Source organism: Arcicella rosea, from assembly GCF_014204325.1.
In the GTDB taxonomy this organism is placed as follows: Bacteria; Bacteroidota; Bacteroidia; order Cytophagales; family Spirosomataceae; genus Arcicella; species Arcicella rosea_A.
This window is the reverse complement of record NZ_JACHKT010000001.1, coordinates 230686-288356: the sequence shown is the minus strand read 5'-3', so window position 1 is coordinate 288356 and position 57671 is coordinate 230686. Positions and strand designations below refer to the sequence as shown.

The 57671-nt window shown below is 34.6% G+C and carries 52 protein-coding genes and 1 riboswitch (2 of these 53 only partly in view); of the genes, 19 read left to right on the top strand and 33 right to left on the bottom strand.

Annotated elements, in window-relative coordinates; genetic code table 11:
• The 3 genes from plsX to HNP25_RS01305 form a co-directional block, all read right to left on the bottom strand.
• Window positions 1-653, bottom strand: the 5' portion of a protein-coding gene (gene plsX, locus HNP25_RS01315) for a phosphate acyltransferase PlsX (RefSeq protein WP_184129003.1). The gene continues 286 nt to the left of window position 1, outside the view; 653 of the gene's 939 nt are visible here — the first part of the coding sequence; its start codon is at window positions 651-653; its stop codon lies beyond the left edge, outside the window.
• A 173-nt stretch (window positions 654-826) separates the two neighbouring features.
• The gene (gene rpmF, locus HNP25_RS01310; protein WP_184129002.1) at window positions 827-1021 is read right to left on the bottom strand and encodes a 50S ribosomal protein L32; all 195 of its coding nucleotides are present in this window, start codon (window positions 1019-1021) and stop codon (window positions 827-829) included.
• 69 nt (window positions 1022-1090) lie between these two features.
• Entirely contained in the window at window positions 1091-1720 is a 630-nt protein-coding gene (locus tag HNP25_RS01305; protein WP_310587148.1) for a YceD family protein, read from the bottom strand.
• Window positions 1721-1775: 55 nt separating this feature from the next.
• Between HNP25_RS01305 and HNP25_RS01300 the strand changes: the two genes are divergently transcribed.
• Window positions 1776-2492, top strand: coding sequence for a phosphatase PAP2 family protein (locus tag HNP25_RS01300; protein ID WP_184129000.1), 717 nt, complete (start codon window positions 1776-1778; stop codon window positions 2490-2492).
• Window positions 2493-2742: 250 nt separating this feature from the next.
• Here the strand turns inward: HNP25_RS01300 and HNP25_RS01295 are convergent, their stop codons facing one another.
• Both HNP25_RS01295 and HNP25_RS01290 read right to left on the bottom strand, forming a co-directional pair.
• Window positions 2743-3843: a homoserine O-acetyltransferase family protein gene (locus HNP25_RS01295; protein WP_310587147.1), complete on the bottom strand. Its 1101-nt coding sequence runs from the start codon at window positions 3841-3843 to the stop codon at window positions 2743-2745.
• Between the two features lie 27 nt (window positions 3844-3870).
• Entirely contained in the window at window positions 3871-4128 is a 258-nt protein-coding gene (locus tag HNP25_RS01290; protein WP_184128999.1) for a hypothetical protein, read from the bottom strand.
• Between the two features lie 107 nt (window positions 4129-4235).
• A riboswitch (SAM riboswitch) is annotated at window positions 4236-4365 on the bottom strand.
• 305 nt (window positions 4366-4670) lie between these two features.
• Here HNP25_RS01290 and nadB point away from each other — a divergent pair.
• Entirely contained in the window at window positions 4671-6257 is a 1587-nt protein-coding gene (nadB, locus tag HNP25_RS01285; protein WP_184128997.1) for an L-aspartate oxidase, read from the top strand.
• Window positions 6258-6325: 68 nt separating this feature from the next.
• On the opposite strand, the gene HNP25_RS01280 is transcribed toward nadB, so the two are convergent.
• Window positions 6326-7567, bottom strand: coding sequence for a NupC/NupG family nucleoside CNT transporter (locus tag HNP25_RS01280; RefSeq protein ID WP_184128995.1), 1242 nt, complete (start codon window positions 7565-7567; stop codon window positions 6326-6328).
• Between the two features lie 138 nt (window positions 7568-7705).
• A complete protein-coding gene (locus HNP25_RS01275) occupies window positions 7706-8248 on the bottom strand; it encodes a YfiT family bacillithiol transferase (RefSeq protein WP_184128992.1) in 543 nt (180 codons plus the stop codon).
• Window positions 8249-8947: 699 nt separating this feature from the next.
• Between HNP25_RS01275 and HNP25_RS01270 the strand changes: the two genes are divergently transcribed.
• The 7 genes from HNP25_RS01270 (at window position 8948) to HNP25_RS01240 (ending at window position 19225) form a co-directional block, all read left to right on the top strand.
• The gene (locus tag HNP25_RS01270) at window positions 8948-12127 is read left to right on the top strand and encodes a SusC/RagA family TonB-linked outer membrane protein (protein ID WP_184128979.1); all 3180 of its coding nucleotides are present in this window, start codon (window positions 8948-8950) and stop codon (window positions 12125-12127) included.
• Between the two features lie 98 nt (window positions 12128-12225).
• Window positions 12226-13695: a SusD/RagB family nutrient-binding outer membrane lipoprotein gene (locus HNP25_RS01265; RefSeq protein ID WP_184128962.1), complete on the top strand. Its 1470-nt coding sequence runs from the start codon at window positions 12226-12228 to the stop codon at window positions 13693-13695.
• A 40-nt stretch (window positions 13696-13735) separates the two neighbouring features.
• A complete protein-coding gene (locus HNP25_RS01260; RefSeq protein WP_229202752.1) occupies window positions 13736-14218 on the top strand; it encodes a hypothetical protein in 483 nt (160 codons plus the stop codon).
• A 434-nt stretch (window positions 14219-14652) separates the two neighbouring features.
• Entirely contained in the window at window positions 14653-15825 is a 1173-nt protein-coding gene (locus tag HNP25_RS01255) for a pyridoxal phosphate-dependent aminotransferase (protein WP_184128959.1), read from the top strand.
• A gap of 66 nt (window positions 15826-15891) precedes the next feature.
• A complete protein-coding gene (locus HNP25_RS01250) occupies window positions 15892-17436 on the top strand; it encodes a flavin monoamine oxidase family protein (protein ID WP_184128956.1) in 1545 nt (514 codons plus the stop codon).
• 28 nt (window positions 17437-17464) lie between these two features.
• Window positions 17465-18418, top strand: a complete 954-nt coding sequence (locus HNP25_RS01245; protein ID WP_184128953.1) for a Hint domain-containing protein — start codon at window positions 17465-17467, stop codon at window positions 18416-18418.
• A gap of 264 nt (window positions 18419-18682) precedes the next feature.
• On the top strand, window positions 18683-19225 hold the full coding sequence (locus HNP25_RS01240) for a DUF4136 domain-containing protein (protein ID WP_184128951.1): 543 nt from the start codon (window positions 18683-18685) through the stop codon (window positions 19223-19225).
• Window positions 19226-19296: 71 nt separating this feature from the next.
• On the opposite strand, the gene HNP25_RS01235 is transcribed toward HNP25_RS01240, so the two are convergent.
• The 5 genes from HNP25_RS01235 to HNP25_RS01215 form a co-directional block, all read right to left on the bottom strand.
• On the bottom strand, window positions 19297-20268 hold the full coding sequence (locus HNP25_RS01235) for a GSCFA domain-containing protein (protein ID WP_184128948.1): 972 nt from the start codon (window positions 20266-20268) through the stop codon (window positions 19297-19299).
• Window positions 20269-20275: 7 nt separating this feature from the next.
• On the bottom strand, window positions 20276-21139 hold the full coding sequence (locus HNP25_RS01230; protein WP_184128945.1) for a DUF4249 domain-containing protein: 864 nt from the start codon (window positions 21137-21139) through the stop codon (window positions 20276-20278).
• A 62-nt stretch (window positions 21140-21201) separates the two neighbouring features.
• Window positions 21202-24048, bottom strand: coding sequence for a TonB-dependent receptor (locus HNP25_RS01225; protein WP_184128941.1), 2847 nt, complete (start codon window positions 24046-24048; stop codon window positions 21202-21204).
• Between the two features lie 160 nt (window positions 24049-24208).
• Window positions 24209-24922, bottom strand: a complete 714-nt coding sequence (locus tag HNP25_RS01220) for a LytR/AlgR family response regulator transcription factor (RefSeq protein WP_184128938.1) — start codon at window positions 24920-24922, stop codon at window positions 24209-24211.
• 103 nt (window positions 24923-25025) lie between these two features.
• Complete coding sequence (locus tag HNP25_RS01215) at window positions 25026-26078, bottom strand: sensor histidine kinase (protein WP_184128935.1); 1053 nt, start codon at window positions 26076-26078, stop codon at window positions 25026-25028.
• 195 nt (window positions 26079-26273) lie between these two features.
• Between HNP25_RS01215 and HNP25_RS01210 the strand changes: the two genes are divergently transcribed.
• Window positions 26274-26558, top strand: a complete 285-nt coding sequence (locus HNP25_RS01210; protein ID WP_184128932.1) for a YHS domain-containing protein — start codon at window positions 26274-26276, stop codon at window positions 26556-26558.
• Between the two features lie 57 nt (window positions 26559-26615).
• Here HNP25_RS01210 and HNP25_RS01205 read toward each other — a convergent pair whose 3' ends face one another.
• Window positions 26616-27806 carry a Gfo/Idh/MocA family protein gene (locus HNP25_RS01205; RefSeq protein ID WP_184129128.1) on the bottom strand — a complete coding sequence of 397 codons (1191 nt, stop codon included), beginning with the start codon at window positions 27804-27806 and terminating at the stop codon, window positions 26616-26618.
• A gap of 261 nt (window positions 27807-28067) precedes the next feature.
• Between HNP25_RS01205 and HNP25_RS01200 the strand changes: the two genes are divergently transcribed.
• From HNP25_RS01200 to HNP25_RS01170, 7 genes are all read left to right on the top strand, one after another.
• The gene (locus tag HNP25_RS01200) at window positions 28068-29294 is read left to right on the top strand and encodes an MFS transporter (RefSeq protein WP_184128929.1); all 1227 of its coding nucleotides are present in this window, start codon (window positions 28068-28070) and stop codon (window positions 29292-29294) included.
• 108 nt (window positions 29295-29402) lie between these two features.
• Window positions 29403-30278 (top strand): alpha/beta fold hydrolase, encoded by an 876-nt coding sequence (locus tag HNP25_RS01195; protein ID WP_221432359.1) that lies wholly within the window; start codon window positions 29403-29405, stop codon window positions 30276-30278.
• A 3-nt stretch (window positions 30279-30281) separates the two neighbouring features.
• Complete coding sequence (gene ispF, locus HNP25_RS01190) at window positions 30282-30761, top strand: 2-C-methyl-D-erythritol 2,4-cyclodiphosphate synthase (protein ID WP_184128923.1); 480 nt, start codon at window positions 30282-30284, stop codon at window positions 30759-30761.
• A gap of 53 nt (window positions 30762-30814) precedes the next feature.
• A complete protein-coding gene (locus tag HNP25_RS01185) occupies window positions 30815-31030 on the top strand; it encodes a hypothetical protein (RefSeq protein ID WP_184128920.1) in 216 nt (71 codons plus the stop codon).
• Complete coding sequence (locus HNP25_RS21760) at window positions 31020-31217, top strand: type II toxin-antitoxin system RelE family toxin (RefSeq protein ID WP_229202750.1); 198 nt, start codon at window positions 31020-31022, stop codon at window positions 31215-31217. Before HNP25_RS01185 ends, HNP25_RS21760 begins: the two co-directional genes overlap by 11 nt.
• Before the next feature lie 232 nt (window positions 31218-31449).
• Complete coding sequence (locus tag HNP25_RS01175; protein ID WP_184128915.1) at window positions 31450-31653, top strand: hypothetical protein; 204 nt, start codon at window positions 31450-31452, stop codon at window positions 31651-31653.
• A 4-nt stretch (window positions 31654-31657) separates the two neighbouring features.
• Window positions 31658-32062, top strand: a complete 405-nt coding sequence (locus HNP25_RS01170) for a putative toxin-antitoxin system toxin component, PIN family (RefSeq protein ID WP_221432358.1) — start codon at window positions 31658-31660, stop codon at window positions 32060-32062.
• A 24-nt stretch (window positions 32063-32086) separates the two neighbouring features.
• Here the strand turns inward: HNP25_RS01170 and HNP25_RS01165 are convergent, their stop codons facing one another.
• The 19 genes from HNP25_RS01165 to ilvC form a co-directional block, all read right to left on the bottom strand.
• A complete protein-coding gene (locus tag HNP25_RS01165; RefSeq protein WP_184128912.1) occupies window positions 32087-32677 on the bottom strand; it encodes a hypothetical protein in 591 nt (196 codons plus the stop codon).
• 11 nt (window positions 32678-32688) lie between these two features.
• Window positions 32689-33045: a bleomycin resistance protein gene (locus tag HNP25_RS01160; protein ID WP_184128909.1), complete on the bottom strand. Its 357-nt coding sequence runs from the start codon at window positions 33043-33045 to the stop codon at window positions 32689-32691.
• A 91-nt stretch (window positions 33046-33136) separates the two neighbouring features.
• On the bottom strand, window positions 33137-33589 hold the full coding sequence (locus tag HNP25_RS01155) for a nuclear transport factor 2 family protein (RefSeq protein WP_184128906.1): 453 nt from the start codon (window positions 33587-33589) through the stop codon (window positions 33137-33139).
• 735 nt (window positions 33590-34324) lie between these two features.
• Window positions 34325-34894, bottom strand: a complete 570-nt coding sequence (locus HNP25_RS01150; protein WP_184128903.1) for a hypothetical protein — start codon at window positions 34892-34894, stop codon at window positions 34325-34327.
• Window positions 34895-34903: 9 nt separating this feature from the next.
• Complete coding sequence (locus HNP25_RS01145; RefSeq protein WP_184128900.1) at window positions 34904-36004, bottom strand: DUF262 domain-containing protein; 1101 nt, start codon at window positions 36002-36004, stop codon at window positions 34904-34906.
• Window positions 36005-36279: 275 nt separating this feature from the next.
• Window positions 36280-38349, bottom strand: coding sequence for a ComEA family DNA-binding protein (locus HNP25_RS01140; RefSeq protein WP_229202749.1), 2070 nt, complete (start codon window positions 38347-38349; stop codon window positions 36280-36282).
• Between the two features lie 99 nt (window positions 38350-38448).
• Window positions 38449-39579 carry a hypothetical protein gene (locus tag HNP25_RS01135; protein WP_184128897.1) on the bottom strand — a complete coding sequence of 377 codons (1131 nt, stop codon included), beginning with the start codon at window positions 39577-39579 and terminating at the stop codon, window positions 38449-38451.
• Window positions 39580-40082: 503 nt separating this feature from the next.
• Entirely contained in the window at window positions 40083-40814 is a 732-nt protein-coding gene (rnc, locus tag HNP25_RS01130) for a ribonuclease III (protein WP_184128894.1), read from the bottom strand.
• Between the two features lie 133 nt (window positions 40815-40947).
• The gene (fabF, locus tag HNP25_RS01125) at window positions 40948-42198 is read right to left on the bottom strand and encodes a beta-ketoacyl-ACP synthase II (RefSeq protein WP_184128891.1); all 1251 of its coding nucleotides are present in this window, start codon (window positions 42196-42198) and stop codon (window positions 40948-40950) included.
• 267 nt (window positions 42199-42465) lie between these two features.
• Window positions 42466-42702 carry an acyl carrier protein gene (locus tag HNP25_RS01120; protein ID WP_184128888.1) on the bottom strand — a complete coding sequence of 79 codons (237 nt, stop codon included), beginning with the start codon at window positions 42700-42702 and terminating at the stop codon, window positions 42466-42468.
• Window positions 42703-42824: 122 nt separating this feature from the next.
• Entirely contained in the window at window positions 42825-43736 is a 912-nt protein-coding gene (locus HNP25_RS01115) for an ROK family protein (RefSeq protein ID WP_184128885.1), read from the bottom strand.
• Window positions 43737-43899: 163 nt separating this feature from the next.
• Complete coding sequence (locus HNP25_RS01110; protein ID WP_184128882.1) at window positions 43900-44424, bottom strand: YkgJ family cysteine cluster protein; 525 nt, start codon at window positions 44422-44424, stop codon at window positions 43900-43902.
• Window positions 44421-45080, bottom strand: a complete 660-nt coding sequence (locus HNP25_RS01105; RefSeq protein WP_184128879.1) for a phage tail protein — start codon at window positions 45078-45080, stop codon at window positions 44421-44423. The genes HNP25_RS01110 and HNP25_RS01105 overlap by 4 nt, the downstream gene beginning before the upstream one ends.
• Window positions 45081-45084: 4 nt before the next feature.
• Complete coding sequence (locus HNP25_RS01100; RefSeq protein WP_184128876.1) at window positions 45085-46311, bottom strand: AAA family ATPase; 1227 nt, start codon at window positions 46309-46311, stop codon at window positions 45085-45087.
• A gap of 76 nt (window positions 46312-46387) precedes the next feature.
• The gene (locus HNP25_RS01095; protein ID WP_184128873.1) at window positions 46388-47668 is read right to left on the bottom strand and encodes an adenylosuccinate synthase; all 1281 of its coding nucleotides are present in this window, start codon (window positions 47666-47668) and stop codon (window positions 46388-46390) included.
• Window positions 47669-47952: 284 nt separating this feature from the next.
• Complete coding sequence (locus tag HNP25_RS01090; RefSeq protein ID WP_184128870.1) at window positions 47953-48453, bottom strand: Fur family transcriptional regulator; 501 nt, start codon at window positions 48451-48453, stop codon at window positions 47953-47955.
• A gap of 107 nt (window positions 48454-48560) precedes the next feature.
• Window positions 48561-50819, bottom strand: coding sequence for a RelA/SpoT family protein (locus tag HNP25_RS01085; protein WP_184128867.1), 2259 nt, complete (start codon window positions 50817-50819; stop codon window positions 48561-48563).
• Window positions 50820-50981: 162 nt separating this feature from the next.
• Complete coding sequence (locus HNP25_RS01080; RefSeq protein ID WP_184128864.1) at window positions 50982-51989, bottom strand: outer membrane beta-barrel protein; 1008 nt, start codon at window positions 51987-51989, stop codon at window positions 50982-50984.
• Between the two features lie 201 nt (window positions 51990-52190).
• Window positions 52191-53675 (bottom strand): ketol-acid reductoisomerase, encoded by a 1485-nt coding sequence (gene ilvC / locus HNP25_RS01075; RefSeq protein WP_184128861.1) that lies wholly within the window; start codon window positions 53673-53675, stop codon window positions 52191-52193.
• A 223-nt stretch (window positions 53676-53898) separates the two neighbouring features.
• On the opposite strand from ilvC, the gene HNP25_RS01070 reads away from it, so the two are divergent.
• The gene (locus HNP25_RS01070; protein ID WP_184128859.1) at window positions 53899-54783 is read left to right on the top strand and encodes an AraC family transcriptional regulator; all 885 of its coding nucleotides are present in this window, start codon (window positions 53899-53901) and stop codon (window positions 54781-54783) included.
• A 70-nt stretch (window positions 54784-54853) separates the two neighbouring features.
• On the top strand, window positions 54854-56131 hold the full coding sequence (gene ilvA, locus HNP25_RS01065; RefSeq protein WP_184128856.1) for a threonine ammonia-lyase: 1278 nt from the start codon (window positions 54854-54856) through the stop codon (window positions 56129-56131).
• 52 nt (window positions 56132-56183) lie between these two features.
• Here ilvA and HNP25_RS01060 read toward each other — a convergent pair whose 3' ends face one another.
• On the bottom strand, window positions 56184-57671 hold the 3' portion of the coding sequence (locus HNP25_RS01060) for an MGH1-like glycoside hydrolase domain-containing protein (protein WP_184128854.1). 1185 nt of this gene lie beyond the right edge of the window; 1488 of the gene's 2673 nt are visible here — the last part of the coding sequence; the start codon falls outside the window, past its right edge; it ends in the stop codon at window positions 56184-56186.

Genomic DNA, 57671 nt, shown 5'->3' with positions numbered 1-57671 from the left:
AAGAAATCTTTTCCTTCGATATTTCCGACGAAATTGATTTTTCTTTCTTCTTGGAGTAGTTTGTAGGCTTGCTGAACGACGACTGAACCTTTTTCTGGTTCTTCTCCAATATTCATTAAAGCAACTCTTGGAGATTCAATACCCATTGTAGCTTTTGCATAGATTGAACCTAAAATACCAAATTGTGCTAACATTTCGGGCTTTACATCGGCATTTGCACCAATGTCTAGAATCACCGCAAGGCTACCATCAATTTGTGGAGCAAAACCTGCAATCGGTGGGCGTTGGATACCTTCTATCGTTTTGATAGAAAACAAAGAACCAACCATCATTGCACCTGTGTTACCAGCAGAAGCAAATACATCAATTACTCCTGTCTTTAAAAGTTTAAACCCAACTCCGATACTGGAATTGGGTTTAGACTGTAATGCTCTTACAGGATGTTCACCCATTTCTATTGTTTCATTCGCTTCCACAATTTCAATGTTAGAACCCTTAAAATTTTGGTTATCAATAATCTGCTGAATTACTGCCGTTTGCCCAATCAAAACGATGGTTACGCCAGCAGGTAATTCTTGAGCTGCCAATACTATTCCTTCAACGATAGCTTTTGGGGCGAAATCTCCACCCATTGCATCAATCCCTATCTTCATTCAATTATTATTTTGTTATTCATTAACAGAATTGCAAAAATAACATTTTATGAAGTGTGAAACAGCCTTTTTGTTTGAAAATAGTTTTGAAAACTGATAGTTTTTTATCAAATCTTAGCTTGAATATTGATATTCAGCACATTATGTGATAGGCAATTACCAAAATCAACTAATTATGCTTGAACTGCATAACCTTCTACAACCATTTTACCTTTGTAAAACAAGTTTCCTTCAAATACGTGAGCACGGTGACGTAAGTGAATTTCACCAGTTGTTGGATCTGTAGTGATTGTTTTTGGAGTTCCAAAATCGTGTGAACGTCTTTTATCTCTACGAGTTGTCGAGTGTCTGCGTTTAGGATGTGCCATTTGCTTATTTCTTTATTTTATGATTCTTTATTTATTTAAAATGTGATTTGCATGTATGGAAGCAAATCATTAATTGTTGTTCAATTTCTTTAAAATTGCCCAGCGTGGGTCAATTTCTGGTTCATCTTCGCTTGATTGCTCTTCTTCGTCATCATCTTCTGAATCTGCCGTTGAAGTAGAATAAACAATTTCACCTTCGTCGTCATCTTCCCAAACTAAATCTTCAAAGTCTTCGTCTGAATCATCATCTTCATCAAAATCTGACAAAAATGTTTCTTCTTCAACTTGAAAACGGGGATGAAGCTTTTTCATTGGAATTTGCAAGCCAATGAATTCATAAATATCTTGGGCAACATTGATATACTGTGTGTTTCTATCAATAAGCATCAATTCATCTGTAATCTCTTCTGTATGGTCAGAAAACTTTAAAATCATTTTCTGAGTAATATCTACAGGAAAATCAAAAGTATCTAAACTACGATCACAAGTTAGTTCAACAGAACCTACAATATGATACAATAATTGTATCATTACTTCCGATTTATCTAGGGTAACAGTTGTTTTAAAATGCCCTTTTTCGATTAAATCTTGTTCTAATGCCACAAAGAATTCGTCTCCACCTTCAAATTCATGCACATAATGCTTGTTTTCAAGGCGAAAGATGTCAATTCTAAATGTATTTAATATGCTCTTATTCACTTGGTTTCATCGAAAAGACTGCAAAATTAGGGACTATTTTTTACATTGACAAGTATTGAACAAAATATTACAAGTACTTATTGGCAAATATCTTTTCGATAACGACCTTTGTTCTATGAAACAAATTATCAAAAACAACCTTTCTTACTTTGGTTTATATGCAATTGTTTGGCTTTTTGTGCTAATTTGGGTAGTTACGCACAGTAAATTAGAACAAATGTTATTCATCAATCAGCACTTTAGTTTATGGGCTGATTATTTTTTTCAATTGGCAACACAATTAGGAGAAGGTTGGTTTTTTGTAGCAATTATTTTGGTTTACTTATTTATTAGTTATGATAAAGCGTTAATGTTGACAGCATCGCTGGCATTGAGTTCATTGCTTTCATCCTCATTAAAACTTAGTTTTGATACTCTTCGTCCACTTAGTTTTTTTGCAGATAAGCATGTCAACTGGCATTTTGTAGAAGGTTTACAAATTAATATTCATTTGAGTTTTCCATCTGGGCACACTACTACTGCCTTTGCGATTTTCACTTTATTGACAATATTCCTTTACAACAAAAAATGGTCTTTACTCTTTTTATTACTGGCTTGTTTAGCGGGTTATTCAAGATGTTATTTGTTTCAGCATTTTCCTGAAGATGTTTTGGCGGGTTCGGTAATTGGGACTTTCAGTAGTCTTTTGGTTTATATTTTAATCAACAGGATGTTAGCAAATAATCCTAAAGAGTGGCATAAACGGAAATTATCCAGTCATAAAAAAACATGAGTCATCCCGAATTTTTTCTTAGAATAGTGAGGTTTAGGACGATTTGAGAGGTTTTTTTATTTATTATTGTACAATCCTTACTTTTCTTGTCTTGAAACAAGAAAAGTAACAAAAGAAATTCAAGAATTCCTAAACTCGCTTCGCTCAAACAGTAGGAATTCGTTGCCCATCAATCATAAAAAAGCGGTCGAAATTAGTTTTTTGACCGCTTTTTTGTGATTTTAAAATTTGGGATGACTCATGTTTATGTTTAATGAATTGCTAAGTTTTTCTTTTCCAATTTCTTAAAAAAATCATACATTGGATTGACATCCAACTTCACAAATTTTTGCCAAAGTTTAATGGCTTTTGTAATTAATTGACTTTCTATCAAAAAGCCATCGTGACCGTATAAAGAATCTAAGGCTTGAAAAGTTGCTCCTGGAATATGTTTCGCTAAAAATGCTTGTTCATTAATCGGGAAAAGTGCATCCGATTTAATACCCATTACCAACGTTTTTGCTTTAATCTGCGAAAGTGCTTGAATTGCACCACCTCTCCCACGCCCCACATCCTGAGAATCCATTACTTGTGAAAGCACATAATAGGAATACGCATTAAAACGCTGTGCTAATTTTTCACCTTGATAACGCTGATAACTTGTAGCACGATGTACTTTACCCAAAGGCTCGTCGTTTCTGGCTTGCGTTACACCATAGGTTTCATAATTTCTGTATGAAATCAAAGCGGTAGCACGAGCAGCTTTCATTCCTTCAATTCCAGCTTGTGGATTACTTTCTTTCCAAGTAGGGTCAACTTCAATCGCCATCCTTTGTGATTCATTAAAAGCAATTCCCCAAGGTGAATGCTGTGCATTGGTTGCAATTAAAATCAGGTTTTCAATCAAATCAGGCTGAGAAATCGCCCATTCTACGCTTTGTTGTCCACCCAAAGAACCGCCAATGCAAGTTCTAATGCGTTTTATTCCGAGATGTTCACGAAGTAAATCGAATGAATTTACAATATCTCTAATAGTAATAAACGGGAAAGTATGATAATAAGGCTCGCCAGTTTCTGGATTAATAGAAAGTGGCCCAGTACTTCCATAATGTGAACCTAAAACATTGACACAAATGATAAATTGCTTATCAGGGTCGAATAGTTTACCTCTTCCCACCAAACCTTGCCACCAATCTTCAACATCTTGACTACCCGTAAAAGCATGACAAACCCAAACTACATTAGAGCAGTCTTCGTTCATCTTACCCAAAGCTTGATACGCTAGTTCAATTTCTGGCAAAATGCCTCCAGCCTCTAATTTGAAGGCTTTATTATATTTAAAAAGATTATTCAATGGATAAAAAATGAGCACCAATACTCTTTTTGTGTGAAACGTTATTTACTCAATCAAAAGCGAATTATAGGACAATTGCTTTTGTAAATCCTCAAAACTTTCCTCATACTCCCAATACATCATCCTCCCGTGCGAACCCGTAACTAAAATATATTTCGCTGAAATTGACTGAATGCGTTTGATGGCTACAATTTTCACCATCTTTTCGGTAACTATTACTTCTTCAATAATTTCCTTATTGTTGGCGTCGAAGCCGTGGACAATGAGGTAATTCCCCGTTGTTACTTGAATAAATTTTGACATAAAGCTGACAAATTTGGTCATGAAAAAATCATGACGATAAACGAAAATAAATCGTAAACCCGACGAATACTTTACAGCATGAAAATGACTGGGAGAGTATCGTAATTGGTTTATATTTCCTAAAAAAGCCAAATAATCAGCTATCTATTTTAGGTAGGAATTAGCACCTTGCCTTTTACGAGCGGTAGGTTGCCAGAAGTTCATAGAGCCTATTCTCTCCCTTCTTCTTTATAAATCAATTACTTCGATGAGGCTGAAAACCTCGGAAGAAAATTGACTTGATGATGCAAAGTAAAACCTCAATGCTGGTAAATGCAAATTTTTAGAAGAATTCTCTGTGAACAATCTTCTTACTCAAACAGTATTTAAAACACAATGAATGGCAATTCTTCTATTTTAAGAGGCTTTGACGGCTTGATTATTACAGATAATTTCCAACCCAAAGTATAAATAAAGGAGTTTTTAAAATAACTTTGCTTATTCATGACATTAAATTGTACATTAACTTATAAAATGCGGGCGGCAAGCCTTTTTTCATCATTATGCCCCAATACGACTTTTTAGTTATCGGCTCAGGCATTGCAGGGCTTTCTTACACAGCAAAAATTGCTTCTTATTTTGAAGAAAAAGGTCAAGATATTAGAATAGCGATTCTTACCAAAACCATTGAAGAAGAAAGTAATACAAAATATGCACAAGGTGGCATTGCTACGGTTTGGAAAGATGATGACTCTTTTGAAAAACATATCAATGATACCATGGTGGCTGGTGATTTCATGTCTGATAAAAGAGCGGTTGAGATTGTAGTGACCGAAGCCCCAGAACGCTTAAAAGAACTGATTTCTTATGGCACTAATTTCGATAAAAAGCATGATGGTACTTATGATTTAGTAAAAGAAGGCGGACATTCTGACCAAAGAATTTTACATCATAAAGATTCAACAGGAAACGAAATTGAAAGAGCACTTTTAGAAAAAGTAAAGTCTTTCAAAAGCGTTGATTTCTTTACGCATTACTTTGCGATCGACTTAATTACGCAACATCATTTAGGCGAAAAAGTAACAAAAGATACTCCTGATAAAAAATGCTTTGGTGCTTATATTTTAAATACTTTAACTGGAGAAACAGAAACTTTTTTAGCCAAAACAACTCTTTTGGCTACTGGAGGAATCGGTCAGGTATATCAAAGTACAACTAATCCAACGATTGCAACAGGCGATGGTATAGCTATGGCATATCGTGCCAAAGGGTTGGTTGAAGGAATGGAATTTATTCAGTTTCATCCTACTTCTTTATATCAACCTGGCAAAAAGCCTTCTTTTTTAATTTCTGAAGCTTTGCGTGGACATGGTGGTATTCTGAAAAATATTGATGAATCTACTTTCATGGAAAAGTATGATGAACGTCTTTCACTTGCACCTAGAGATATTGTTGCCAGAGCAATTGACTCTGAAATGAAAAAAAATGGTGTTGACCATGTCTATTTAGATACTCGTCATTTGGATAGTGAAGACTTCAAACATCATTTCCCGATGATTTATGAGTACTGTAAACAACATCTTGGTTTAGAAATCACTGAAAAAGATATGATTCCTGTAGTACCTGCACAACATTATCTGTGTGGAGGAATCAAGGTAAATGAGTATTCGCAGACTAATATTAATTACTTATTTGCCGCTGGCGAATGTTCATCAACGGGATTACACGGAGCTAATCGTCTAGCCTCAAATTCTTTACTTGAAGCCATTGTTTATGCACACAGAGCTTTCTTAAAATCTATAGAAACCTTTGAAGATAACATCATTCCAAACAATATTCCAGATTGGAACGATGAAGGAACGACGCATCCAGAAGAATTAGTTTTAGTAACAGAAATGGCTCGTGAATTAGAATCTATCATGAGTAATTATGTGGGTATTGTAAGAACAGACCGACGACTAAAAAGAGCTTATGACCGTTTGGAATTGATTTACATAGAACACGAAGAACTTTATCGACAATCAAAAATTTCCGTTCAAATCAACGAACTGAGAAATATGATTAATGTAGCTTACTTGGTTATTAAAGATGCAAGAGCTCGTAAAGAAAACAAAGGTTTACATTACAATCTTGATAACATTAAAAATTAGTTAAAGTACATAAAAAAGCCTGACGCAGTAAATACTTCGTCAGGCTTTTTTATGTAATAATCATATTCTTAGAGAAGTAATCCCGCTAAAGTTGCAGACAAATAACTTGCTAAAGTACCACAAATCAAGGCTTTGAAACCTAATTTTGCTAAATCTGTTCTGCGTTCAGGAGCTAACTCGCCAATACCACCAATCTGAATTGCTACCGAACTAAAGTTAGCAAATCCACACAAAGCAAAACTTGTAATAGCCAATGTTTTAGCATCAAGTGTTTCTTTTACTTTCACTAAATCTAAGTAAGCAACAAATTCATTTACAACCATTTTAGTTCCCATCAAAGCTCCCGCAACTTGCGTGTCTTTAGCGGGTACACCCATTGCCCATGCAAAAACAGAGAAAACATTTCCTAAAAGGAAGTTCATACTAAGATTTGGCATTCCGAAAACGTAAAAACCAATATGCCATAAAATTGAATCAATTAAAGCAATCAGTGCAATAAAACCAATCAGCATCGCAATTACATTAAAACCTACTTTCAATCCTTCAGAAGCACCAGAAGCAATAGCATCTACCAAATTAGAATGTGTTTTTTTGATTTCAAGCTGAACAAATCCTTGTGTTTCAGATTTTTCAGTTTCTGGATAAACGATTTTAGAAATCACCAAAGCACCGGGTGCAGCCATAATGCTTGCCGCCAAAAGGTAAGATGCAGGTACTCCTAACTTGATATAAGTAGCCATTACTCCTCCAGCAATACAAGCAAAACTTCCCGTCATCGAAGCCAATAATTCAGATTTTGTCATTCCTTTTAAATAAGGTTTAATCATAATCTGAGCCTCCACTTGTCCTACAAAAGCCGAAGCCGCATTTGAAAGTGCCTCTGCCCCACTTACTCCCATTAGCCAGTGCATACCTTTTGCCAAAACGGCAATAATTCTTTGCATAATACCAAGATGGTAAAGAATATTTACCAACACCGCTACAAATACAATCGTAGGAATTACTTTAAAAAAGAAAACGAAATCATGCCCTGGTCCAAAAGCTTTCGTCATTAATTCTGGCTGAACCAAAGAACTAAATACAAATTCTGCCCCTTTATCAGCTTTTTCTAATAGCTGATTCACCATCTCTCCTAACTTTGTAAAAAGTGTTTTTCCAATATCAGTACGTAAAATAAAAACTGCCAAACCAAACTGCAAAGCCAAACCAACGCCAACAGTGCGGTAGTTGATAGCTTTTCTATTATTCGACATCAAAAAGGCAATTCCTAAAATTAATACAATTCCAATAAGTCCTGTGAAACGTTCCATGTACAAAGTGTTAATACCAAATCTTTTATGTGGTTGTTGAATCAAAAGTTAAAGATAAGACAAAAAAGACGAAAGGCGATGAATGCTAGAAACTAAAAGGCCTTCGCTCGCTTTTTTTGTATTTTATCAAGATTCAAGTCAGATTTCTAAACGTTTTCTTAACTCGGTAATATGAGCAGTGTGGTGTCGTCCATGCCAAGAATACATGCCCGTTACTGTACGAAGTGTATTCTCATCTCCCGAAGCTGGATGTACAAATGTTCTTTCAAACTGCTCTTTCGTTAATGATTTCAAAAGTACAGTCCATCTTTTGTGAAGTGCTTCTAATAATGTTAGCGACCATTCTATTGGTGCATTTCTTCCATCTTCTAATTCTGCCCAAAATTGTTCTTCGTAAGGTCTGATTGTGGGAGTATCTTCCGTCAAAGCTAATTTAAAACGACAATAAGCATTTATATGTGAATCCGCAACATGGTTTACGGTTTGTCGCAAAGTCCAACCTTCTGGACGGTAAGGCAACGATAGCTGTTCATCGCTCAAACCTTCTACTGCTTGTTTTAATAAAGTAGGTAAAGCTTCAATATCTTCAATCCATTCGTTCAATAATTCATCATCGATGTTTGTAGGTTTTGTGAATGCTCCAATTGGATAGCGCAATTTTTCTAAAGACAGATTCTCCATATTTCATTTTGTTATTATTTCAGGTTACAATATAAAGTAAAATTCAATTACAAATGTCAAGAGCCTATTACTTCCTTAGAATTAAGTAGTTTAACTTACAGTCACTTACAAAGAAATTCTTACTTCAAAACATGTTAACTAAATATAAAACTTTTATCATTTTAAAGGCTAATTTTTATCAGCTCTTGAAAAGGTTATATTTAATATAAAATATGAAATAAATATATTTTTATTCAGTCATTTATTGCACATTTTTTAAAAATTATGTTTGGTTATTTAAATAAATTCATTATAATCGTACTATGAAATTAACGAAAAGCAAAATAAAAAACTGTATTTAAGCATTTATTAAGAACTCTTTGAATTTTGCATTAAGTATAATTTCTTATATCAAAAAACACAACAAACTAAAACAACAACAATTACTCGACTTCCAAAAAGTCAAGCAGACTAGTACTAATTCCTTTATTTTATTACTTTCCAAAAACAACACTTCAATTTATACTATTTTATTAAACCGCATTTTCGCTTTTACTCCAAAAGCGAAGTTGGTGTTCCTTTTATTTTAAAATTTATTTAAAACTGAGTATCGATTCTTTTTAGCCTTTGACCCCAAATCACTGGCCTGACATACTTTTTGCTTTTACCCAAGAAATCTTGAATTAAACAGAATAACCAACCATATAACAACAAACATTTATGAACAAAATTTTACTATTCTTATGGGGAATACTGCTGGTTTCATCAACAGCATTTTCTCAAAAACAGACTGTAACAGGCACAGTTACTTCGGCAGAAGATGGCGCACCAATGCCCGGTATAACAGTATTAATTAAAGGAACTACAAGCGGTACAAATACAAGTAGTGAAGGGAAATTTAGCATATTGTGCCAGTCGAAAGATGTATTGGTTTTTACTTTTGTTGGAATGATTCCTTATGAAGTACCAGTGGGTTCGCAAAGCTCAATATCTGTAAAAATGAACCCTGATGTAATGCAATTAAGCGAAGTTGTTGTTACTGCATTGGGTGTACAAAGAGATAAAAAAGCATTGGGTTTCTCTCAGCAACAGCTTAAAGGTGAGAGCGTTGTAGAAGCTAGATCTACAAACTTAGCCAATGGACTTTCTGGTAAAATTGCTGGTTTTAGAGTAAATACGAGTTCTGGGCCTGGTGCAGCAGCTACAATACAAATTCGTGGTTCGTCTTCTGTTTCAGGAAATAACCAACCATTGGTGGTAATTGATGGTGTCCCCATTCAACAAACTTTCGATAAACAATTTGGTTCTGGCTTATCAGAAGTAAACCCAGATAACATCAAAGATATTGCCGTTTTGAAAGGACCAAACGCTGCGGCTTTGTATGGTTCAAGAGCCGCCAATGGTGTTATTTTGATTACAACTAAAAACGGCGCAGGAACAAAAGGCATTGGCGTTGAAGTAAACTCTAACTTTGTGGCTGACAGACCATTTATCTCTCCTAACTTCCAAAATACTTATGGTGGTGGTAACGGATACCGTACTTGGTACAGTGATGGTTGGAGTGGTTCTATTACAGATGCCAATCAAATTGCACAGTACAGAGCGGCTTATGGCCCAAATGCACCTTTGAGTGGTACAGATGGAACTGACGAAAGCTGGGGAGCACCAATGGATGGAAGATTGGTTCGCCAATGGTGGACTGGTACGGCTGTTGCACCACTTACTCCTCAACCGAATAATTACCAAGAATTCTGGCAAACTGGAACAGCTTTTACTAATAATGTGGCTATTTCTGGCGGAAACGATAAAGGAAATTTCCGTTTATCAGTTGGGCATCTCGACCAAAAAGGAATTATGTATTACAATGATTTTCATCGTAATAACTTCAAATTTAACTCTGGGTACAACTTTACAAACAAATTCAACATTACTTTATCAGCTGAGTACGTAAAATCTTGGGCAGATAACAGAAGTTATGCTTCTGGTCAAGAATTTATCTGGTCGCATCGTAGTGTATCTTGGGCTCAATTACGTGATTGGGAGTCATATACTTCAACACACATTCAAAGAGCAGTTGCAGGCAGACTACCAGATAACGACCCACCCAACTGGCAACATACTTTCTTTACGAACCCTTACTATATTCAACAAAAATTACCGTCGTCAAATGATAAAGATCGTTTAGTTGGTAATATTGCCATGAACTATAAAATCCTACCTTCATTAAGTGTAATGTTGAGAACAGGAACAGACGTTTGGTCGGATACTCGTATCAATATTGTCAACTTTGAAAGAGTAAGAAACGGAAACCGTACTCCTGGTCGCTTCTCAGAAGAAATACTTCGTCGCCAGGAAACAAACACAGATGCGATATTAACGTATAATGGAAGCGTCAATAAAGACATCTCAATAACAGCTCAAGCTGGTGGAATTGTTAGAAGTAATTATTACAAAAGAAATTATATCTACGTTGGTGAATTAGTAATCGACGGATTATACAATGCAGGAAATGCAGTTCCAAGTCAAAACACAATTGCTTCAACCATTACGAAGAGTGAAGTACAAAGTACTTTTGGTTCTGTAAACTTAGGATTCAAAAATGCAATTTTCTTAGATTTGACTGCTCGTAACGACTGGTCATCTACTTTACCAGCAGGCAACAGATCATACTTTTATCCTTCAGCATCATTGAGTGCAGTATTTACTGATTTGATTGATGGAATCAAAGGAGATGTTTTATCATTCGGAAAAGCACGTTTCAGTTTAGCACAAGTAGGTAACGATGCCGACCCATATCAATTGGCACAAACTTATCGTGCTGGTACTTCTTGGAACGGTTCAATCCCTGAATTTGCTGAAAATACTACTATTGCCAATTCTTCATTGAAACCAGAAATTACGACTGGACTTGAAGCAGGTTTAGACCTTCGCTTATTCAAAGGAAAAGTAAATTTAGATTTGACTTATTATGAACAAAAAACCAAGAATCAAATCTTAGGTGTTGAAATTTCAAAAGCAACAGGTTATAATACTCGTATTTTAAATGCTGGTCAAATCTCCAACTCTGGTATCGAAATAACACTTTCTGGTAGCCCTTTAAAACTCTCAAATGGATTCTCTTGGGATGTAAATTTCAACTTCTCTCGTAACAGAAACAAAGTAGTTGAATTAGCAGAAGGTTTAACTACTTATGTATTGAACGAACGTAGAGGTTTAACTTCAGAAGCAAGAGTTGGTCAGCCTTATGGAACACTTTATGGTTATGGTTTTGAAAGAGCTCCAGACGGACAATTAATCATGGTGAATGGTTTACCACAGCTTTCAACAAAACAAACAATATTGGGTAATGTACAACCTGATTGGATTGGTGGTTTCACTAATACTTTCTCTTACAAAAATTTCTCTCTATCTACTTTGATTGATGTGCGTATGGGTGGTTCAATCTTTGACGAAGGAACAGCCAATGCTCGTTGGACAGGACAATACGCAGAAACGGCTATCGGTCGTGAAGAAGGTGTCATTGGTTCAGGTGTGAAGGTTGTTTCAACCAATTCAGACGGAACGAAAGTATATGCTCCAAACGACATTATTGTAAGTGCCAATCAATACTATGGTTACAACAACCCACGCCGTTATCATGAAGCAGCCATTTTTGATGGTAGCTATGTAAAGTTGCGTGAAGTATCATTCGGTTATAAATTACCAACAGCTTTAGTGAAAAAATTAGGTTTCCAATCAGCTAAAATTTCAGCAGTTGGTCGCAACGTATTGATGATATTCAAAAACCATCCTCACCAAGACCCAGAAATTGATGCAAATGGCGGTAACAGACAAGGCTTTGGTTACGGAGAGTTACCTTCTACTAGAAGTATAGGAGCCAATTTATCATTCAGCTTCTAAACAACAAAGTCGATTAACGCAATCATTGTGAATACTAGTAAAGCTCATTGATTTAGCAAAACTAAAAACTCACATTCATTTAAAAAGATTTTTATAACATGAGAAAATTTAGCAAAATATACCTTCTAGCTACCTGCATAATTTTAGCGGCAGGGTCTTGTACAAGTAATTTCGATAAAATGAACGTTGACCCAAACAATCCGTCGTCGATTACACCACAATTCCTTTTACCAACTGGCATTGAAAGTTCCATCGACCGCTACTGGGGACATCGTACCCGTTTTGAAAGAATCAATCTTGACGGTGCTGAACTTTGGATACAACATCTAACCAGAAATATTTACTCGAACGAAGGAGACAACTACGGTATCTCTCAAGCTTTGCCATTAAATAACTGGAAAGGTTTTTTCAACGATGCACAATCAAATTTTAACAGAATTATAACCATTTCTGGAGAAAAAGGAACAATACCAAATGCAAACTATGAAGGTGTTGCTTTGGTAATGCGTACTTGGAATTTCTCAATCTTGACAGATATGTGGGGAGCAATTCCCTACACTGAAGCCCTAAAAGGAACAGCAGCTGAACCAATTTATACGCCAGCCTACGATTCTATGGAAAAAGTATATGCTGGGATGCTTGAAGATTTGAAAGTTGCCAATGAAAAATTAAGCGTCGCTGGGCCAAGTATTTCTGGAGACATTCTTTACAGTAGCAATATTTTAAAATGGAAAAAGTTTGCGAACTCTTTGCGATTACGTCTTGCGAACCGTCAAGCTGCTAAAAAGCCCACTGAATCAAGAGCAATTATGCGTGAAATTTTAGCTGACCCTGTAAAGTATCCAATCTTTACAAGTAATGATGATAATGCTTCCCTAAAATGTACTACAATTTTACCAAGTAATAACGAGTGGAATCAAGTATTGATTCAAGATGGTAGAACTGACTGGAATTTAAGTAAAACATTAGTTGACAAAATGAACGGAGTAAGTGATACCAGAATCAAAATATTTGGAAATCCAAATAAAGCGGGTAAATACGAAGGTCATGCAAATGGTTTACCAGATGCTATTGCCACAACTTACTTAGAAAGCAGTTCAACAATTGGTAGCTTCTTTACAGCTGCAGCTGCACCAGAAGTAGTGATGACTTATGCAGAACTTCAATTTATTTTAGCTGAAGCAAGTATTGATGGAGACATCACTGGTGATGCACAAGCTTATTTCGAAAAAGGAATCACAGCTTCATTCGCACAATTTAGTGTTACTGGCTCAAGCGACTTGATTGCACAATTAGGAACAGTTACTCGTGAAAAAATTCTAGATCAAAAATGGATTGCTTTATTCGGGCAAGGCATTGAGGCTTGGACAGAATATCGTAGAACGGGTTATCCAGTGATGCCAGCCGCCGATCCAAGAGCTGTTTTTGAAAACGGTGCTATCATTCCAACAAGGTTGCCTTATCCGGGTTCAGAATATTCATTGAATGCTAAAAATGTGGCAGAAGGTGAAAAACTAAATGGTGGTCCGAACGACATGAAAACCAAGCTTTGGTGGGCAGAAAAATAAACCAAAAGCGACCAGTACTTAACATTAAATTAGAACAATCATGAAACACATAGATAAATTACCTCCAATTATTCTTATTGCTCTTTTCGCATTATTGACGATGGCTTCTTGTAAAAATGTTGATGACCCTTTCGTTCCAAGAGTAGTATCACCCGTTTTAGTAGCCATTGATGGAACAGCTCCAGGTGATTTCGCAACTGAGCCAACCATTAGTTATACCAAAGCGGGGAATGTAGTTTTATCAGCCAGAATACTTGAACTAGACAAAACCAATCTTTTAGATTACACGAAAGGCATTGACTCTCTTCCAGTCGCTAATACAAAAATCACGATTACCTTGCGTAATAGCGGTGCAATTGTAGCAGAACTAACGACTGATGCAAAAGGTAAAATTAGTGTAGAGAAAACTTGGCAATCTTTAGGGCTTGCAAGCCCAGCTACAGGGAATAGTATTCCTCTTAATTGGAGTGGTACTTATAAAAGCCAAGCCTTTACTCGTTTATCTAGGGTTTCTGTAAAATAGCTTATTTTCAATCAATAAAGTCTATAGATTCGATTCCGTGAATATTATTTTTGTACAACATTTTTTACATAAATGAGTGTTTCTCTCTATTTAAAAAAAAACTTATTTTATGTATTTTTGCAAAGTAAATTAAAGAATAGATAATTTTACAACAGAAAAAACGTGCATTTTTAAATATATCATCATTTATTAATACATTTTTAAACGAAAAAATTATCGAAATCAATTTTGATTTTAAAAACTTTGAATTACCTTTAAATAAAAATAGTACAACAATCATACTTCATCAATCTATAAATCAATTTCCGAATTCTACGGGGTTTAAACCCCGTAGGAGTTCAGAAAATTTACTTGACAGACTTTCATTGAAAATATAAAAAGCGTTGTTATCTTCATCATAAATTTAATTCATTCACTCTTAAACGTTGTGTGAAATGTTATCAAATCTCAATCGCCGTAATTGGCTAAAAAAGAGTCTTTTTGCAACCGCTGGTTTAACTACAGCGTCTGCTTTTATTCTAAAAGCTGCTGCAAATCCTGTCCTTAGACAAGAATTACAATATAGCCTTCTTCCAGAATTTCTACTTGAAAAAGAATATTCAAATATTCCATTTGCAGCCAAAACACTCGTTAGATTAAGTGCTAACGAGAATCCTTGGGGACCATCAGAAAAAACTAAACAAGCTTTAATTGGTGCAATCGGTGATTCAAATCGTTATGCTTTCAAACTTCGTGGTGAATTAGTAAAAGCTATCGCTGAAAAAGAAGGAGTACCTGAAAATTATATTTTATTGGGTGCTGGTTCTTCTGAATTATTAACAGCTTCTTTGGTAGCATACGGACAAAAAGGTAAAATCATTGTTGGTGACCCTTGTTACATTTCTGGTAATGAAGAAAGAGTACCAATGGAAAAAGTTGCCTTGACCAAAGATTACCAATATGATTTAGATGCCATCGCTGGAAAAATCAATGGTTCGCAAAGTTTGGTGTATGTCACTAATCCAAACAACCCAATTGGTGCAGTATTACCTTCAGAATCATTCAGTGCTTTTATTGATAAAGTTTCTGACAAAATTACTGTACTTTCTGATGAAGCTTATATTGACTATGCAAAAGACCCTAAAACAGCCTCAATGATTCCAGCTGTGAAAGCAGGGAAAAATGTTTTGGTGCTTCGCACAATGTCAAAATTGTATGCTTTTGCTGGTTTACGTTGCGGTTACGCTATTGCAAAACCAGAAATTTTAAAAATGATTCAACCGTATTGTTCTGGTGGTTTTGATATGTCTGTTCCATCTTTTGCAGCAGCCATTGCAGCATTTAAAGATACAGAATTTCAACAATTGACTTTGAAAAATACTGAGGAGTCAAAACAATACTTGTATTCATTCTTAACCAAAGCTGGATATACATACATACCGTCATCTGCTAACTTCGTTATTTTCCCTCTAAAAATGAAAGGTTCTGATATGCTAGCCAAAATGGCTGCTGAGGGCGTCATGCTTAGAAAATGGGAATTTGATCGTCAACATTGGTGCCGAGTTTCAATCGGAACAATGGACGAAATGAAGGCATTCGCCGAAGCCTTTACAAAGGTTATTTCTTAGTTCTGTAATTCCTTGTGAAAACGTTTTATCCTTTATATTTCACAAGGAATTACTAATTTGCGACAGATGACAAGAAGAGATTTTATCGAAAAAACTGGTTCTGCCAGTTACCTGACCATGCTAGGTTTCGGTTTAATACCTGAAGCTAAAGCCGAGCCACTTAACTTACAACGAAACAAAGCCAATAAAAAGATTATCATTTTAGGAGCAGGTTTAGCTGGAATGTCAAGTGCTTATGAATTAATAAAATTAGGATACGAATTAACCATTTTAGAAGCAAGGAGTCGCCCAGGTGGTAGAGTTTGGACGGTTAGAGGCGGAACAACAGAAACTGAAATTGGTGGTATTACACAAACTTGTAAGTTCGATAAGGGTCTTTATTATAACGGTGGGGCAGCTAGAATTCCTCATAATCATAAACTTTCTTTACACTATTGTCGTGAATTTAATATCCCTTTAGAGATATTCATGAACGTAAATGAAGGAGCTTACTATTATTCAGAAGGAACTGGTAAATTATCGAACAAACCTGTTAAAATCAGAGAAATTCATGCTGATGTACGTGGATATACAAATGAGCTTTTAACAAAAGCGATTGACAAAAAAGCATTAGACGAAGAAGTTACCAAAGAAGACCTTGAAAAATTAAGTGCATACTTGAAAGAAGAGGGCGATTTGGACATCATGAAAAAGTATAAAGGTTCAGAACGTCATGGTTATAAACGTCAAGGTGGATACGGAGAGCAATCTCCAGAATTAGCTTCACCACATTTATTACATGATATCGTAGAATCTGGTCTTTTTCATCCAGCTTTTTCAAATGTTGGTGAATATACTTTTAATCAACAACCTGTAATGTTACAACCTGTTGGTGGAATGGACGCACTTCCTTATGCTTTTGCACAGAGATTAGAAGGTAAAATTCAATTTCAAGCAGAAGTACAAGAAATCAGAAAAACTTCACCAGGCGTAAAGATTGTTTATAAAGACAAAACAGGTACTGTTAAGGAAATTTTAGGTGATTATTGTATTTGTACAATTCCATTGCCTGTTTTAAAAGGTATTACATCTGATTTGTCTTCAGATATTCGTAGAGCAGCAGATTTTGTTCCTTATATGAATACAGGAAAAATTGGATTACAATTTAAAAGAAGGTTCTGGGAAGAAGATGACAACATATTTGGTGGAATTTCTAAAACCAATATGGACATAACACAAATTTTTTATCCATCTTACAACTTTATGGGTAAAAAAGGCGTGTTGAAAGGCTATTACAATTTTCACGATAGAGCTTTAAGATTAGGAAATCTTAGTTTAGCAGAACGAGAAAAAGTAGCATTAGAACAAGGTGGAAAAATTCATCCGCAGTACAAAACTGAATTTGAAAGTTCTTTTTCATTAGCTTGGCAAAAAATAAATTATTCAAAAGGCGGTTGGGCAGAATACAGCGAATCAGCAAGAAAACGCTTCTATCCTGCTTTGATTAAACCTGATGATGAAATTTATTTAGCTGGAGAACATACTTCTCATTTAACAGCTTGGATGGCTGGAGCTTTGGAATCAGCCAATTCAGTAGTTACACAAATTCACAAACGAGTAAACGCTGCTTAGCTTTCAACTCGTAAAACAAGATTTTAGCATGAAGAAATTGATATACTTTATAACCTTACTTTTTTTATCAACTAGTGTTTTCGCCCAAGAAGGTGAAAAAATGGGTATCAAACTAAGTGAATTTGAAGCTGTAAAGAAAATCGCTATCAAAAACTTAGATAAAGATACTTATGTAAAAGATGGAAACTTTGTATTAGATAACAGTACTTCTCCTTATGTTTTCAAGTTTTCTGATGGTTTAGAGCGAAGAATTTACTTATACAAAGTACTTGAATCGGCTGGAATGAAAGAAATTGCTAACTTAATGATTTTTACCACACCAAAAGATGGCAAGAGAATCAATTTAGTAGTTCCAAATCCATTAGCTGAAAAAGAAACTTGGGGTAAATACATTGATGATTTGAAAGATGGCGAAAAAGCTGTTTCTGGGTTTTCATCTTGTGTAGCTTTCGTTTTGGCAAAAGAATTCTCTGGTGTTGCTAGCGATAAAGGCAAAGAAGAAGACAAATATGAATATTGTTTTCCAGCTGAAGCAAAAATCACAATGGCAAATGGAGAAACAAAAAACATTAGTGATGTAAAAGTCGGCGAGTATGTAGTTTCTTACAACGCTATCAAAAAATCTGCTGAATCAACAATTGTAGAGAAAATTGATATTCACGAAAACAGTGAATTTGATATTGTGAAAGTATTTTTAGTAGATCCAAGCGAAATGATTACTGCTTCTGTATCTGTCAAATACAAATTAAAAGAACTTGAAGCAACGGCTAATCACCCAATTTTTACTGAAAATGGTAAAACAACGATGGGAGATTTGAAAGTTGGTCAAAATGTGTTTGTTTACGATAGCGAAACAAATAAATTTAAAAAGTTCAATGTATTTCTTACTAAAGCTGGTGCTAGAAAAGTAAATAAAGTTTATAATTTGATTACAGAAAAAAATAGTTATCTGGTAAACTCAGTTGTAGTTTTAAAGAAATAAAAATATTTAATTTTTTGAGATTGTTTTTGGATATTTCCGTAAATCCTTTCTCCTTTGGGGAAGGGATTTATTTTTTCATAAACAATTCAAAATGAAATACTTACAACAAATACACATAGAAAATATAGAATTATTAAAATTAAAACTTGTTGTAAAAATACATTAAGTGAAAAAAAAAGTTAATAAAGTTATATTTTATATAAAATTTTATTCTACCTTTGTACAGGCTAAAACGCCAATATCCAAAAACAATCTTAAAAATAAATGAAACGCATAGTGGTTACAACATTCATTGTTGGACTTCTTGCTACTTCATGCACTCGGGAAACAATACTTGTGAAAGCCAATAACGACTTTCATGCTATAAATACCGAAAATCGTTCTTTTACGATAGTTCAGGAAGTGAGTCGCCCACAAGAATCAATATCATCGTTAAACGAAACGGTGATTCAAGAGGAAATTGAGAAGCAAATGGAAATAAGAGGATACACTGAAAGTAGAGAAAATGCAGATGTGTTGATTTCTTATGCTATTTATGATAAGAATCTCAATTTACAAGAAGTAAAGAAAGTGTACGGAATTACACAAAATGATGTGTTTGAGGTGTATCGAAAAAACTTAAAGAATGGAACATTAATCATTTCGATGATTGACAAAAGTTCAAATAAAGTATTTTGGACTGGCTATGCTTCTAAAATTATGAAATTCAACAAATCTTTAGCAAATAGAGATTTAAAAAATATTACCAGAGCAATTTTTGATAATTATAGCGTAACTGCCAACAGTTATTTGGCAAAAAACAATTAACAACTCCTCTTATACAATACCATTTAACAATGAAGCTCTGAAAACCTCGATTAAATCGAGGTTTTTTATTTTTATAAGAGTTTGCTCTTCAATTCTTTAATCTCCTCAGAAACGTCAATTCTAGTACTAATTTTCTCCAAATCCACTAAAAGAGTAGATAGAAATTGTTGATGTACTGCTGACTGTTCATTAAAAGGACGATGAGCTAATCTTTTCTTAATTTGATTCCAATCTGCAATAAAAGATTTCAATTCTTCGTCGAAATAAGTATCCGCAAATTTTTCATAAATGTAGTTTTCAGCAACTTCATTAGGATGAATTAAATCGGCTTTATAAAAGCGATAATCACGCAAATCATCCATCATTAATTCAAAGGCTGGAAAGTATTCAACATCGGTATAATCTGCTGTTAAATAATGGCAAGCCGCACGGAGTATTGATTTTGAAATCTGATTCTCTGGAATACCTTCTTTAGTATGTCTTACTGGAGAAAGCGTAAGAATTATCCTCAAATCCGGATTTGCAGTTTTCAATTGCTTATGCAGTATCGCAAAGCTTTTACAAATGTCTTTTACACTTAATAAGTCTTTTTCAAAAAGCTTATTCGGCATTTTATGGCAATTTGCCACATAAACCGGAGTCGATAAAAGTTTGTAAATAAAAGCTGTTCCAAAAGTAATTAAAGCGAAATTGGCTGATTGAAGTTTGGTTGATAAGTCGTTGATGTTCTCATTAATCGTCTGTGCTAATTCCTTTTTTGAACTGGCAAAAAACTGTGAATGGAAATCATAATGAAACCAAGTACTTTGGTTTTCGATGAAGAGGCGTTCATCGGCTAATTGATAATCTGGAGATAAAACCTTAAAAATTGAAAGCGGATTAAATAAAGTTCCTAATGGATTTACTTCAATTTTTAACTTATTATTTTTCAGTTGATTCCCAACTACATCCGCAAAGCAAGAACCTAGCGTAATGAGTTGAGAATCAAGAGAAATCTTATTTTGAGCTTTTGGAATCGTAAACGTTGTCCTAAATTCAGCCATGAAAAGCTTATTTTTGTTTAACCGTAAACGCTAAAGTATCTGCATTTACACCTGTAAAGATACCTAATCCATTAGTAATTGTACTAGGTGGCGTACTGATGTTTTGCGAAGTACTTCCTGTACTGTTATACAAAGCTGCATAATCTGGATTTACTTTTAACAACACAATATTATGTTTTCCAAAATATTGAAATTGCTGAGAACGTAATATCGTAGTAGTTCCTTGTACTGGTTGACTTCTAAAGCGTCTTGTTAAATCGCTAAAATTAGTCGTTGTAGGCAAAGTAATAATTAATACTGGGCTAACTTCAAGGTTATCAACTACTACAAAATGATAATCACTAGTCGTGTTACTCCACGTTAAATTAACATTTACGTTTTCATCAACACCTCCACCAAAACCTCCACCAGATGATAGATTCAGTTTTGTTCGTGCAATCGAAGTAATATCCGTTTTAAAACCAACTGGTTTTGTTGGAATAATTGTACTTGCCGTTACAGGATTACCATTATAAACAAATGACAAATTATAAGTAACACCAACCTTCAGCTTTACATTTGTATCTGATTTATACAAACCCTCTCCTACCGAAGTTAACGCATAAGTATTTGTACCATCCGAAATTTTGATGTCTAATCCATTAATTGGCGTTTGCGTATTTGAAGTATCTTCATTGTAGGCAATTTCTTTTTTCACAATCAAAGAAATAGGTTTACCCGCCACTAAATAAGCTTCTACAATCGGTTTAGCTCCTCCTTGAATAAAATTAGAATCCTCTTCACAAGAAATTAAAAAACCAAGTAATGAAACACTCAATACAAAAGTAAAGAGGCTCTTTTTTGATGATATATAACTGATATATGATTTCATTTTTTCTTCTTTAATTTGATTTTTTGCTTGACTAGATAACCCAAAACAAAAAACATTTCAACTTACTTGAACTTATAACTAAATGTGATGTTAGGCGTGAAACCTAAATAATTGACATCCGTAATTGAAAGATACTTATCTCCTGTAGTTGCATCAGTAATGGTTTGATATTTTTTGTACCAAACATTTGTTCTTCCGTAAGCATTAAATACCGAGAATCCGATACTTCCACGTGAGAAATTATATGTAGCTGAAACATCTAAACGATGCGAAGCTGGCAAACGATTTCCATTCGTAATTGATGGATTTGTAAAGTCAATTTCAGTTCCGTCTAATAATTTTACGGTATAACCGCCCACAATTGAAGTATAAGGTTTTCCAGAAGCATAAATCCAAGTAGCGGCTAAATCCCAACGACCTAATTTATAAATATTAACCGATTTGAATTCGTGTCTTACATCAAAGTTTGAAGGGAAAGAATTGGCTGAGAATTGAGCGATATATTTATCAGAATGAGCAAAAGTATAACCAACCCAACCTGTATAATTACCAAATTTCTTCTGAACCAAAAAGTCAATTCCTTTTACTTTACCTGTACCGTTGAAGAATGTTTCGTTCGCAATTAAACCACGTCCAATTTGTGGGGCAAAACGTAATGTATAACGAGTATCGTTTTGAATATCCTTATAATATCCTTCCACATCAAAAAGGTAATCGTCTAATTCATAACTAAACCCGAAAATGTAATGCGTTGAAGAAGTAACTGGTAAATAAGAATTATTAGCCAAAACCCAGAAATTACGACTTCCGTTTGAAATATCTTCTCTTTCAACCTGTTTTGCAAACTGGTAATAGATACCCCAAGCTCCTTTAAACTTCAAACGGTCATTTACTGAGTAAGTACCTGAAAGTCTTGGTTCAAAATAGTTTTTACTAGTTACATCAAAATAATTGGCTCTGATACCAGCTTTCAACACCAATTTACTATCAAATAATTTTATTTGGTCTTGTAAATAAGCGGTCAACAAACTTCCTTTATCATTTTTAGCAATAATTACAGTCGTATCATTTTGACTGTTAGAATATTGAATGTTAAGTCTTGTTGCTTGAATACCAAAAGCTAACTGATTACTTTTTGAAGTATTGTATTCAATATCAGTTTTAGCAGAAAAGTCTTTCAAATCGTTACTTTCGATAGAACCAAACTTAACGGTAGTGGTTTCGTTATTTCTTACAAATGAGTTTTCACTCGTATTATCTCTTCCACTAAAGAAGTTAGAATAACTAATCAAGGTATTTGTATAGAATTTATCACTCCATTTTTTCGACCATTTCAAACTCGTACCAGTGTTTCCCCATTTAGAAAGGTCAGTATTGTTAAAACCGCCTCCGCCACCAAATGGCAAACCTAAATTCTGCGAATTATCAAGATAATCTTCTCCGTTATAAATACTCAAACTTACGTTTTCATTTTCAGATGGTTTGAAAGTAATTTTTCCATTCAAATCATAAAAATATGATGTTGCCGTTTGAGCACTCTGTGCTTGACGGAAACCTCCGCCACCAAATCCAGCACCTTGTGTTGTGGTTGTACTTGAATTAAAAGTATTGAAGATTTTATTATATAAAGGACCTGCCCATGAACGACGACCCGCTACAGAGAAAGTTACTTTTTTATCTTTAGTAACTGGCCCTTCTGCCCAAACATTGGCACTGATTAAGCTTAAATCCCCGCCAAAATTAAATTCTCTTTTATTACCATCTTTACTTGTAATTTCAACTACTGATGAAATTCTTCCCCCAAATTTAGCATCAAAACCACCTTTGTAAAGCTGTACATCTTTGATTGGATTTGAGTTAAAAGCTGAGAAAAAACCATAAAGGTGGTCAACATAATAAACTGTGAAACCATCATAAAGTACAAGGTTTTGGTCTGGCGTACCACCACGAACATACAAACCAGAAGACGATTGGTTAGCAGCACTAATACCTGGCATTAATTGAAAAGAACGGAAAATATCTTTTTCACCAACGTTTGGTAATTTTGCAATATTGCGAGGAGTCATTTTAAACATACCAATTGTTTCAGCAGCTTTCAATACTTCTGTTTTTTCGCCTTTCACAACTACTTCATCCAATTCAGTATTATCTGGTTCCATTTCGATAGTAATACCTGAAATGGGTGCATCAGGAACCAATTTTATCGTCGTAGTTACATAACCAATGTAGCTTAAAATTAAGGTTGTTGTATCTGTCGGCACTTTCAAGAGCGTAAAATAACCATCCACATTGGTTTGTGTGCCAGTTTTTTTACTCTTAATCATGATATTAACAAATGGAAGTGGTTCTGATGAACGAGCATCAAGAATTTTCCCTGTAAAAGTAAAATCGAATTTCGTAGCAGGTTTTAAAGCAGCTTGGCGACGAGTATTTTGTGGAATTGCTTCCATCGCAGGGCGATTTACAGCAATTTGTGGCGTAGTTCCTTGTGGCGATGGAGCAGTAATTCCTGCATCAGCAATTGTTGGGGCAGGTACGGCAGAATTTCCTCCGTAATAAGTACCACTATTGTAACTACTTTTCACATAGACTTTTTGTGATTTAGGAACAATATGAACTAATTGATTATCATCTACATAAAACTTCAGACCAGAACCTTTCAAAAGTCCTCTCATACCTGTTTCCAATGGCATATTATCAAACCAGTAACTTGCATATAAGCCTTTAATTTTAGTTGGGTCATATACAAATTTAGCACCTACTTTTGTTTCTAAATCAGCTAAAATTTCGGCTAGAGGGCGATTATTATAGAATTCATCTTTGATAGTAATCCCAGTAGTTGTTGTAACCTGCGAAAATACCTTCACTGAGAATAGTACTAAAGTGGTTAATAGAAAAAGTTTTTTCATGAAATACAGTTGGTTAATCCGAGTACAAAGTTAGGGCAATCTTCTCATAAATTGCCACTTACTTTAGAATACATCAAATAGACCGCTATTATTGTGCGATAGTTGCGTTAAAAAATGTTAAATATCTTTATCTGATTATTAAAACGAGCAATGTGTTTACTTATTGACCTATACTTTTAAAAAAGCCTTCTGAGTAACTTTCGCTGATGGGAATTTGTGCATTACCGATTTTAATCTTCAAGTTTCTGATAGATTCGATTTTATCTAACGATACAATAAAAGACTTGTGTACTCTGTAGCAATCGGGTGTTGGGAGTTTCTCTTCAATGGCTTTCATCGTCATTCTGGTAACGATGGGTTTTGAAGAAGTTGAAGTGTAAATTTTGATATAGTCTTTCAAACCTTCAATATAAGTAATTTCCGAAACCTTTATTTTCACTAAAGAATAATCAGCATTTACAAAAATGGCAGATATTTTATCCACAAGTGGTTCTTCGCTTACTTGTGGCTTATTTCTTAAAGTAAATAATTCAGATGCTTTGTTGACCGCTTTTAAAAATCTTTCAAAGTCAATAGGTTTCAAAAGATAATCTACCACATCTAATTCAAAACCTTCAAGTGCATATTGTTTGTAAGCCGTAACAAAAATCACCATTGGCTTCGTTTTCAGGCTATGCAAAAACTGAACGCCTGTAATTCCGGGCATTTGTATATCCAGAAATATCAAATCTATTTGTCCATTTTGTAAAACTTCAATCGCATCAAAAGCATTTTTACAGCGTTTTACGAGTTTCAGAAATGGTATTTTATTAATATTGTCCTCAAGTAAATCAAGGGCTAAACTTTCATCATCTACGGCAATACAATTCAGCATAAGCAATCTTATTTATCACAATTAACGCTCCGAAAGCGTAATTATATTTTATCTCTCTTCAAAGATACTCTTTTTGTGCTATTAGAATATTACAAAAATCAAATTAAGACAACTCATCTTTTCGGATGATGACAAGTTTTATTTTATAATAATCGTCTTGATTTTTAATGATTAGCTGATGATTCTCTGGATAAAGTAATTCCAACCTACGTTTTACATTGGCAAGACCAATTCCAGAAGCTTCATCTTTCTTTTCTATAAACTGTCGGTTTACTTTATTCCTTACTTCAAATGTCAAACTGTTTTTTTGAGTTGTTAAAGTAATATCAATTGTTGGGTTCTGAATCATGCCGACGCCATGTTTAAAAGAATTTTCCACAAAAGGGATCAACAACATAGGTTCAATCGTTTGATTTTTATCTAAATTCCCAACTTCAAAATTAATGTCTATATCATCGCCAAAACGTAATTGTTGAAGCTCAATATATGCTCTGAGGTACTGAGCTTCTCGCCCCAAGGTTACCATTGCATCGTCAGATTCATAGAGCATATAACGCATTAAATCAGATAGTTTTACCACTACAGGTTCTACTTTCTCTGGTTTTCTTCTTGAGAGTGAAACAATACTATTTAATACATTAAATATAAAATGAGGACTAATCTGCGAGCGTAAAAAGGAAAGTTCAGATTTTAATCGTTCATTCTCTTGTTCTTTTTTAAATTTTTCATCTTCAAGGCTGTCCGATACTATACGATAAGAAGTACTGATGGCTAAGAAGAAAAGTATTTGAAAGGTAAAGCCAGTTCTGGGAGTAAACTTTGCCTGAAAAAAAACAGTCTTAACAATTGCATTCAAGAAAAATACCGAAGCAATCAAGCAAGTAATCGAAAGTAAATACCACCAAATACCTTTAGTCTTTAAAATTTTAGGTATTAAAAAATTACTATTCAAATAAAAAAAAGGAATGTTCAATAAAGTAAAAATGGCAAAAAAAGTAGTGATTGATACCCTTGGTATTAGTGGTGGACGACGAATAATTGCCTTAATAGGTTCTGTACTTTGAGGTTGTAACAAGAATGGTAATGCCAACATAAAAGCCCAAAATGCAATATGGAGAAACACAACTTGATATTTTGTTAAATTAATCTTGGTCATTTGAGACATCTCATTTAAAGCAGTTATTCATTGAATAGCCTATTGATAAACAGGCAGTCAGACAAATTTAATTAAAGATAACCTGTTAAAAAACATAATAGTATATTCCGTAAATTTGTGCAGACCATTAAGCTTATAAAAGCGACCATTGAAAATCAAATCTAATTTTTCCAACACAATCCATTCAATCAGAAAATGAAACAATTAATATTAAGCTTCGCTGTACTTACAGCCATCGGAAACGTAGCATATCCGCAAGAAAAACCTAATAAAGCGGCAAAAGCCACCATTAACAAAGTAAAGAAAGAAGTAATTTTAGAAGAAGGCAAAGACCCAATTTGCAAAATGCACGTAGAGAAAGACGCTAAAAATACCTCTACTTATCAAGGGAAAAAAGTGAATTTCTGTAGTATTGTTTGCAAAGAAATGTTTGATAAAAATCCTGAAAAATATGCTGTGAAAGCGGCTGTGAAGCGTTAAAAAAATCCCTCCAAAAACATTTAATAAATTTTGGAGGGATTTCTATTGCTGCTAAAACTAAACTTCCATTTTAGTCCAAACTGCACCAGCTGCATTTGATTTTAAAACGGTATCAATAAACACCATTCCACGTAAACCCTCTTCGATTCCCATAAAATCATGGATTTCAGGGTCGTATCCCGAAGTATTTTCACCTTCTCCGTTTAATCCACCAGTAGCATTTTTCTGTGCTTCCTCTCCCCATCTTGCACGAAGTGCGTAAGTAAAGTTTCTGTAAATATTGGCAAAGGTCTCGATATAACCTTCTGGATGACCTGCTGGCTGACGAGTATGTGCCTGAGCAGCTTTTGACAAATTCCCCACTCCAGTACGGATAATTCTTGAACCGTTTTCTTGGTTGGTTAAAATCAACGTATTAGGCTCCATTTGTTTCCATTTCAAACCACCAAATTCACCATATACTCTGATATTCAAATCGTTTTCTTCACCATTACAAATTTGTGAATTGTGCAAAATCCCTTTCGCTCCGTTATCAAAACGTAAAAGCATGTTAGCATCATCATCCAACTGACGACCTTCTACGAAAATCGTTAAATCAGCACAAATCTCAGTAATTTTTAAACCAGTAATATATTCAGCTAAGTTTTCAGCGTGCGTACCAATATCTCCTACTCCACCTGCTGCACCACTTCTTGCTGGGTCGGTTCTCCAAGCAGCTTGTTTCTGACCTGTTGCTTCCACTAATTGTGCCAACCAACCTTGTGGATATTCAACAATTACTTTACGAATTTTACCAATTGCACCTGCTTTTATCAAAGCTCTTGCTTCTTTCACCATTGGATAACCAGCGTAGTTATGCGTTAAAGCATAAATCAATCCTGATTCTTCAATAATATCTTTTAATAAATAGGCTTCTTTAGAATTCAGGGTAGCTGGTTTATCAGATACCACATGAAAACCATTTTCTAATGCCATTTTTGCAGCAGGAAAATGAACATGGTTTGGAGTAACAATTGAAACAAAATCCATTCTTTCTCCTTCTGGCAATGCTTTTTCAGCCAAAATCATTTCCTCAAATGAACCATAAACACGGTCGGGAGAAAGATACAATGCTTCACCTGTAGCTTTTGACTTTGCAGGGTCAGAACTAAAGGCTCCGCAAACTAATTCAATTTCGCCATCCAATGCCGCTCCACGACGGTGAACAGCTCCGATGAAAGCTTCCAAGCTTCCACCAATCATCCCCATTCTAATTTTTCTTGCCATTTTTCGTATCAATCAGTCGGTAAGTAATTGTTTTATGTATTTTATTACCACAAATTTACCGCATAGGATCCTAATTAAATCCTTTCTTGTGATAAACTCAGTACAAAATTTCATAAAAATACTGATAAGAACTTACAGACAATCTGAAAAAAAATTCGTTTTTTTGATAGATTTTTCTCTGATGATTTTTCACATATCTAAGATTCCAAACTAATCCAATCAATTTTCAATCCCTAATCAATTATGAATCAAACTATTAACAAGTCAAGATTATTTAACGCAAGCTGTTTTGCTTTGATTACAACGGCATTTTCATTTAGCATTCGTGCGGGTATTTTGCCCCAATTGGCAACCGATTTCAATTTATCAGGCGAGCAATTAGGTTTTATTAATTCAATGTGGTTTTTAGGTTTCCCGATTGCCATGATTGTTGGAGGATTAGTTTATCATACTTTTGGTCCAAAAAATATCATGATGGTAGCTTTTGTGTGTCATGCTTTAGGTATTATTTTAACGTTATATCCTGGACTTCTTGGTGGATATACAGGACTTTTAATATCAACTTTTTTTATTGGAATTGGCAATGGCTGTACGGAAGCTGCTTGTAATCCAATGATTGCCGATACTTATCAAGGTGCTGAAATGAGTACAAAATTGAACAGATTCCACATGTGGTTTCCTGGCGGAATTGTATTAGGAAGTTTACTTTCTAAATTTATGACGGATGCCAATTTGGGCTGGCAAGCACAAATCTGGTTGATTTTAATTCCTACTGTGATTTATGCTTATTTATTTTGGGGTCAAACATTTCCAAAACCAAAAACTGAAGGAGTTACTTCAATCGGTAAAAACCTTCAAGCCATGGTAACACCTTTGTATATTTTTATGTTTGCTTGCATGGCTATTACTGCTATCACCGAGTTTGGTCCACAACAATGGACAGGATTAATCATGAGTAAATCGGGGGCAAGTCCAATGTTGATTTTGGCTTTGGTAACAGGTTTAATGGCAGTTATTAGATTTTTTGCAGGCTCTATTGTGAAAAAATTTGACCAAACAGGAGTATTGCTTGGTTCTGCTATTCTAGCTACCATCGGAATTTATCTATTAAGTACCCAAACGGGTGGAATGGCCTACGTAGCCGCTGTTTTCTTTGCAATGGGTGTAGCATTGTTCTGGCCAAATATGATTGGATTTGTTGCCGAAAAAGTACCACTTTCTGGAGCGTTGGGGATGTCAATCGTAGGAGGAGTTGGTATGTTTTCTACTTCTATTTTTCAACCAATTATTGGTCGTTGGATTGATACTGCCAAAACAGAACAAACAGCAGCTGGCTTAACGGGTGATGCGATGGAATTAGCAGCAGGACAGAGTACGTTGAGTACAATGATGATTTTCCCATTAATATTGGTTGTTGCTTTTACTGGCTTATATTTCTATATGCGTAAAGGTACTTCTGCTAAGGCATAACATATACTTAAAATTTCTTGCAAACGAAACCCCACAAATACTTGTTATTCTGTGGGGTTTTCTTTGTCTTTTTCCCGACCTTTCAGCAAGTTTTAAAGATTGAATTTTATGATTAAAATAAATCAAACAACCATGTTAAAAATCGGGAAAAGGTTAATTGTAGCATATATCATTCTCTTTATCATCTCACAAATATTATCTTCTTGTTTTAGCTTCAGAATGAATCAGCAAGAAATTGATAAGGCATTTGCTGGCTTCAAACAAAAACCAATTCAACATCAAATAGAAGTACAAGGAACGAAAATGAATTTTGCTGAAATCGGTAATGATTCACTTCCCGTGGCTTTCTTTGTACATGGTTCGCCCGGTTCTTGGTCGGCTTTTATTGATTTTATGAAAGATACTTTTCTACTAAAAAAAGTGAAAATAGTTTCAGTGGATAGAATTGGTTTTGGAAAGTCTGAACTTGGAGAAGGCGAAAAATCTTTACAAACTCAAGTAGAGTTACTGAAACCTATCGTAGCATATCAAAAACGTTTTGGTAAAAAAATTATCCTCATCGGACATTCTTTAGGTGGTCCAGTTATCGCAAAAATGGCGATGGAGTATCCCGAATTGATTGATAAACTGATTATCGTAGCAGGTTCTATCGCACCAGATTTAGAACCCAATGAAAAATGGTTTAGAATTCCAATGGCATTTACGCCTATCCGAGTATTAATTCCTGCTTCTTTTCGGGCTTCTAATGATGAAATCTTATATTTGAAACCAGAATTAGAAAAGATGTTACCTTTGTGGAAAAATATTCGGCAGCCCGTTATCGTGATTCAAGGTGGAAAAGATATGTTGGTGAATCCGAAAAATGCAGATTTTGCCAAAAAAATGTTGGTAAATTCATCAAAAGTAGAAATCATACGGGTAGATACCATGAATCATTTCGTGCCATGGTCGCATCCGTTTTTAATAAAGAAAGCTATAAGCTAAAACATGAAACTAAGAGTAGGACAAGGCTACGACGTACATCGTCTGGAAGAAGGAAGAGATTTTTGGTTAGGCGGAATTATCGTTCCCCATACACATGGAGCTGTTGGGCATTCAGATGCCGACATCGTTTGTCATGTAATTTGTGATGCCCTTTTGGGTGCTGCCAATATGCGAAATATTGGGTATCATTTCTCCGACAAAGACCCAAAATACAAAGGCGTTGACTCTAAGATTTTGGTAAAAAGAGTATTAGAAATGATTCGAGAAGCAGGTTGGGAAGTAAATAATCTTGACGTAACGGTGATTTTACAAGAACCCAAACTCAATCCGCATATTCCAGCCATGAAAACCTGTTTGGCAGAAGTAATGAACATTCCCGAAGAAGACATTGCTATCAAAGCGACTACTTCAGAACACATCGGTTTCGTAGGACGTGGCGAAGGCATAGCCGCCCAATGTGTGGCTTTGATTTGTAAAGAGTAGGTTTATTTGCTTATATTTACTTTGGTTAATCGTTCAATAAAAATCTAATTATCATGACTATCATATTAGACATCAAAGAAAATAGTCAAGTACCTGCTTTTATGGAACATTTGAAGGGACTTGATTATGTCAACATCTTAAAAGAAGTAAAAGATGAAGATAGAAGTCAATTCATAAAGGATTTGGCAGAGGCATTTAATGATGTAAAATTGTACGAGAAAGGACAGAAAAAGTTAAAATCAGCCAAAGCTTTGTTAGATGAATTATGATGTTATTGCTACTGAGCCTTTTGAACGTAAATTAAAAAGGCTTGCTAAAAAATATAAATCGCTGGCTAAAGATTTAGCATCTATTATTTACGAACTTTCCGAAAACCCTACTATGGGTACAGCCATTGGTAAGGATTACTATAAAGTAAAGGTCGCTATTTCCAGTAAAGGAAAAGGTAAAAGCTGAGGAGGAAGATTAATTACTTATGTCCGTGTTGTAAATGAAACGGTATTCTTAATGGACATTTACGATAAATCTGAACAAGCTAATATTTCTGCCAAAGAACTACAAATGCTAATTGATGTTTTATCAGCTTAAACAATAAAATCCGTATAGATAAAAGAATTTAGTTAATAGTTAACATAGAACGCTAAAACATATTTACAAAAAACTCTATTTTACTAAAAATTATCAAGCAATGACACAGCCAGCAAGTAATCCTCCACTTTCAAATGTTCAATTAGAACTATTGAAGCTTTATGCAACAGGCGTATCTGATGAAACATTATTAGAACTAAAAAAGACAATGGCAAAATTTTTCTTGGATAGAATGCGTCAATCTGCCGATAAAATTTGGGAGGAAAAAGGCTATACAGATGCTCAAATACAAGAAATAGATTAATTCCATGAAGGTTGTATTAGATACCAACGTAATATTAAGAGCTATTTCAAGTAAATCTGAATATGCTATGCTGATTGATGAATTGTACTTACAAAGCTATTCAGCATTGATAAGTACTGAAATCCTATTAGAATATGAGGAAAAAATAACCCAATTTTTCAATAAAAGTATCGCTAAAAACTTCCTTGACTTCTTGATAATCATACCAAATGTGGAAAAAGTTGAAGCATTCTTTCAGCTTAATCTGATTGAATCTGACCCTGATGACAACAAATTTGTAGATTGTGCTTTTGTTGGTAATGCTCATTATATTGTAACTGATGACAAACATTTCAATATTCTAAAAAAACTTGACTTCCCTAAAATACCTGTAATTACTGCGGAAAATTTCAAACAATTATTAACTTAAAGTAACACTATAATCCCATATCCATCAACTCTTCTTCTCTCTTGCTTCAATCAGTTGTTTGGCTGCTTCAATCGCAGCAGGAACAAACTCGTTTTCTCTTACTATTTGATGTAAACTTTCCGTTGAGTATGCTTTATAGCGTGATATAAACTTTTGAGTTTCCTCGGTAAATTTCTTCTGTTCAATCTTTACTATTTGTTCAGAAGTATAATTTGTTCTTACTGTGCGGAGTATAAACTTAGTAGCTCGATCAAAATTAATAACATAAGCCAACAAGCCAGCTAACAGTGTAGAAGGTTGAAAACCAATTGGTAATCCTTTTAAACTAATAGTTTCTCGTAAAGGAGAAAAAGTAAGTATATTAAAAAGTCCCAATAGAATTATTAAAATTAAACCATACTTGTAAAAAACTTTGTGGAAGAAAAACAAATACATATTGATGACTACCGCCCCGAAAGCAAGATAATGCTGAATTGCTAACTCAAACTCCTCAGTTTTATAAAGTATCACTACTGTACCATCAATGGCTGTTGCAATTGTATCTAAACAATAAAAAGCTAAAAAAATGATTGGTATTAATTGCTTGTAATTATTGAATGTCTTTTTGAAATTCATCTTAAATAATTTTAAACACTCTGCCCAAAAGTCAGCAGATTATTGTCAGGGTCTAGGATTGAGAATTCTTTTTGTCCCCACGGTTTTAGCTGTAAATGTCCTGCTGGATGGATAATGGTTTTGTTGGCTAAAAACGTTTGGTACAATTGGTCAATATCATCTGTTCGGATATATACCTGACCATAGTTTTCGGTTGGGTCTAATGCTGTAAACTCAAAGAAGTGAATTTGTATTTTATCTTTTTGCACCATCAAGTAACCCTCAAAATCAGCGCTCCCAAATTCTTGAAAGCCCAATTGCTTTATGTAAAAATCCCTTGTAATAGTTTTATTACGCATGGGAAGTTTAGGATTGATGTCGGTAAGCATATTTTAATTGTTTAATGCTAAAAGAAATATTGTTTGTAAAATATTTGCAGACAGTTCCTGCATTTTATTTATCGTTCCAAGGCGAAATTCACTAATGCTGTTTGGTGTCTTTATACTGCCAAAGAACATTAATGATTTTCCAAGTACCATTAAGTTTCACAATGTGCATATAGTCAATCCATTCGTCGGCAATTAATTTTACAGAGGCTGTACGTTCTGAAACATCAAGCAGTATAACTTCTTTTTTAGGTGACGAGGGGAATTTATCGCCATTCTTATTATAACTTTCTGCTAGCAAAACCATCGATTCTGTTGTCGTTTCTCGGACATAATCTTTTCCTGTCGCTTTGTCTTTCCAAAAAGTACGTTTAACCATTCTAGGGTGTAATGCCCCATCCATTTGTTTAGGATTTGGTTTATGTTGAGATTCTATATAGTCAAGAGCGGCTTGTTTGATGGCTAAACTATCTTGTTTAGTTTGTCCCAAAACCATATTACTTGTCAGAAATAATACGAGGCATAAAAGAACATGTTTTGTCTTCATTTTAGCTGTTTTGTTGATGAATAAAGTTTAGTAAAATTTTATACTGTTGGGTGTGATGATAATTTACTTTGTCTCCGATATTCAAAGTTTTAAAACTATGAATAACAAATACGCTTGTAGTCTCAGACTACATTTTATTTATCGTTCCAAGTCAAAAAAGACTTGGAACAGCAAGGGACCAATATCTAATCGAAATGCTCTTTAATATTTAAATGCGTTTAACCTGTATAAATTAAGAATATGCTTGTATTGTATTTTTATTTTCTTGCTTAACAAATTTCGAGCGTGACGCTCTTCCATGTTTTAGGTCTTAGGAGAACCTAAGACCAGTTGGAGAACCTAAGACTAGTTGGAAAATCCCTCAGTCAAGTTGCTTAATCTCTCAGTCGGGAAGCAAAATCCCTTAGTAAGGTTGCTTAATCTCTCAGTCAGAAAGCAAAATCCCTCAGTCAGATTGCTTAATCTCTTAGTCGGGAAGCAAAATCTTTCAGTCGGGAAGCAAAACCCCTTAGTCAAGTTGCTTAATCCCTCAGTCGGGAAGCAAAATCCCTCAGTCAAGTTACTTAATCTCTCAGTCGGGAAGCAAAATCCCTCAGTCAGGTTGCTTAATCTCTTAGCCATTGTATATGTCTCCACAGACAATTTCAACTTGCTATAAATAACCCCTTGACAAATTTTGTGAGGGACGCTCTTTTATGTTTTAGGGCTTAGGAGAGAATAAGACCTGTTGGAGAGTTAAAATACTGGATTGAGTAGAAGCTCTGATACTTCTAACATTTTTTCTATATATTCAGTATAATTACTTTTTGTGTTAGACCTTGAAACTTTATTTTGCATATGTTTTCCAACGGAAATAAATACTTGATTATTCAGAACTTTTCTCACATATTTAGTTTTTGACTCTTCGCTTTCATGTGCTATAAAGTTTCTGAGTATTTTCATTTCTAGAAATAATTCTTTATAGGTTGCAGATTCTATTACATAAAATGGGTTTTTATCACTTTCAAAAATATATTCAGATATTTCTTCGATTTTAGAAGTATAATCTATAAACCTTGAGTTCCTACCTTTCAAAACTTTTTCTAAGTGACTCCTATCTCTAAAATTAAGTATTCTCTCTGCTTGAAACCCACTAATACTACTCCCACCTATTGCATATTCTATAAAAAGTTGTGATATAAATATTTCAAATTTTACAAATATTTTAAAGAAGGCAATTTCATAAACTCTTTCATCAAGATTAGGATTTCCTTGAAAGAATGTCTTCCAATAATCAATCTCAGACTTTAATTCATCATTGTTCATACATTACTTTTATTCTTTTTCAGCGTAAATAAAATCATTTAATATTTTTATTCTTTCTGTTCTTTCAGCTTGGCTTGTAGTTCTTGTCACATGATGCTTTTCAAACCCTGATAGCATTTGTATTTTTGAACTACTGAATATTTGACCTTCTTTTTGCATAAACTTCTGAAAATCAGACTCAAAATTCATCAATAAATTAATAAATATATCTACATTGTCAATAAAATTATTCACACTAAATTGGTCGTTACGCCTTCCACTAAAATTTTTAATTCCATACATCTGATGTATGATGACACAAATCAAGGTAAAAAAATAGTTTTTCCTGTGAAAATATGACGTAGTAAACTTTTCGCTATTAAATATTTGATTTAATATTTGAAAAAGCCTATCAAACTTAATTTCTATATCATTAGCTTGTTCAAATCCTTCATCAAATTTTTCATAGTATTTGTCTATTATTATCCTAGATTCTGCAATTATGCCATCGTTTAAAAACATGATTATTGATGATACAAATTCAATATCTTTCATTCTTGATAAATCTTTGTCTCTAAATGTTGAATTTTCAATAAAAAAATCTCTACATTCTGCTGCTTTTCTATAAACAAATACTTTAAACTCTCCCCAATATTTAGCATTTCTTAATTCCTGTTCATTTGCTGTCATACTATTAGTATTTAGTCGAGCAAACATATCATAAATACTTGCATCATCTTTTATTTTGACAACTTCAACTGGAATATTATATTCTAAAATTTGAATCTGAATATCTTCTTCTAAGTCATTGTAAAACATACCTCCAAATTCTTTACTATGAGATTTCAATATTGGAAAATCTCCGCTAATAAAAGAAATAATAGCTCTTAAACGTTGTTGCCCATCAACAATCTCTCTTGTTGTTTTTCTTGTATTCGCATCTATAGTTTGTCTCATAAATATAGGTGGAATTGGTAATCCTCGAACAATGGTATCAATCAAATAAGATTTAGCTTTCTCATTCCAAATAGGATTGCGTTGATATTTTGGTGAAATAGATAAATCTCCTTTATCATTCCAATTAAGAAAATCATTAATGTTATATACTTTGGTATCTTTTATATCTGACATACAATAGTTCTTATTTATATTTTCTAAAGCTCTAATTTAGTTAAAAAGCATAACACATCTGAAGGTAGTAATAAATAATAAATGGTAAGCATTTATAGCCACAGGTTCATTTATTCAAATAAAACAAATTTCAATGCCACAAACTAAAGAAAGTAATACCATGAGTATTTATCACTTCATTTCAATAGGGGTGGACTTAAGTCCACCTCTATTGAAATGAAGTGGAGTTGCAAACCTATGAGGTTTTAAAAACCTCATAGGTTTGCAACTCACCGCTAAAAATGCAACCTCAACTGTACTTTCACTTCTGAACGATGCGGAGCGGAGATTTCATCTAAACCTGAACCAAAAGTAAGAGCATCGCCCAATAAATCCGTTCTTGCCCAACGAATCCAAGCATCTACATTCCGATTGATTTTGTATTTCGCCAAGAGATAATGCCGAAAACCATGTTCGTAATAAGCAGGAAATGAAAAGGCATAGAGGACATCTTGTTCATAGAAATATTGTCTGTTATCATAATCATCCGTCTTGAAAAAGGCAATTCTACCCGATAAAGCAATCCGACCAAAATCTGCATTGACATCTTGGGCAATGGCAAAACCTTTGGTAAGGGCTTGTCCATCAAACTGAAAAGTACTTGCCGAAGCCCTTGTTTGAAATTCCCAAGTTTTAGAGAGTTTGTAATTTACATTCACCAACAAAGCCCTTTTGGTTCTTTCCCTCACCACGGTAATTTCTCTTGTTTTCTCCTTCCCTTTATCCAAATACGTTTCGGTAATTTTAGTATTCTCTTCTTTATTCTCTTGCCTGATTTGCAGATAAGCCTGTAGCTTTTTAGAAGGTTGGAAAGTCAAACGCCCCAAATAATCAAAGCCTTTGGTTGGCTGTTTATCCACCAAGTAACGATACCAAGGAAAATAAAAATAATCGAAATAAGCCGAAGCCAACCATTTTCTGTTGATAGCATGTTTGATGCCCGTATAAACTCCCCGTTCGTTGATATTTCGGGAGTTTTCAGAAAAGCCATTGGCATAAAAACTATGGAAATTTTTATCATAATTCCGAAGCATTAGCGAAATATCGGTATGTTTACTTAAACTCGCTAAAATACCCGTTACTGCCCCTACTCCTCCACTTTCGGAACGGGCAACTTCTCCAAAAAGATTATAATTCTGGAAATGATACGTCCAATGCAAGCCAGCCAAGAAGTTTTCCTTTCCCGAAAACTCAAATTGATTATAGGCTTTTTCAGCTTTAATCAAGGGCAAACTAAAATTGGTTTGTAGCAAAGTAATTCCTGCTTGAAAAGTAGTAATCCTGTTGTGAAAGCTTATGTTTAGTCCATAATTTTCTTCCATCAAAGAGCCTTTATCAGCAATTTCCGAAGGCGTGCGATGCAAACCAGCAGTTTGCAAGGAAGTAACATAGTCTGCATTGGTGCTTTTATCCTGAGCCAAATTTGCATCACGATTCATTCGAGAATAGAAAGCAGTAACATCTAAAGAATGAATTTGATAAGTAGCAGTACCACCACGAAAGAAATTACTTTCCATCACCGAAGAATATGGACGAGTGCCAAGATGATTTCTACGAGTCGTTAAAACGGTTTCAGCACCTTTCCCCAAATAAAATCCAGCGGCTGAAACCAAGCCTTGTCCGAATTGGAGTTGATAATCACCCAAAGTGATGTTTTTCCAATGTCCTTTGTTTTGTATTTGAAAATGAAAGGAAGTAAAATCTATAAGCTGACTTTCACCTTCATCTTTTTCGATGGTGAAACCTGCACTAAAATCTTTGGGCAAAGCGATTTTATAGCGTGCATATAATTTCATCGGCGAACCTTCATAACGCACTTTACTGCGTGCATCTGGTTCGGTAAAACCTTTTTTGGTTTCTAAATACTGCGTGTATCTGAGTAAGAAGTATTGATTGGCTTTCTGCAAGCTATTTTGAAAGGTTTTGATAGAAAATCCATCCGAATTTACCCGCACGAAGGGAATGAATTTATAAATGGTCGGTAAATCAAAGTCTGGAATGGCTTGCAATTCATAGATTGACAATAGTTTTCCTACATTTTCTCGATAAGTAAAAAAGGCATTCAATTGTTTTTCAGAAAGCAAGTAAAGAGATGCTAGTTCTTGACGGGAGACTTTATTCAAATCCAAAGGATTCAAATAGTTTTGGTAGAGCGATTCAAACAATTCTTCAGAAACACCATCGACAGGATTTCCCAAGATTTCTTGAATGAGGTTTCGGATATTACTTTCTTGTGTAGAAAGTTCTTGTGCTTTTACATGAGTCGAAAGAACGATACTCATTGTAAGGAGTAGTATTTTTTTCATAGTAGAAATATTTAATGTGCAGTACAAAAAAAATGATGCTTTGAGTGTTTAAACCAAAAGCATCATCTAAATCGCTTTGTACTAACAAGTTAAATATTTTTACTGAAATTTTCTAGCAACTACTTCTAAAAAATCGTTGGCTTCTTCAGCGACAGAAATCCAATTATATTTTGGTGCTAAAAACTTATTCATATAATTTTTTGCGTCTGATAAATTGTCGCAAGCATCTATCTTATCAATGGCATTGCTGTAAGCATTGATGTCGCCATCAAATAATTTACCAATAAACACAAATTTCTGATTTAAACTCACGCCATCTGCAATACTCTTGATGGGACGATTAAAGGCCAAATCAGCCAATGGAGTACCGCCAACAATAGCATCTCTTTTCAATAAATCGTTTACCGTTGGTAAATCGCCTGTGAAAGTATCATTGAGGCGGTCAATTCCAGGTAATTTGATTTCTGCTGGCGTTCCTTTTCTATCAATTTCCGCTTGAATTTTATCAACTGTTGGCAAAGGCACATTTTCATCATCTAAATCTTCTTCTGGTTCAATGTCAAAAAAAGATTTAGCAGCTTTCTTCACTGGAATTTCTTCAATGACTTTCGGACTAGCTTTGATAAAAGATTCTTTTCTGAAAGGTACTTTTGCTGATAATATTTCAAAAAATTTATCCGCATTTTCAAATTCTACTTTATCGCTGATTTCCTTGAGCCAATTCAAAGCAACCGTTACATATACTTTATCTTCACTTCCCATTTTCTCCACCATCGACTTGGCAATATGGTTGTTGATTTTTGTATATTTTACAAGTTGTGCCAAACGCTCTTTGGTAAGTGTAAACTCTGGAGAATCTCTGACGAAGTCGTCGAAATATTTACTTGGGTCTAGTAAAAGAATAATGGTTTTAACAACTGCTTTCGATAGCATTGGTTCAAAATGCTCTCGTTTCACCATAATATGTTGTGAAGCCGTATTCATAAAAGCTTTCAAAGCAGCTTTTACGTCGTCATTATCAAAATTAAAGTAAGGGCTTTTAAATGCTTCTGTGTCAGCTTTCCATTTCTCGAACAAATCGTTTACCACAAACATATTTACTTGTGCAACGTTACTGAGTTTTAAGATTTGTTGACCATTGATTGTAGCAGTTCTATTGAAGAATTCATCACAAACTTGGGCGGCATATTGTTGTCCGTAATTTTCGATTACCGAAAAATCTAACTTCATGATTTCTTAGAGGGTCTTTTAAACTATTTGAAATAACGTAATGATTAGTACTTATTAACAAAGTTAGTGCTTTAATCAGTCTGAAAGAAGAGAGTTTATTCAATCAATAGAATAACCAAGCAACAAGTAATAGATTAAACGCAAAAATTGAACCAAAGATTATTCAATAAAAAAACACTAACCAATAAATCCCTCAGAAAGAAGTCCTTTTTTGGCATTTTTGAACCAAAGGGTTAAGTTAAAATCCACAAATATGAGTTATCCCTAATTTTAAAATCACAAAAAAGCGGTCAAAATTAATATTTGACCGCTTTTTTGTGATTGATGAGTAATGAATTCCTACTGTTTGAGCGAAGCGAGTTTAGGAATTCTTGAATTTCTTTTGTTACTTTTCTTGTTTCAAGACAAGAAAAGTAAGGACTAGACAATAATAAATAGGAAACCTTTCAAACTGTCTGAAACATCACTATTCTAAGAAAAATTCAGGATGACTCATGTTTATGTTAACTAATTTCTAGCTTTTCGCAGGCTTTCATGGCTGCTGTTTGCTCAGCTTTCTTTTTGGAATAGCCTTGTCCAATAGAGAAGGCTTCTTCATTCACAAAAATCGTTGCTGTAAACTCTTTATTATGTTTTGAGCCTTCTTCGATGATTTCAAACCTAATCGGTTTTCCTTCTCGTTGAGCCCATTCTATGACAATTGATTTAAAATTAGGATTATTCTGAACAACCGTCTCAATATCAAAATGCTGAGTAAGTATTTTTTTAATGATAAACGACCTTGTAAATCGAAACCCTTTGTCTAAGTAAATCGCACCGATTAAAGCTTCGAGTGCATCGCCATACATTGATGTTCTAGTCAAAACTGTTTTACGATTTCCATCATATTCAACAAGTCTATCCAACCCAATTTTTCTAGCCACAACATTCAAAGACTCACGACTAACCATTCTTGAACGAATTTCAGTCAGGAAACCTTCGTCTTTAAAAGGGAATTTTTTAAACAAATATTCAGCTGTAATCATCCCTAATACTGAGTCTCCTAAAAATTCAAGGCGTTCGTTAGAATCCTTGTAACCTTTAGCTATAGTTTCTTTTGATACCGAAGAGTGCATAAAAGCTAAACGATACAACATTAAATTCGAGGGATTCTCTCCGATAATATGTTCTACTGCATTTTTTAACTTTTTGTCTTTAGGATCACTTGAAAAAAAATCAATAATTGGTGATAGCATATTTTTAAAATGATAATTGATAGTTAAAACCTAATAGCTAAAGCTGATTGAATGAGATTGCAACATTAATAAAAAAATTTGACTTCGCCTTAACTACTATCAATTATCCCCTATTACACTATCAACGATAAAGCTATATTTTTTTGAAAATAACTGTAGCATTATGACCTCCGAAGCCAAAACCATTGCTTAAAACAACATCAATTTTTCTTTCTTGAGCCTTGTTCAAAGTCAAGTTCAAACGATTATCAACTTCTGGATCTTCCGTGAAGTGGTTAATCGTTGGTGGAACCATTTGATGTTGTAAAGCTAAAATTGAAGCAACAGCTTCAATCGCTCCAGCTCCACCCAATAAGTGTCCAGTCATAGATTTTGTAGAGCTAATGTTCATTTTGTAAGCATGCTCACCAAATAAATCTACAATAGCTTTTAATTCTTGAGGGTCACCAAGTGGTGTTGAAGTACCATGAGTATTGATATAATCTATTTCTTCTGGTTGAATTCCAGCATCGTCAAGGGCATCTTTCATTGAAAGTAATGCACCATAACCGTCTGGATGTGGAGCTGTGATGTGATAAGCATCTGAAGAAAAACCTCCACCGATTAACTCAGCATAGATTTTTGCCCCACGAGCAATCGCATGGTCATAATCTTCAAGGATTAATGCACCAGCACCTTCACCTACAACAAAACCGTCACGGTCTTTGTCATAAGGACGAGAAGCCGTTTTAGGGTCATCATTGCGTTCAGACATCGCACGCATAGCCGTAAAACCACCCACACTTGCAATCGTTACAGCCGCTTCCGAACCACCCGTTACACAAATATTGATACGTCCTAATCTGATATAATTAAAAGCATCAATAATCGCATTATTGGCAGAAGAACAAGCCGAAACCGTTACGTAGTTTGGTCCACGGAAACCGTGGCGAATTGAAATATTGCCAGAAGCTGAATCGGCAATCATTTTCGGAATAAAGAAAGGATTGATTTTAGGAGTACCATCGCCTTTTCCGAAGTATATCATTTCATCTTCAAAAGTTTTTAAGCCTCCGATACCAGAACCCCAAATTACACCTACTTTATTTTTATCTATATTTTCAAGATCAAGACCTGAATCCACAATGGCTTCATCAGCAGCAACAACAGCGTATTGCGTAAATTGATCCATCCGACGAGCATCTTGGCGGGGAATAAACTTTGTAACATCAAAATTCTTCAATTCGCAAGCAAAGCGAGTACGGAATTTTGAAGCATCAAATTTTGTGATATGATCACAACCACTGACTCCATTTTTTAGTCCATCCCAAAATTCTGGTACAGTATTTCCGATAGGAGTCAACGCACCTATTCCCGTTACAACTACTCTTTTAAAACTCTTCATGAGGAAAATAAAATTTAACTAATTTTATATTAGATAAAAGACGAAAGACAAAAGATGATATTTGAAAAAATTGTCAGCAAACTCATCTTGTTATTTAAAATTTCTTGATTTTACCTTCTTGGGCTTCTATCTAAGCATATAATTAATACTCAAATTTGAGCATAATTAAACTGAAAATCAATAAAAATGTGCTAATCTGTCTATAAAACTATGGTTCAGGAAGAATCAATAATTTTACTTTCAAATTAGCACATAAAGAAGTTCAGATTACTTGGCGTTTTCTTCAAGATATGTGATTGCCTGACCAACTGTTTGGATATTTTCAGCTTGATCATCTGGAATAGAAACGTTAAATTCCTTTTCAAATTCCATGATTAATTCTACTGTATCCAATGAGTCTGCACCCAAATCATTTGTGAATGAAGCCTCTGGAGTAACTTCTGCTGCGTCAACGCCCAACTTCTCGACGATAATGCCTTTTACTTTTTCTGCAATGTCTGCCATTTTTAGAACGAATTTTGGTTAGAAAAACGGTGCAAAGATGATGATAAAAATTAGATTATCAAACATTTTTTTAATACCGCATTACTATGAAAAGATTTACTATAATTATTTAAAGAATATTATTAAAAACATAGTGAAGCAGCTCCTAAAAGACCTGCATCGTTGCCTAAAGTAGCACGTTTGATGGTCAAACCATCAGCATGATATTTAGTCAACCAGTACTCCATCTTAGTTGTCATAGATGGTAAAATGTAATCAAATGAAGCCGATAAACCTCCGCCAATTAAGATTAAATTAATATCAAGAATCGCCACTAAATGACATAAATTCTCTCCAAGCAACTCTCCTACTTTAGCGAATACTTGTAATGCTAGTACATCGCCCTCAGAGGCCGAAGCTACTAAGCCAGTCGTAGAAATCGTACCATCATCTGGTAAAAGCGTAATACCTCTAAACTCTTTTCTCATAGAATTTGCAAGGTCTAAAAGCTCATTTTTACCAATATTTCTTTCTAAAACTTTACCGTTTACCGAAGGAGTATGACCAGGCTCCATAGCATTACCTCTACCTCCAGTAAATACTTTTTTACCGATAATGGCTGCTCCGCCTACTCCAGTACCTAAAGTAATAAATATATAGCTTTCGTCAATACGCTCTTCTCCAAAATAAAACTCACCCAAAGCCGCAGCATTTGCATCATTTTCAAGGAAAAAATCAACTGTAGGAAAACGTTTTTTTAATATCTCAACCAAAGGAACATTGTTCAACTCAGGAATTGCAGTAATCTCGATAGGTGTTACTCTAGCTGAATTAATCATTCCTGGCAAACCGATACCTACTTTTGTGATATTTTTATTATCGATTAATTGTAATCCGATTGCTTCTCCAAGACGATCTTCAAAATGTCCCGATTTTCGCCAGCTCACAGTATCGTGACTATAAAAGTTAGTTATCTGACCCGTTTCTGAATTTACGATGCCCATTTTGACATTCGTTCCGCCAATGTCTATGCCTAAGTACTCGACTGCCGCCATTATTTTGTATTGTATAGTGATAGTAAAAGTTTTGTGGTCTCAAAAATACGGAATTTTTATCAGTGGATAATACAAACTAAAAACGAATTACGTCTTTTTATGCACTATCCTGTATTATTGATGGGAACTATTTGTACTTTTTTAGCATTTTATGTCACCAAATCTATTCTACTATCCCTCCCTTATTCCCTAAACCCGCTTTTTTCAATTGTTCAACAATTTCAAAAACCGCAGGACAAACTTTAGTATTCTCTAAAGTAAGCGGCAATATTCCTGCAATATTCTTTCTATCCGTATGCGGATACTCTCTACAAGCCTTTGGTCTGACATCATAAATTGAACAATAATTATCCGAACCCAAGAAAGTACAAGGCGTAACGTTGAGTACATAATCATGATCGCTATCCAAATGCAAATGCTCTTTTACCAATTGTGCAGGACGAATACGTAAATGTTTTGCAATGCGGTCGATGTCTATATCCGTAAAAATCGGACTAGTCGTTTTACAACAATTTCCACATTTTAGGCAATCTACTTCATCAAAAACTTCCTCATGAACAGGATGAAAAGCTTCGTCCAATTTCTTGATTTTTTTATTTTTAAGTCTATCAAAAAACTTTTTATTTTCAGGAAACTTCAAGCGAGCTTGCTCGTTGAAAGCTTCTATATTTTCTTCTGTGTATATCATGGGGTAATATTTTTCTCTAAAACGGATTCTATAAAAATCTTTAGGCTGGGATTTAAAGGATAAAGTTTTTTCAGTACTCTACCTTTACGATATTCTTTTGAAACTTTATCGTAATCTTTGTAATTCTTCTCAAACTTTCCAGCTTTTTGATGAAGTTTGTAATCACAATTGTTGATGGATTCTTTAATTTTATCGGTGTAATAAATTGGTAATAGCCAACATTCAATTTCATCAACTGAAATGGCAAAAATGATTCTATGAATTACTTTGTCAAAAAACTCTTTTCCAAAAGCTTCCGAAATACTTAGCTTAAATTTATCTATTACTTTTTCTATCAATTCTTCTGGTGATAGCTTTTTGCCTTCTTTATCTGTTTTCTTTACGTCAAAGTGAGTTTGCTCAGAAACATCAGTGTCAATTTGAATGACCAAATACTGAATACTTTGAAAGGCATCTCTAAAATCTTGGGAACGACAATATTCAAACACTTTATACCAGCCACCAAATTTCTTGATTTCATCTTCATTTGTGGCATCACGAATAGGTTGTAAAGGAGTTATCTCATCAGAAATGTCATCCTCGAACATACCTATTAAAATATTTTCCAATACGGCATGGTCTGAAGGACCTTCTGCTACAAGTCCAAATAGTGTCATGGTTTTAGAAGTTTTTTGGTAAACCACCAATGTAGCCTCTCATAAATTGTTCTGAAAGTCGAACTGGGATTTCTCCTTCGGGAGTAGCAATTGGTAGAACTCTTTTTGTTTTGGTATGTCCATCTTTATTTCTTGACACAACTAACAAACGTTGTTCATCATCATTCAAATTGAGTCCATCCAAAACAGCAGGATTATGGGTTGTAAAAATTACTTGCTTATCGTGCTTTTTAGCCAATTTGCTTAGTATTTTGATTAATTCGCTACATAATTTTGGATTCAGCGAAGTATCAATATTATCAATAGCAAAAAACTTGGGCGTGTATTTTGAAATAAATAAAGCAAAATAAAACATCAAAAACAGAAAGCCTTCATTAGCACTTCGTTGGTCGAAGTATTGGAGTCCCTCTTCCAAAAAACGGTCTTTTATTCTGATTCTTCTTTCAGTAAATACCAAATCTTTAGGAATTTCAAAGCCTTCAAACCAATCGATTAATTCCAAATTTTCAATAATTTCTTGAAACTCTTCTGGTGTTTCCTGACTCATCACAGAAAGTAATTTGAATAAGCCTTCGCCTCTAATACCTAAAGGTTCTATTTGAGATTCTTCCTCAAATTTTCTTAGAAAAGTATTTTCTGGGGCGTAGATTAGGAAGGATTCAAAATCAACTACTTTTTCTTTTAGTTTTATTTTCTCCTTTACAAAATCATTTGTCAACTTATGGATTCTCATTTTATAAGAAGCGATTTCTTGTTTTCCCCAAAGTTCGTCAATCTCCCCCTTTTTTAATAAACCTTCAAGTGTATTAATAATCTTAAATTGTGCTTCTATTTCTTTTTCTAAAATTGTTACTTCAGAGTATGACATATCTTTTACAATCCTGTCACGAGTTAGAATATGAGAAGCCCATTCGCTGAAAACTTGATTTTCATTGGTTAGATGAAATACAATAACCTTATCATTTAAACTTAACTCAATAATTATTTTATCTTGTAATGTATCTTTTATAAATCCACTTCTCATTAAAACAGGCTCAGTAACTCTAATCCCTCTTGCACTTAAAAATTCTTTCCCTAACTTATTTTCAGCCGCAGCCGAGCCAAAAGCGATTGCTTCCAAGATATTACTTTTTCCACAACCATTTGCCCCTATCAAAATATTGACACGTCCTAATTCAAGCGTTAAATCTTGAACCGATTTATAATTCTGTATCCTTACTTCTTTGACCATCTTGCTATTATTAAATAAAAAGGTTCGACAATTTACAAAAAAACTGTCGAACCTTTTGGAAATATTATATTGGAGATTAAGCCAATGCACCTTTCAATACACATTCGTCACGGTCTGGCCCTGTTGAAATGAAATTGATTGGCAAACCTAATTTTTCTTCTAAGAAATTAATGTAGCCAGTCAATTCTGCTGGAAGGCTTTCAAAAGTTCTTAAACCTTCTAACGAACAGTTCCAACCTTTCAAAGTTTGGTAAACTGGTTCTACAATCGTATCCGTCATATCGTAAGGCAATTGCTCAGTGATTGTTCCGTCTGGCAATTTATACGCAACGCATACTTCAATTTCTTCAAAAATATTCAATACGTCAGCTTTCATCATTACCAATTGCGTAACGCCATTAATCATCATAGCGTATTTCAAGGCTGGTAAATCTATCCAACCACAACGACGAGGACGACCAGTCGTTGAACCAAATTCACGACCTTCTTGACGCATTCTTTCACCAACTTCATCCATCAATTCAGTTGGGAATGGTCCAGAACCTACACGTGTAGCGTAAGCTTTGAAGATACCGTAAACTTCACCAATATTTTTTGGAGCAACCCCCAAACCTGTACAAGCACCCGCTGTAATGGTATTTGAAGAAGTAACAAATGGATACGAACCAAAGTCAACATCTAATAAACTTCCTTGTGCGCCTTCTGCCAAGATTGTTTTTCCAGCCGTTAGTGCATGATTTACTGAATACTCAGAGTCCACCAAACGGAATTGTTTCATAAACTCTACGGCTTCAAAGAAATCAGCTTCTGCCGCAGTAAGGTCGTATTCAAAATGATAAACATCTAAAACCGCTTTGTGACGAGCCACCAAAGCATCATATTTTGCTTTGAAATTTGGTGAAATCATATCACCAACTCTTAAACCTTGACGAGAAATTTTATCTGTATAAGTTGGCCCAATTCCTTTTAAAGTCGAACCAATTTTAGCGTCACCTTTCGCTTTTTCGTAGGCAGCATCTAATAAACGGTGTGTAGGAAGAATAATAGAAGCTTTTTTAGAAACTTCTAAATTGGCTAATACATTCAAATTATACTTAGCAAGTCCATCTATTTCTTTTTTGAAAATAATTGGATCGAGTACAACGCCATTACCAATAATGTTTTGAACATCTTGGCGGAAAATTCCAGAAGGAATTTGATGCAAAACGTGTTTAAACCCATCGAATTCAAGGGTATGTCCAGCATTTGGCCCACCTTGAAAACGTGCAACTACTTGATATTTAGGGGCTAAAACGTCAACAATTTTACCCTTTCCTTCATCACCCCACTGCAAACCCAACAATACATCTACTGCCATTTTTTTGTTTTTTGGTTGTCATTCTCACATCGAAAGCATCTGGCGGTGGCAGACCAGCTCCCTCCTGACGTTAAGATGACAGGAAACAGAAAAATCAAAAAATAATAAACCACCTAATCAAAGTCGCAAAGATAAACAAACTAAAAATAAAACCTCACAAGAATTTCAATAATGCTGTGGTTTTAGTGCTGAGTATTCAAAAAAAAACCTCTGAAAAACAGAAATCTGCCAAATCATTCATAACTCGAATAATATGGCAGATTTTATATTGTTGATAAATTGTGCTAATTATGATCTCTATTAGACATTTCTCTTTCAGCTAACATGGCTTTTTTATGTTCGCATTCAGTTTTTGTACAAGCTCCATAAAAAATCAAAGAGTGGTGCATTACATTAAACTGTAACATTTCTCCAACCATTGATTGTATCGTTTGCACTCTTGGGTCACAAAATTCTGTAACATGATGACATTCGGTACAAATCAAATGGTCGTGTTGGCGGCGTCCGTATGATTTCTCATACTGAGCCTGATTTCGACCAAATTGATGCTTTGAAACTAAATCACATTCCACAAGTACATCTAATGTGTTATAAACTGTTGCACGTGAGACCTGATATTTCTTATTTTTCATCGAAATATACAATTCTTCAACATCGAAATGGTCATCTCTTGTATATATTTCCTCCAAAATGGCAAATCGTTCTGGAGTTTTTCGAAGACTTTTATTTTCAAGATAAGCAGTAAAAATCTTCTTTACTGCCTCTAATGTGGCGTTTGATGGCATTACTGACTGTTTTCAGAAAAACAAAAAATAAAATTAATTGATTTAATACTTAGACTAAATCAATTTTGGAAAGTAAAATAAATCAATTTTTAAGAGAAAACGAAATTCTACTCTCCTCTTTCAATCTGAATTACACCATCTACTTGCTCTAAAGATTGAACAAGTGTTTCAAGATGTTGCGTATCTTGAACCATTAATGCGATTTTTCCCTCAAAAATTCCTTCTTTTACTCCAATGGATAAATTTTGAATATTTACTTTTAATTCTTGCGAAATTACTCTTGTCACATCGTTCATTAATCCCATTCTGTCAGTTCCTCGGATGATTAAATGAGCTACGAACGACATTTTTATTTGGCTAGTCCACAAAGCTTTGATTACTCTATCGCCATGACGAGATAATAATTCGGTTGCATTCGGACAAGACGTTCTGTGAATTTTAATGCCTTCATTAATCGTAACAAAACCAAAAACTGTATCCCCAGCAATAGGATTACAACATTTTGCGAGTGTATAATCTACTCTGTCCATGTCTTCTCCAATCAAAATTGCATCGGAATTTTTCACATCACCATGCAACTTTTTAAGTTCTTTAACGATATTTTTAGTATTCGTTAACGGTTCCTGAATGGTTTTGGTGGCTTGCTTTCTTTCATGAGCTTCACGGTCTGATTTCCATTTTTTGATTTCATCTAAACTAATGTAAGCTTTTCCGAAACGATAAAATAAATCATTAGAATCTTTTGCATTAAAATACGCACGAAGCTGATTGGTAATTTCAAGCGTTAAGGTATTTATACCCAATACTTTCAGGCGATGTTCAATCATATCACGCCCCATGATGACGTGCTGTTTGTTGGCTTCTTTAATATAATCTTTGATGCGAGCTTTCGCCTTCGTAGTCGCCACAAAAGCCAACCAATCTTCTGATGGTTTTTGTTTGGCAGAAGTCATACACTCAATAATATCGCCAGTTTTGAGCTTATGACTCAAAGGGACTAGCTTATTATTTACTTTCGCACCAATGCACCTCGCTCCTACTTCTGAGTGAATCTCAAATGCAAAATCCAATGCTGTTGCACCATCTTTTAGCACTATGAGTTTACCTTTTGGTGTATAAACAAAAATTTCATCATTGTATAAACTACTTCTTATATCGTCAACTAAATCAACAGCCGATTGCGTTTTATCAGAAGTATCTAAGGCTTCACGGATTTGGCTTAACCAAGATTCAAAAGCCTTGTTTGTACGAGTATCGTTTCCTTTATATTTCCAGTGAGCGGCAAAACCTTTTTCAGCAATTTCGTCCATTCTGGTGGTTCTAACTTGTACTTCTACCCAACGCCCACGTCGCCCAGAACTCATTACTGTAGTATGTAATGATTCATAACCATTTGATTTTGGGTTAGAAATCCAATCTTTCAAACGTTCTGGATTAGGCTTATAATGGTCAGTAACCATTGAATAAACCGCCCAACAAGCAGATTTCTCTTGTTCAGTTGGCACATCTAAGATTACTCTAACCGCAAAAAGGTCATAAATTTCCTCAAAAGGAGTATTATTCTTTTTCAGTTTATGATAAATCGAATAAATTGATTTCGGACGACCTTTTATGATGTGTTTATAACCCATCAAATTAAGATCTTTCTCAATCGGTCGAATAAAATTTTGGATAAAACTCTCTCTGGAAGTTTTCGTTTCTTTTAACTTTTTGGCAATGTCTTTATAGGCTTCTGGCTCAGTATATTTCAAACATAAATCCTCTAATTCAGATTTGATAGCATGAAGCCCCAAACGATGTGCCAATGGTGCATACAAATAAAAAGTTTCAGAACTGATTTTCAGCTGTTTATCCCGTGGCATACTTCCCAGCGTTCGCATATTATGTAAACGGTCGGCAAGTTTGATAAGAATTACACGTATATCTTCAGAAAGCGTAAGCAACATTTTACGGAAATTTTCTGCTTGTTGCGAACTTCCGTATTCAAAAACACCCGTAATTTTTGTAAGCCCATCAATGATTTTAGCCACATTTTTCCCAAAAATGGCCTCAATTTCTGTCAACTCAATTTCTGTATCTTCTACTACATCATGTAATAAAGCACACATGATAGAAGTAGCACCTAAACCAATTTCCTCAACACAAATCTGAGCTACTGCAATCGGATGATAAATATAAGGCTCACCAGATTTCCTCCTCATCTCTTTATGAGCTTCGGCGGATAGCATAAAAGCCTTTTTAATCAGTTTAGCATCGTCATCTTGCAAATAAGGACGGGCAATATTGAGTAATTTTCGGTATCGCTTTAGGATCTCTTTTCGTTCTTGCTCTAAATCTATTTCTTTTACTTCCACGGTGTTATTCAAGGACAAATGAGTATTTTTTGAAAGACTGTAAATTAGTGTTTAATCTAAATTAGCGAATTTTAAGGGAAACGACAAATGGAAGTCTATTTAATTTTATAGACTTGTAAATGCTTTTTTCAGAAATTAAAGTAAAGTCCTGATTGATAATTAGTCACAATAATGTTATTGAACTACTGGACATTTGATTTGGGGAGCTATATGGTAAATTAATCTGAAAGTGGTTAATAGATAAATATCATCTAGCCTACTTGCACCATTTCTGGTTGAGCCTTTTCCAAAAATTTCAGGAAAAGTACTTGTGGGAGTCAATGCAGGGTTAGCATAAGCAGGATTTACATTTGTAGCTAAATATTGACGAATAGCGGCTTCTCTATTTTTGCCTGAATTAGCAGCAATCAACTCGTATTCTCGATGCCCCATAGCTGCAGCCAGTGGACTTATTGTAAGTAATTCATTGTAACTAGCAAAATTACCTCCAATATCATCAAGATAATCCGTTAAATTGTAACGAATCCCTATTTCAACTCCTAAATCAAACTTTCTGTTTATTTTGTAATTTAATCCAAAGCCAAGTGGGAAATTCAATGCAAATTGCTCATATTTTGATTTTGGGTTACTTGGTAGTCCTTGTCCTTCTGTATGAAGTGGCTGAAGGCTAACCCATTCACCTGGAACAGCGTCAGTACCACTATAGTTAAGAGGAACTCTAGCGACTGGGTTATGATGTATAAAGGCAAATCCTAAAAATAGATACGGCGATAAAGTTGCTCTTTTGGGGAAATTCCTATTTCCTTTGACAATATTAAAAATACCTTTGAAAGACAATTCTTGTATATCGTTTCTGAAATGTGCATTTCTCATAAAGGCATTTTGCTGAATAGCAACTCCTTCTAGCTTATTATCATCCCCAGCAATTCTTACCCAAGTAAGTGCAACATTTCCCGAAAATCTAGGCGTAAAATGTCTAGTTAAATCAAAAGAGACATTCCAACGTATATTTTGTAAAGTAGATTGTATAGGTCGATTAATAGGAACAATATCTCCATAATAATTTGCTGTTCCTATTCCAAAAGCAATATCAGAATGTTTTTCAAATAGCTTTTTTTGTGAAAATGCCTGAAAACACAGGCATAGAGCAATCATTATTTTATAAAAGTTTCTTACTGACATCCTTAAATCGGTCTATTTTATTTTTAAACGAGCAAATAGCTATAAAAATACAAAGAATTTCACAAATTAAGCCACGTTACTTTCTATCTATCTTCTTCAAACAATTTTATTTCTCTAAATTCCTTTTGTTTTCCTATAAAACGAAAAAGCTCCTAAGTTTCCTCAGGAGTTTTTCCATTAAAAAATATTACAAAATCATAATTAAGCAACAGTAGAAATCGCTTTCATATCTGTCATTGCTTGACGCAACTCAGCACCAACAAATTCAATATCGTGTGAACGAAGTGCTTCGTTTACTGCGATGATAGTTCTGTTATCTACGCCATTATCTTTACCTGCATTGAAGTTTGTACCGATAATATCTGTTTCAACAGTTTTCATGAAATCAGCTAATAAAGGCTTACAAGCGTGGTCGAATAAGTAACAACCGTACTCAGCAGTATCTGAAATGACAGAGTTCATTTCAAATAATTTTCTACGAGCAATCGTGTTTGCGATAAGTGGCGTTTCGTGTAATGATTCGTAATAAGCTGATTCTTCTTTGATACCTGCTTCAACCATTGTTTCAAATGCTAATTCAACACCTGCACGAACCATAGCAACCATCAATAAACCGTTATCGAAATATTCTTGCTCTGCAATTTTAACATCACCTGCTGGCGTTTTTTCAAAAGCAGTTTCGCCAGTGGCAGCTCTCCAAGTCAATAAGTTTTTGTCGTTGTTAGCCCAGTCAGCCATCATTGTTGAAGAGAATTCTCCGCTCATGATGTCGTCTTGGTGTTTTTGGAACAAGGGACGCATGATGTCTTTCAATTCTTCAGAAATTTCAAATGCTTGAATTTTCGCAGGGTTTGAAAGTCTGTCGAACATCGCAGTTATACCACCTTGTTTCAAAGCTTCCGTGATTACTTCCCATCCGTATTGGATTAATTTTGAAGCATAGCCAGCGTCGATTCCTTTTTCAACCATTTTGTCGAAGCAAAGGATAGAACCTGTTTGTAATAAACCACAAAGGATAGTTTGCTCACCCATTAAGTCAGATTTTACTTCTGCTACAAAAGATGATTTCAACACACCCGCACGGTGTCCACCTGTACCAACGCAATAAGCTTTTGCATAAGCCCAACCTTTTCCTTCTGGGTCGTTTTCTGGGTGAACAGCAATCAAAGTAGGCACACCAAAACCACGAACGTATTCAGCACGTACTTCTGAACCTGGACATTTTGGAGCAACCATGATTACAGTAATATCTTTACGGATTTGCATTCCTTCTTCAACGATGTTGAAACCATGTGAATAAGAAAGTGTAGCACCTTCTTTCATCAAAGGCATTACAGCAGTTACAACTGAAGTATGTTGTTTATCTGGCGTAAGGTTGATTACTAAATCAGCCGAAGGAATCAATTGCTCATAAGTTCCTACTGTGAAATTATTTTCAGTAGCACTTTTCCAAGATTGTCTCTTGCCATCAATTGCTTCTTGACGTAAAGCGTAAGAAACATCTAAACCTGAATCTCTCAAGTTTAAACCTTGGTTCAATCCTTGTGCACCACAACCTACTACTACGATTTTCTTTCCGATTAATGCACTTACTCCGTCTGTGAATTCAGTGTTATCCATGAATTCGCAAACACCTAACTGATTTAATTTTTCTCTTAATGAAAGAGTATTGAAATAATTTGCCATTTTTTGAATGTTTTTGATTTTAAAAACGCTGTCTAACTTTTAGAATGAGACAGCATTGCTGAAATATGCACAAAGTTGATAAAAATCATTAATTAATGATTGGTAAATTCATGTTTAATTTAGGTACTTTTCATGGTTACTTTATATTTAACCAAATCCTTTTTATTTTAAACAGATGATTTTAAAACTTTTACAGAAAAAATCAATTGTGTAATTTTATCAAATGAAACAACTTGAAATACCTGTTTATAGCATTGATAGATTTAATAATAAATCTGAGAAAACAATTCAGTTTCAGATTGAGCATTATGACATCAACCGAAATTTTAAAGTAACTTATCCACATCGCCACGATGATTTTTATGAAATTCTCTTTCTCACACAAGGAGAAGGTATTCATACCATTGATTTTCAGAACTATCCCGTAAAACCTAATACAATTTTTTTCCTTTCTCCCGGACAAATCCATGAATTGTATCTTTCCGAAGACGTAAAAGGTTATATCTTTTTGTTTACTTCATCGTTTTATCACTTTAATAAAACCGACCCTTATAAACTGTTTGAGCTACCGTTTTTCTATAATTTGAATCAAGAAACACCACCGCTTTATTTGGAAAATGAAACCGAAAAACAAGTACTTACAGAACTTTTCAAAAATGCGATTTATGAAAATCAACAAAATCTGACAGATTCAGAAGAAGCCATTCGGGCTTTGTTAGATTTAATTTTGATTCAATGCAAAAGAATTTATCCACTCAGTAATTATGACGATAAAACCAACAAAGGCAAAATTTTAGTAAAACGTTTCAAACAATTGATTGAAGAAAAAAGTCAAGAAAATTTATCGGTGAAAGACTACGCCAGTTTACTTTCTATTACGCCAAACTACCTCAGCGAAACGGTAAAAAGTGTAACAGGTAGAACGTCAACTGATTTAATTAATGATAGAATGATTATGGAAATTAAAAGATTTCTAACGCATACCGATTTAGGAATTTCTGAAATTGCCTATCAATTAAACTTTTCAGACCAATCGTATTTTTCGAAGTATTTTAAAAAATTGACGAATCAATCACCTTTGGAATTCAGAAATTCACTTTCAAAATAAGGAAAGGCATTTATTCCTTACAAACTATCATATATTTGTAAAATAAAATTAAAGGCTTTATTTCATCAACATGGCTAATAAAACAGATCAAAAAAACGATTCTATATTCCCAACACTTGAAAGCATCTACGAAGCGGCTGAACGCCTTCGTGGCGTAGCAGTTCATACTCCACTTACCGAAAATATTGTTCTTTCCGAACGTTATGAGGCTAATATTTTTTTAAAGAGAGAAGATTTACAAATCGTTCGTTCTTACAAAATTAGAGGAGCATACAATAAAATGGCTAGGCTTTCTGCGGAAGAATTGGCAAAAGGAGTCGTTTGTGCCTCTGCGGGAAATCATGCCCAAGGCATGGCTTATGCTTGCCATAAAATGAAAGTAAAAGGCACGATTTTTATGCCAACTACTACGCCAAATCAGAAAATCAAACAAGTAAAAATGTTTGGAAAAGATGATATTGAAGTAATGCTGGTAGGCGATACTTACGACGATGCCTCAAACGCTGCCAAGCAATATTGTGATGAACACAACGCTACTTATGTGCATCCTTTTGATGATATGGACGTAATTACTGGTCAGGCGACTGTCGGACTTGAAATTTTTAAAGATTCAGATTTTAAAATTGATTATATCATTTTGGCGATTGGTGGTGGTGGCGTTTCGGCTGGTGTTTCTACCGTTTTCAAGCAACTTTCTCCCCATACCAAAATCATAGGAGTTGAACCTGCTGGGGCAGCATCAATGAAAGCTAGTTTTGAAGCTGGTCATGTAATTGAATTGGAAACCATTGATAAATTTGTAGATGGTGCAGCCGTGAAACGTGTTGGTGAAAAAACTTTCAATATTTGTAAAGAAACACTGGACAATATTATCCTCGTTCCAGAAGGTAAAGTATGTACAACAATTCTGGAATTATATAATGAATCGGCGATTGTAGCAGAGCCTGCTGGTGCATTAACTATTGCAGCTTTAGATTTCATGAAAGATGAAATCAAAGGAAAAAATGTTGTTTGTTTGGTTTCTGGTGGAAATAATGACATTACTCGTACCGAAGAAATCAAAGAGCGTTCTTTACTCTATGAAGGGCTGAAACATTACTTCATCATTCGTTTTCCACAAAGAGCGGGTGCTTTGAAGAATTTTTTAAATAATGTGTTGGGCGAAGAAGATGATATTACTTTATTTGAATATCAGAAAAAGACAAACAGGGAATCTGGTCCAGTATTGCTAGGCATTGAACTGAAACACAAAGAGGACTATGAGCCATTACTAGCAAGAATGGTCGAACAAAACATAGTCTATCAAAAATTGAACGAACAACCTGATTTATTTTCGGTGTTGGTGTAATAAAAAAGGTATCAGCCAACACTGATACCTTTTTACTTTAAGTCAAAAATAGTTAAACCTTAGCTTCTTTAAACCTACCTTTTTCAGCTTTAGAAACACTTAAAATCAATTCAGCCACAAGACCTGTCCAGCCAGTTTGGTGAGCAGCACCAAGTCCTTTACCAGTATCGCCATCAAAGTATTCATTGAAAAGTATTAAATCTTTAAAATGAGGGTCACTTTGCATTTTTTCATATTTCTCATACATTGGGCGTCTTCCTTCACTGTTTTCAGTAAAAAGATTTATCAAACGCTCAGATATACTTAAAGCTGCTTCTTTGATACTTACCATATTTCCAGAATTGGTTGGATACTCTACTTCATAATCGTTTCCATAATATTCTTGGAATTTCATCAGCGAATCAATCAATAAGAAATTCATCGGGAACCAAATTGGTCCACGCCAGTTTGAGTTTCCACCAAACATACTTCCAGTTGATTCGGCTGGAGTATAATCTACTCTTAGCACATCTCCATTTACTCTGAACTGATAAGGATTTTCTAAATGATATTTTGAAAGTGAACGAATACCAAAATCAGAAAGGAATTCTGTTTCATCAAACATCCTTTTCATAATCATTTTCATACGGTGTCCTCTCAGAATAGCAAGTAATCTACTTTCGCCTTTTCCAGATTCATACCAACGAGAAATCAAACTTGCTAAGTCGGGTCTATTCGCTAAAACCCACTCTACTCTTCTACGAAAATCTGGTAATTTTTCAAGCATTTCAGGCGTTAATACTTCCACTGCAAAAAGAGGAATCAAACCAACCATCGACCTGATTTTCAATAACATACTATTATTATTTGGCAAATGAAGCATATCATAATAGAACTGATCTTCTTCATCCCAAAGACTGATTTCATCACCTCCAAGCGATTGCATCGCTCCTGCAATATGCAGAAAGTGCTCGAAGAATTTTGAGGCCATATCTTGATAAACAGGACGTTCCAAAGCAATTTCTACGGCAATTCGTAACATATTCAAGCTATACATCGCCATCCAACCAGTACCGTCAGCTTGTTCTAAACGTCCGCCTGTTGGTAAAGTAGCCGAACGGTCGAATACTCCGATATTATCCATTCCGAGGAAACCTCCGCCAAAAATATTATTTCCTCCTTCGTCTTTTAGGTTTACCCACCAAGTAAAGTTTAGTAATAATTTATGAAAGATTTTTTCAAGAAAGGCAATATCACCTTTGCCGTTCATTTCTTTGTCTATTTCATACACCCTCCAAGTTGCCCACGCATGTACAGGTGGGTTTACATCCGAAAACGACCATTCATAAGCAGGAATTTGTCCGTTCGGATGCATGTAATACTCACGGAGTACTACCGCTAATTGACGTTTTGCAAAATCTGGGTCAACCCGAGCTAATGGTAAAGTATGAAAAGCTAAATCCCAAGCTGCGAACCACGGATATTCCCATTTATCGGGCATTGATAAAATATTGGCAGAATACATGTGTCGCCAGCCTGCATTTCTTCCATACTTTCTATA

What these genes read in the sequence shown, in the direction of transcription:
- HNP25_RS01270 (WP_184128979.1), top strand. Translation starts at nt 8,948, where the DNA reads ATGAACAAAATTTTACTATTCTTATGGGGAATACTGCTGGTTTCATCA.
- ispF (WP_184128923.1), top strand. Translation starts at nt 30,282, where the DNA reads ATGAAACTAAGAGTAGGACAAGGCTACGACGTACATCGTCTGGAAGAA.
- HNP25_RS01185 (WP_184128920.1), top strand. Translation starts at nt 30,815, where the DNA reads ATGACTATCATATTAGACATCAAAGAAAATAGTCAAGTACCTGCTTTT.
- HNP25_RS01205 (WP_184129128.1), bottom strand. Translation starts at nt 27,806, where the DNA reads ATGGGGATGATTGGTGGAAGCTTGGAAGCTTTCATCGGAGCTGTTCAC.
- HNP25_RS01145 (WP_184128900.1), bottom strand. Translation starts at nt 36,004, where the DNA reads ATGTCAGATATAAAAGATACCAAAGTATATAACATTAATGATTTTCTT.
- HNP25_RS01090 (WP_184128870.1), bottom strand. Translation starts at nt 48,453, where the DNA reads ATGCCATCAAACGCCACATTAGAGGCAGTAAAGAAGATTTTTACTGCT.
- rnc (WP_184128894.1), bottom strand. Translation starts at nt 40,814, where the DNA reads ATGCTATCACCAATTATTGATTTTTTTTCAAGTGATCCTAAAGACAAA.
- ilvA (WP_184128856.1), top strand. Translation starts at nt 54,854, where the DNA reads ATGGCTAATAAAACAGATCAAAAAAACGATTCTATATTCCCAACACTT.
- HNP25_RS01220 (WP_184128938.1), bottom strand. Translation starts at nt 24,922, where the DNA reads ATGCTGAATTGTATTGCCGTAGATGATGAAAGTTTAGCCCTTGATTTA.
- HNP25_RS01255 (WP_184128959.1), top strand. Translation starts at nt 14,653, where the DNA reads ATGTTATCAAATCTCAATCGCCGTAATTGGCTAAAAAAGAGTCTTTTT.
- HNP25_RS01275 (WP_184128992.1), bottom strand. Translation starts at nt 8,248, where the DNA reads ATGGAGAATCTGTCTTTAGAAAAATTGCGCTATCCAATTGGAGCATTC.
- HNP25_RS01230 (WP_184128945.1), bottom strand. Translation starts at nt 21,139, where the DNA reads ATGAAATCATATATCAGTTATATATCATCAAAAAAGAGCCTCTTTACT.
- HNP25_RS01110 (WP_184128882.1), bottom strand. Translation starts at nt 44,424, where the DNA reads ATGATATACACAGAAGAAAATATAGAAGCTTTCAACGAGCAAGCTCGC.
- HNP25_RS01210 (WP_184128932.1), top strand. Translation starts at nt 26,274, where the DNA reads ATGAAACAATTAATATTAAGCTTCGCTGTACTTACAGCCATCGGAAAC.
- HNP25_RS01280 (WP_184128995.1), bottom strand. Translation starts at nt 7,567, where the DNA reads ATGGAACGTTTCACAGGACTTATTGGAATTGTATTAATTTTAGGAATT.
- HNP25_RS01240 (WP_184128951.1), top strand. Translation starts at nt 18,683, where the DNA reads ATGAAACGCATAGTGGTTACAACATTCATTGTTGGACTTCTTGCTACT.
- HNP25_RS01120 (WP_184128888.1), bottom strand. Translation starts at nt 42,702, where the DNA reads ATGGCAGACATTGCAGAAAAAGTAAAAGGCATTATCGTCGAGAAGTTG.
- HNP25_RS01235 (WP_184128948.1), bottom strand. Translation starts at nt 20,268, where the DNA reads ATGGCTGAATTTAGGACAACGTTTACGATTCCAAAAGCTCAAAATAAG.
- HNP25_RS01225 (WP_184128941.1), bottom strand. Translation starts at nt 24,048, where the DNA reads ATGAAAAAACTTTTTCTATTAACCACTTTAGTACTATTCTCAGTGAAG.
- HNP25_RS01170 (WP_221432358.1), top strand. Translation starts at nt 31,658, where the DNA reads ATGAAGGTTGTATTAGATACCAACGTAATATTAAGAGCTATTTCAAGT.
- HNP25_RS01260 (WP_229202752.1), top strand. Translation starts at nt 13,736, where the DNA reads ATGAAACACATAGATAAATTACCTCCAATTATTCTTATTGCTCTTTTC.
- HNP25_RS01155 (WP_184128906.1), bottom strand. Translation starts at nt 33,589, where the DNA reads ATGAAGACAAAACATGTTCTTTTATGCCTCGTATTATTTCTGACAAGT.
- HNP25_RS01250 (WP_184128956.1), top strand. Translation starts at nt 15,892, where the DNA reads ATGACAAGAAGAGATTTTATCGAAAAAACTGGTTCTGCCAGTTACCTG.
- HNP25_RS01140 (WP_229202749.1), bottom strand. Translation starts at nt 38,349, where the DNA reads ATGAAAAAAATACTACTCCTTACAATGAGTATCGTTCTTTCGACTCAT.
- HNP25_RS01200 (WP_184128929.1), top strand. Translation starts at nt 28,068, where the DNA reads ATGAATCAAACTATTAACAAGTCAAGATTATTTAACGCAAGCTGTTTT.
- HNP25_RS01290 (WP_184128999.1), bottom strand. Translation starts at nt 4,128, where the DNA reads ATGTCAAAATTTATTCAAGTAACAACGGGGAATTACCTCATTGTCCAC.
- HNP25_RS21760 (WP_229202750.1), top strand. Translation starts at nt 31,020, where the DNA reads ATGAATTATGATGTTATTGCTACTGAGCCTTTTGAACGTAAATTAAAA.
- HNP25_RS01215 (WP_184128935.1), bottom strand. Translation starts at nt 26,078, where the DNA reads ATGACCAAGATTAATTTAACAAAATATCAAGTTGTGTTTCTCCATATT.
- rpmF (WP_184129002.1), bottom strand. Translation starts at nt 1,021, where the DNA reads ATGGCACATCCTAAACGCAGACACTCGACAACTCGTAGAGATAAAAGA.
- HNP25_RS01115 (WP_184128885.1), bottom strand. Translation starts at nt 43,736, where the DNA reads ATGGCGGCAGTCGAGTACTTAGGCATAGACATTGGCGGAACGAATGTC.
- fabF (WP_184128891.1), bottom strand. Translation starts at nt 42,198, where the DNA reads ATGAAGAGTTTTAAAAGAGTAGTTGTAACGGGAATAGGTGCGTTGACT.
- HNP25_RS01095 (WP_184128873.1), bottom strand. Translation starts at nt 47,668, where the DNA reads ATGGCAGTAGATGTATTGTTGGGTTTGCAGTGGGGTGATGAAGGAAAG.
- HNP25_RS01105 (WP_184128879.1), bottom strand. Translation starts at nt 45,080, where the DNA reads ATGACACTATTTGGACTTGTAGCAGAAGGTCCTTCAGACCATGCCGTA.
- HNP25_RS01265 (WP_184128962.1), top strand. Translation starts at nt 12,226, where the DNA reads ATGAGAAAATTTAGCAAAATATACCTTCTAGCTACCTGCATAATTTTA.
- HNP25_RS01135 (WP_184128897.1), bottom strand. Translation starts at nt 39,579, where the DNA reads ATGAAGTTAGATTTTTCGGTAATCGAAAATTACGGACAACAATATGCC.
- HNP25_RS01245 (WP_184128953.1), top strand. Translation starts at nt 17,465, where the DNA reads ATGAAGAAATTGATATACTTTATAACCTTACTTTTTTTATCAACTAGT.
- HNP25_RS01070 (WP_184128859.1), top strand. Translation starts at nt 53,899, where the DNA reads ATGAAACAACTTGAAATACCTGTTTATAGCATTGATAGATTTAATAAT.
- HNP25_RS01160 (WP_184128909.1), bottom strand. Translation starts at nt 33,045, where the DNA reads ATGCTTACCGACATCAATCCTAAACTTCCCATGCGTAATAAAACTATT.
- HNP25_RS01100 (WP_184128876.1), bottom strand. Translation starts at nt 46,311, where the DNA reads ATGGTCAAAGAAGTAAGGATACAGAATTATAAATCGGTTCAAGATTTA.
- HNP25_RS01195 (WP_221432359.1), top strand. Translation starts at nt 29,403, where the DNA reads ATGATTAAAATAAATCAAACAACCATGTTAAAAATCGGGAAAAGGTTA.
- HNP25_RS01175 (WP_184128915.1), top strand. Translation starts at nt 31,450, where the DNA reads ATGACACAGCCAGCAAGTAATCCTCCACTTTCAAATGTTCAATTAGAA.
- HNP25_RS01150 (WP_184128903.1), bottom strand. Translation starts at nt 34,894, where the DNA reads ATGAACAATGATGAATTAAAGTCTGAGATTGATTATTGGAAGACATTC.
- HNP25_RS01080 (WP_184128864.1), bottom strand. Translation starts at nt 51,989, where the DNA reads ATGTCAGTAAGAAACTTTTATAAAATAATGATTGCTCTATGCCTGTGT.
- HNP25_RS01165 (WP_184128912.1), bottom strand. Translation starts at nt 32,677, where the DNA reads ATGAATTTCAAAAAGACATTCAATAATTACAAGCAATTAATACCAATC.
- ilvC (WP_184128861.1), bottom strand. Translation starts at nt 53,675, where the DNA reads ATGGCAAATTATTTCAATACTCTTTCATTAAGAGAAAAATTAAATCAG.
- nadB (WP_184128997.1), top strand. Translation starts at nt 4,671, where the DNA reads ATGCCCCAATACGACTTTTTAGTTATCGGCTCAGGCATTGCAGGGCTT.